Below are 57,671 nucleotides of genomic sequence, written 5' to 3'. Positions count from 1 at the left end.
TTTAACCGCCCTTTCTGGCACGATTCGATATAGTTGGACTAAGCAGCTAAACTGGCGAAATGCGTTGCAAATTGCTCTATTCGGGGTTCCGGCGGTCCAAATTGGAGCTTGGCTGGCTCGTCATATTCCTGATAGTGCATTGGCTATTTCTTTTTCTCTATTATTATTAGGTGCTATTTATTTAATGGGATTAAGAAAAACCCTAATTGATACGGAAATTTTTGCCAGTTTACTTGACTCAGACTCTCCGGACATCTTGGTTAAAAATCAAACCCGTTCCCGGTGGGATTTTGCCAAAATAGGGAGTCTCGGGGGTGCGATCGCCGGATTATTTGGGATTGGCGGTGGCATTGTCATGGTTCCCTTACAAGTCTTACTCCTGGGAGAATCCATCGCCTCTGCCGTCCCAACAACCCTCGCTGCTGTCACTGCGATCGCCGCTTCCGGTTTAGCGCAATATGCCTGGAATGGCAATGTTTTATGGATTCCCGGTGTATGTATCGGTTGCGGTGGCATCCTCGGGGTGCAACTGGGAACCCGCCTCCTCCCTCACCTCAGCGCCACCTTAATTAATACCCTGTTCCGCCTCATCCTATTTGTCTTATCTTTGTACATGATGCGCCAAGGGTTGGTCAGCGCGATCGTATAAATACCCAAAGTATTTGTTTGCTCTTGACGATTGTCCCCCAAGCGAGATAATCTAACCCCAACCTGATAAAATAAATGGCCATGTCTACCCTGTTAATTCAACTGCTTGTGATTGGATTAGTTGCCGGTATCGCCGGTGGAATGTTTGGCATTGGCGGGGGTGCAATTATGGTCCCCGCAATGGTTCTTGTACTAACATTAGACCAAAAATTGGCAACGGGGACCTCTATTGCTGCTCAAATTTTACCCATTGGCTTATTAGGCGCAATGGTCTATTATAAAAACGGCAATTTAAACTTTAAATATGCAGCCGTAATTGCTTTGGGTTTACTCATTGGCAATTATTTTGGAGCCTTATTTGCCAATCAACCCTTTATCAGTAGTGAATTTATGAAAAAACTCTATGGTGCTTTCTTGTTTGTGTTAGGTTTTAGATATTTGTTTCCTAATTTGTTTACCCGGTAATGGCTATCAAGGCCCACACCCATGCATGGTGGGTCTATACGGACGAAGCCTGCCTGCGCAGGCTATTCACTAAAATAACTTTTGACAACCGGATTGGATATTCGAGATTAAATTGATAGGAAGAGAGAGAGAAAATTACATGAGTTTAAGACAATTTCCCGAGGGATTTCTCTGGGGTGCGGCTACCGCTGCTTATCAAATTGAAGGCGCTTGGAATGAAGATGCGAAAGGGGAAAGTATCTGGGATCGCTTTACCCATCGCCAGCATACGATTCTTAATGGGGACAACGGGGATATTGCTTGCAATCACTATCATAAAATGCCGGAAGATGTGGCATTAATGCAGGCATTGGGGTTACAAACCTATCGCTTTTCTCTCTCGTGGCCGAGAATTCTACCGGAAGGAAGGGGTCAAGTCAATGGCAAAGGATTGGAGTTTTACGATCGCCTCGTAGACCATCTCCTCGAAGCCAATATTATACCCAATATTACTTTAAATCATTGGGATTTACCCCAAACCCTCCAAGAACTTGGGGGATGGGTGAATCGGGAAAGTATAGATTGGTTTGCGGACTATGCGCGAGTCGTGTTTGAGAAATTAGGCGATCGCGTCCCCTTGTGGACGACTCACAATGAACCAGCGGTCCTCGCCTTTATGGGATATGCCTTCGGGAACTTTGCTCCCGGTATAGCCGACTATTCCCAAGCCTATCAAACCTCACATCACCTGCTAGTTGCTCACGGAAAAGCCGTCCAACTGTTTCGGGAAGGCAACTATAACGGTGAAATTGGGATTGTGCTGAGTGTGAATCACTATCAACCCGCCAGCGATCGCCAAGAAGACATCGCCGCCTGCCAGCGAATGTATGACACAAGTACCGCTTTATTTGCTGACCCTCTATTCAAAGGACAGTATCCCGAACCCTTATTTAACTGGATTGGTTGCCATGCACCAAAAATAGAAACTGGAGATTTGGAACTGATTGCTACCCCCATCGACTTTGTAGGGATTAACTATTATTTTACCTTAAACGTTGCCTTTGCTCAATGGGGAGGATTATTCAAATTAGACTCTACCCAAGTTTCTGCACCAGGTTGGGGTCAAACCGACATGGGATGGGGAGTCAATCCGCCCGGATTAACCTCAGTCTTGTTAGATTTTAAAAACAACTATGGCAATCCAAAACTCTATATTACCGAAGGCGGTTGTGCCTTGGCAGATACTCCCAATTATGAGGGATTTGTAGAAGATTGGGGACGCATTAATTACTTGCGATCGCACTTTATCGCCGCTCATGATGCCGTTGCCGATGGCGTCAATTTACACGGATATTATGTATGGACTTTGATGGATAACTTTGAATGGGCACATGGATTTTATCCCCGTTTTGGATTAGTCCGCGTGGAATTTGATAGCGGTAAACGCATCCCCAAACAAAGTGCCTGGTGGTATCGCGAAGTCATGGACAGAAATGGGGTAGAGGAATAGGATTTCCACGGGATAATAGGCCCAAAACAAGACGCGATCGCCCAAACCGATCCACCAGTAACCCTGCCGACAATGTAGGATACCCCACAAAGGGCGATCGCATAGACTTATAATAGAGTTAGAAATTCTATAAAGAGTAGAGATAGGGTCAAACCTGATGAATGTAAGCGAACTCAAAGTTAATTCACCCCCTGGCTTGTCTGAGGACGAAGCTAAACTTTTGTTAGCCATCAAACTTTATGAAGTGAGCAAAGTTTCCCTGGGACAAGCGGCACAATTAGCGGGATATTCCAAACGAAGTTTTATGGAAATTTTAGGAAAATATCAAGTTCCCATCTTTGCCTATTCTCCTGAAGAATTGCGAGAAGAATTGGGATTATGAGTTTTGGAAACAGGGGAAGCGATCGCCTTTTCCGTAACCAGCAAGGCCCCCTCTCACGCCAAACTACCGGCAGGCGATCGCCCCTCCGGACCCTTCCCATAGACCCATTCTGCCCGCCATGTCTCTATAATTTTATGCTAAAGCTGTAGAGTACATCGAGCAGAAATTAACGGTATGGCTGGACATAGTAAATGGGCGAATATTAAACGGCAGAAGGCTAGAGTGGATGCGGTGAAGGGGAAAACCTTCACGAAAATCTCGCGGGAGATTATCGTTGCGGCGCGCAGTGGCGTTCCAGATCCGGATGGCAACTTTCAGTTACGCACCGCAGTGGATAAGGCAAAAGCGGCAGGGATTCCCAATGAGAACATCCAACGGGCGATCGCCAAAGGTGCCGGAACCTGGGATGATGCCAGCAGCAACTATGAAGCGATTCGCTATGAGGGATATGGTCCCGGTGGAGTGGCAGTAATTGTGGAAGCGCTGACGGATAACCGGAATCGCACGGCAGCGGATTTGAGGGCCGCTTTTAGTAAAAATGGCGGCAACTTAGGTGAGACAGGATGCGTGAGTTGGATGTTTGAACTCAAAGGGGTCGTCACCCTGCAAGGTGAGATAGACGAAGATGAACTCTTGGAGGCATCGGTAGAAGGGGGTGCCGAGTTTTATGAAGCTACAGAACTGGATGAAGATACATCGGGCTATGAGGTGTTTACGGAAGCCACTAATTTAGAAACCCTCAACCAAACCTTAAAAGAGCGGAAATATAAGATTGTCAATGCAGAATTGCGCTGGATTGCTAACAATAACGTAGAAGTAACGGACCCCGACCAAGCGCGATCGCTTCTGAAAATGATGGATGCGTTGGATGATTTGGATGATGTGCAAAATGTCACCGCCAATTTTGATATGGCCAATGAGTTGGTAGAAATGAGCGTGGTGTAATTCTATCTTGAACCGGCAAATTTAGTCAGCAATTCGGTTTCTGTTCCTCCAAGTGAATAAGAAACCGGATTACTTTCAAAATCTCGGCCTGTTTACAGCAAATTTAGGCAGAAACCCGGTTTTTTGATGCTGGCGTTTTATCCCGGTTAGTCTTGCAATTTTATAGGTCCTAAATATTTGCTTAAATAGGGAGAAAAGACCTCATAAATTAACGTTAAAGGTTTCTTATGATGCCAAAATAGATAATGTCTTCCCCAAAATGGGCCTTTTTGTCCGAAGGCGGTTTCTAAGGCGGGGGAATGTCCGTAGTGGATGCCTTGGACATCGCGATAGAGTTCCGTATGCAGGCGCGAGAGGCTCTCCCAGATTGGGATTGAGCGGTTTTGCAGGTATTCATCGACGTGACTGGCTTCCCACCAGGAGGCGGCATAAGCGAGTCGTTGTCCCGAGGCGGTGCGTAACCAGACTTGTCGCCGCAGGCGGGGTCCGGGGACCCATTGGATGGGGTCTGGTGCGTTGTCGGGGTCCATTGCGATCGCGGACATATCAATTACGTCTACTTCGGTGGGTTCGCCGGTGAGTAGTTTCAAGTGGCGCGTCGGCGAACCGTCTCCGAGGAGCAAAATTTGCCATGCTGGTGCGAGTTGGTGATGGGGTAATCCCTGCTGTACCGACTCTTCTCCCCCTTCCCATAAGGGGTCGAGGCAGTGCCAGGTGGTTGGCGGGGTCACGCTGTTTGTGGGTCTGGAAGTTGCAGTCAATGCGCTTAACATAACTTAACGTCACTCTCAATCATAGCGTTCCTTGTCCCCGGTCTTGAGCAATTTAGGGAAAATGCCTGGAGATTGATTCACCTGAGATTTTGCACCTGTTGCAACAACCGGCGGGGGTTAAAACTCCTGCCTAACAGCTCAAGTCGGTTAAAAACCGACTAAAAACACCACTGTATCAGACTTGCAGTCGTCTTTAGACGACTTTAGCTATGAGGCGGGGGATAAATCCCCCGCCGGTTGTTACCACTTAAAATTGCAATAAATTTTAACAGAATTTTCTTGCAAAAATGCCTTTAAACCTTGACAATAGCAACCGGGAAGGTGATGGTTTATGGAAATGGATGATGAGTCGGGGACGACTTAAATTCAGGGGGAGATTGTTCAGTAAAAATCTGTGGAGCCAGCAAGTATTCATCGTGGGGGAAACAGTAAAATATAAAGATAAACGGCCCTCTTCGTGGCCGATCGCTGCTGGTGTTTTGGCCGTTGCAACCGTTGGGGGATGGTTTTTTTATAGTCGGGTCCTGAATCCATCAGCCAGTGCAGTGGAGGTGAGCACAATTGCAGTGGAACGGGGAACGATTGAAATCTCGGTTAACAATAGTGGCGTTGTTGAATTTGGGGGTCAACAAACTCTGAAATCTCCCACCGATGGCACGGTGGATCGAGTTTTGGTGCGGGTTGGCGATCTCGTCCCATCTGGTGGGGAATTAATTACCCTCCGACAAAACCCAGAGGAACAAACCAATGTTGCCATTAAACCCTTAGAAATTCGGGAATACCAGATTGCTCTGGCTAACACAGAACGGAAAGTTTTGGAGGCACAGGACGATTTGAAAATTGCTCAAACCAAACTGCAGCAACTTCTCCAAGAAAATGTTTCCCGAGAAAGTCAACTGGCAACCCAGGAAGCAATTCGCCGAGAACAATTACTCAAGCTGGAAACTCAGCGCCCAAAATTGGGGGAAGCTCAACAAAAATTAAGGGAAGCTCAACAAGAATTCACGGGTTTAAGTGCGGCGGGTTCTCAAAAACTCCAAACCAAACTAGCTGAGTTAAACCTAGATATTGAGAAACAAAATCTTACTCTGCGAAGCAACCGCCTCAGTGTGATTGATGCACAGGAAACACTGGCTACAGAAAAACAAAAATTACTAGAGGACCAAGACTTAGCGCAACGAGGATTTATTGCGGAACAAGATGTTAAAACCCAAGAAAATTCAGTGCGTAGCGCTGAATTTTCACTCCACTCCGCTGAGGTGGCGGTGACTCAAACCCTTCTGGATTTAGAGAAACTCCAACTCCAACGGGGAAACATTGAGGAGGAAGTGATGGATGAGCTAGAGACTGCACAAAAAGAGGTGGAAACAGCACAGGAAACTGTCAGAACTGTAGAGGCAGAAATCCGCAGTGCGATGTTTGAGTTAGAGCGCCTTGAAATCGAGTTAGATAAACTCCGTCGGGAACCGAATGCGGAGGTGGAGGAGGCACGGAAGGCGGTGCGAACGGCAGAAGGTCAACTGCGGGAAGTGCGATCGCAATTTAACCAAGAGAGGTTAAAACTAGAGCGAGAACAAATTGCGATCCAAAATACCCAGGAGCAGTTGGCACAAAATATCGTCGCGACTCCCATTGAGGCGACGATTTTACAGGTGATGGTCAAAAATGGAGATGGGATTAGCCGGGGGGATAATTTACTCACTTTGGGAGATCCCTCTCAAGAGTTTGTGAATCTTCAGCTTTCCACGTTGGATGCTTCCCAGGTCAAACTTGAGCAAGAAGCGCGGGTGACGGTGATTGGACCCAATGCGGAGATTTATGAGGGGGTGGTGCATCAGCTTTCTCCCCTAGCAATTACGGAGGACAGTGCTTCGACTCCGAGTTCCGGACAAGCATCGGTGCCTGCTACCATCAAGCTCAAGACTCCGACGGGGAGTTTGATTCCCGGTGCACAAGTGAGTGTGGAAATTATTGTGCAGCAGCTTCAAGATGTGATAATGTTACCCATTGAAGTGATTCAACGGGATGCTCCCAAACCTTATATTTGGACGGTGGATGCTCAGAGTAAGGTGCAGAAACAAAGCATTGAGTTGGGGTTGGAAGGGGTGACGGAGGTGGAAATTAAATCCGGACTAAAAGTGGGGGAGAAGGTGGTGTTGCCGCCATCGGATCAGCCTTTAGAACCGGGGATGGTGGTGACGATCGCCGAGCCGAAGGAGGAACCATCAGGGGATGGGAAAGAGGGTTCCAAGAGATGACGGCGAATTGGTGAGTGAGCAAGTGAGTGTTAGGGAAGGGAGCAGCAGTATGAGTTTAAGTATATTCGATTTAATCCGGATCAGTTGTGATTCCCTCCAGGGAAATCGCTTGCGATCGGCCTTGACGACGTTGGGGGTGTTTATGGGGGTGACGGCAGTGAGCGCCACTCTGCAAGTGAGAAGTATTAGCACAGCGGTGATTGCTGAGGAAATCCAAAAGCGGGAAGCACCGCAAGTTCAGGCGATGCAGTGGTCTCGGGGTGGCAGTAAACTGCGGGTAGAGGATATGCGATATTTAAAAAGTCGCTTGAGTGGGGTACAAGCGATCGGCACAAGCGCTGGAATAGATTACGAGGCCAGTATTATCTTTGAGCAAAAAGAAGGGACGGCGAGCGTCAATGCGGTTTCTGAAGGCTATTTAGAGATTGCCGGTCGGTCCATTTTGCAAGGCCGATTTTTTAGTGAGGCGGATTTTACCAGCTATCGCTCGGTTGCGGTAATTGATGCGGTCTTACGGGAGCAAATTTTTGAAAAAATTAATCCCGTTGGCAAACGAATTTATTATAATGGTCGATTGTATGTGGTAATCGGTCTGGTGGAGACAAAGCTCCAGTATAAGGATGAGGAACCGAGTGGGGAAATGCTGGTGCCGATGTCGCTGTATGCCGCACTCACAGGCCGTCGCAATATCGGGAGGATTTTGATCCGACCCCAGGAAATGGAAGAGATGAATCGTTTGGAAGAGCAAGCCAAACAACTGTTAACCCAGCGCTACCCCGAGGGAGAAGTTTATACTTGGAATAATGTTGATGATATTATTGAGCAGAAAAAAACCCTGGATATGGTTTCCCGCGCGTTGTTGGCGGTGGGAGCAGTGGCCTTGTTGGTGGGGGGAGTGGGAATTGCCAATATTACGATCGCAGCGGTGATAGAACGGACGCCGGAAATTGGCCTGCGGCGTGCGATCGGTGCGACGGCGGGGGATATTATGTTCCAGTTTATTTTAGAAGCGGCGATTTTGAGTCTGCTGGGGGGTGTATTGGCGATCGCTACGGTACATGGGTTAACGGTGGTGGTGGCTGATCGCTTTGAGTTGCCTTATGAGTTTGAGCGCAAAACTGCAGGATTCGCGCTGGGTTCGGCGCTGTTGGTGGGGGTGGGTGCTGGGTTTTTGCCAGCGATGCAAGCCAGCAAGTTAGACCCAGTACAAGCATTGCGATCGCGCTAGATTTGATACAAAGTAGGAAGGATGAAGGTGTATGCAGAACAATCCAGATACAAAGCATGGGGAGATGGCGATCGCCACTCAGATGAAGAAGCAGCGACCTGTTTGGATGACAGTGACGGTCAGTTTTATGGCGGCTATTTTTGGCACATCTTTGACCCTGTTGGCAGGGAGCAAGTTTCACGAAGGAGGGATTGCCGAGGAAGTGACTCCCAAGGCCATTTTGGAACAAATCACGGTGTCAGAGTTGCCAGTTACCCCGGTTACTTCTTCAGAACTTCCGTCCCCACCCCAAGGGAATGTTCCCTCTGTCGTTGGGGATTTGTTGTCTCGATTGACGCCGGATTTTCCCACTCCTTCTCCAGTCTCGGCAGTGAAACCGGCAGGATCATTGGGTAATGTGAGAAAAGATGGACCTCCGATAGATGTGCCGCCACCGGCAGAACCCCTTGACCAGATAGTAATGCCGGGGAGAGAACCGGAAGTGCCTCAAGGCGATCGCCGGGAGCAAAATGAAGTGATATCTCAGAGTCTTCCTCAGTTACCCGTCGAGGCGAATCCTCCCAGTGGCGATCGCGATTTAAACCCAGCTACAGTACCTTTATTTGAGAATCGACCTGCGGAATTGCAGCAAGTGCCGGTGACAGTTCCTGAGACTCGTCCTGGGGTTCAAGAGACTCCTGGCGATCGCAGCTTTGAGGGAATTCCCGTAACCCTGGTGGAGGTGGTGGGTTTAGCGATCCAAAATAACCGCGAGATTAAAAATGCCTATCTCCAGCGTATCGCCGACCGAGCTAGTTTAGCCGTTGAATTAGATAAATTTCAACCCATTTTTACCCCAGAAATCTCTGTAAACCTCAACCGCAATGATGTCGGAAGTGCAAGCAGCAACTCGGCTGACATTAGCGCAGGTTCAAGGGTCACTATGCGAATTCCCACCGGGGGAGAAATTAATGCAGCCTGGAATACGGGAGGCATTACTCGAAGTAGTAATCAAGGGGAAATTCTGGATAAAAATAATGTGAATCAAGGGCTTTCTTTAAGTTTTAGCCAACCTTTATTACGGGGTTTTGGACGGGATATCAATACCGCTCCCATTAAAATTGCTCAATTGATGGAAAGCATTAACAAATTGAGTTTGAACTCGACTTTAATCGATATCATTACTAATGCAGTGGTCGGATATCGGGACCTGCTACAAGCAGAGGAAGCGGTGAAGATTGCTGAAAATTCTCTAAAAATTGCTCAGGATATCTTTGAGATTAACCGAGCCTTGGTGGAAGCAGGGAGACAACCTAGAAATGAGTTAGTGCAAAATGAAAGAAACATTGCCAACCTAAGAATCCAGCTATTAAGCGCCCAAAATACCTTTGAACAGGTGCGATTAAACTTGCTTAACATTTTGGATATTGATGATTTTCCGCTTATCCCTGGGGAAGAAATTGTGGTGGAGTCTACGGAGTTAAATGAAGAAAAATTGAAACAATTGGCTTTGCAAAATAGTGCGATTTATCTCAATGCGGAACTGGCGGTCGAGATTGGCGAGTTGAATTTAATTTTAGCGGAAGATGAAATGCGCTGGGATATGAGTTTGACTGCGAGTTATGGGAGTAACTTACAATCGAGAACTGATGATACAAATGATGTTAGATTGGGAATTGGGTTGAGTCGTAATTTTGGCGATCGCAGGGTTGAGAGTCGGTTAGAGCAACAACGAGTGAATCTGTTGCAAGCTCAAAATGACCGAGATGAGCAACGAGATAATCTGTTAATTCAAGTGGGTGATCAGGTGCGGAATGCCAATTTACTTCTACAACAAGTAAATTTAGCGCTGCAAGAGAGAGAATTTGCGGAACAAAACTTAGAAAATGAACGAGAATTACTCCGCTTAGGTCGCGGTGAAATTCGCAACGTAATCGGTGCTCAACAAGAAGTAGTTAGTGCGAATAATAGCGAATTAACGGCACAAATTAACTATTTGAATGCTTTGACTCTTTTGGAAAAAACCGTGGGAATTACCTTGGAAACCTGGCAGGTGACGGTAGAAACGCCGGAAGAGTAAGAACGGATTGAGGAAAGGCGAGTTAATTTACCCAGTCGTGATAGACTACTAAAAATCAGGACAATCAGGGAGGAGTGAGCATCGTGGTTAACCAACTTTCCGGGGGTAACGATGGGTTACAACCTGTAGACTACAGCTACCTTTTACAGCAAATTTCGCGCGCTATCCAGGGTGATAATCTATTTCAACTGTCTGGGGATAGGAATCGGTTGCGAATTAAAATCGATGAAATTGCCGCTGAAGTGGCGACAAATACTCAGATTCAGAATCCCCTAACTTCCGCTAATGGGGTGCGATCGGCCTCGGTGAAATTTACGGAACGGATTAAGGAACAGTTTAGCGGTCAAATTCAGCAAATTCAAGACCAGTTACGACGCCACCTCCAGGAAACAATGGGTTCGGTGGAGGCGATCGCGCAGACGGTTGACCAGATGAGTCCGGAGTTAACCCAGGTTCAAGGCACAACCGGACAACTCGGATTTACCTTCAATTTTAATCAATCTTCTCCACCCCTTCACAAAGAAAAACTCAGACTAGAAACCAACCGTCCTGGCAGTGAATCTCGACTTAAATTCCATAAAATTACCCTTTCGGTGCAAAATGTAGACCGATTTTCCTCGGACCTCCACCAGGGAATTGCCAACTATATTACCACTAAACTTGCTCCTCATGACGAAGAAATTAAGCAAGAATTATTACAAATTCTGGACGGATTAGTTCAGGATGAGTTTTCCTACTTTGACGATTTGCAGCAATTGGTGGATACAGAAAGTCTCGGAAAGCTCAAAAAAGAAGCAAAAATTATCTATTTAGAGCATTTGTCTGAGCATATCGAAACCAGCGATACCCTGGGGATGATTTATCTAAACGATTTAATTCGCCGCTTACGATTAATTGAAGATTACATCAATGATGCGCAAAAAGCAGATGGGGATTTTGAGGTCAATTATGGGGGAGTTACGGTTAATTACCGAGATGCCTTATCCCGCGCGGAGGTCTTCGATTGTTTGCCAATTATTCCCATAGTTGAGGGTAATTTAGGCGAACATACGGACCGAGAAGGAGGGGAAAGGCAGTTTATTTTTGGACTGAAACTTAAATTTGGTGGTCCGGTTCAAACCCATGCGGGACAAGAAGTCTTCGATTATAATCTGATGCTGCTGGACCCGGAAGAGGATGAACATAAAGAAGCAATCGCGGATGAAATTCGCCGGGAATCCTATGTCAGGAAAGTATTAGTGCGACTGTTTCTTTATTATTTTGTGTTTGCCTCAGATTGCGATCCAGGAAAACCTGATTATAACCCGGATCACGAAGGCAACTTTGACCCTTGGCAACGGTTTGATGAACGGGTGATGCCAGTTTTATCCGGGTCGGATGAAGTAGCAAAACAGCGGATTTTCGCGGGGTTTGTCCGAGGGATGAAGCAACGTAATGTCCGGAGTAAAATTGACAAACTGCGATCGATGCTTCAAAATGTTATCAAGCGACAACGAATTTTACCCACCCGGACTTACTCGCGACAAATTAACCTCAGAAAAGGGATTTTACAGAAAGATGTCAATAGTGCGCTACTGGGGTATTTTTTAGAACCCGAGATAGAAAGAAATCCCAAGGCACAGTTAAAATATGTGACCATTGAGAAACCGGGTCTGGACAACAAAGCACTCTGTCGTCTCGAAGCGAGTATCAAAATTGAAGATATCCGGTATTTCCCGGAAACTGAACGAGAACAATTTATCTGGAATTATCAGATTGCGGGACTTCGGATGCTGGCGGTGGTTTGTACTCCGAATCAAGGGATTTGTTGGCAACAGTATCGAGAAACGTTCCAAAACCAACAATTAATTTTGTTGGATTATGATAACAGACGCCTAAATCCCGGAGGATTGACTCCGAGTCAGACCTTTATTTATCGGTTTACTTGGACGATTCTTGCTTATATTTGCTTTGATTTACTCCTAGAAAAAGCACCGAAAAATTTGTTTATTCCGTTTCTGCGCCTCCATGAGGGAACCCATGAACGACCCTTACCCACAGAGAAATTTTTAGCAAATCTCTGTAAGGGGTTGTCCTATTTACTCAGTAGCAAATATCGGTCCAATTCCCAAGGGATTCGGTTGCAAAACTTCAACCGACATCGGTTAGAAAATGGGTTGAGGTCTCTTTACTCCGTGTTACCGAAAACCTTTCGGTTGCTGGAAACTACCTCACATCCGCAGTTAGATAAACTGGCGATCGCCATTGTATCGAGTCGCGAGAGTGATGCTGCAACGAACCCTCAATACCGGAAGAATCGGATTGCTAATGTCACCGGAGAAATCATCGGTATCCAGCGATCGCAACCGGATACCATCCAAATTGAACGACTCCAGACCTTTTCCGATAACTACTCCCTGCGTCGCCTCTATCGGGAACCGCCTATTTTAATTGATACCGTCAACCAACTGTATCAACAAGGATATCGGCATATCCTTTATGTCGCACAAGCACCCTATACCAGTACCCTGCATATCACTCGTGGCGATCGCGATGAAGACCTCTATTTTATGTCTCCTCCCCTGATCACCGCCTTGATGCAAAACCGTCCAGACTTGAAAATTTATCCCATCTTTTTTGATAAATATTACGTCCGCAAATTAGTCGATTCTAAAGTCGAGGCATTTGTGGTCCAAGACACTCAACAACTCACCAGTTTAGCGCAAGACCCCCGACAGCAGGCCGTTGTCTTTCTCAACCTATTTAATGGCATCAGTGTGGGTCGAGAGGATGAACGTTTTTATAATGGGGTAATTTCCTATTCCACCTTATTAGGAGACTTTTATCCCCAAGTCATGGATGACCAATCCATTCGCCAAGATTTAATCTATGACACTCCCTTGAAACGGGATATTTTGCAATATTTAACCCTTTTTCACTTCTCCCGCTTTGACCGCAAAACCCAGCAAACTTTAAAGTTAGACCCTTATGAAACAATTATTGGAGAACAGTCCATTGGTGCCTTATCTATCTTTGAACAAATGACGCCACGGGTTGAGTTTAATGCCTTAGCATTTTTGACCGAGGTTAAGAAAGTCTTAGATTTGCGGCAAAGCGGGTGATTTTCTATAGATTGAAGGGACGGCAAGTTTCTGGGTCTACTATAATAGTCATCAGGGGTAACCCAATCCCCTGTCCCACATTTTGCTGAAACAATTCAAGTTATTGACTCATATCAAGTCCGATTATTTGCTCATCAAGCACACTCCGCTGTCATTCCCAAGGCAGGGACCGAATCCATCTGGACTAAAAGTCTGGCGTTGATGAGGAATTAATTGGACTTGAGATGATGATATAATGAGTCAGAGTCAATAGAGAGGAGGGAGAAAGATACAACCAGAAAATCAGTCTTTAACGGTGAGTCAGGGTGTGGGGCTAGTCCGTCAAAAAATCGCATTAGGAGAACCTCTTCTCGTGGATTTATTTGGGGGTACAACGTCCCAAATACTCGATGCCATCAATGTAGATTGTGTCGCCGAATCGGGTATCAAAGCATCTGTTGAGGACTTGGGTCAAATTTTCCCACCAGGTAGTGTTAGCGAGATTGTTGTTAGTGGTCCTCAATCTCCATTTTTAGAACAGGCCGCAATGATATTAAAACCAGGAGGCCGGATTTATATCAATGCCACTAAAGGAAACCCCTTTGGAAAAGTACCGGATCCGACCACCAGAAAAAATTTAGGCGATACAGCATTGGTTCAATTAGGATTGCAAGTTGTGCAATTAAAAGGACAACTTGAGGCAAGATTTACTCATCAAACCTTTCGGCGAACTACTGGAGAGGTAATCCGTACCCGGTCAGTAACAACAACAATTTTGGAGAAAGTGTAATGACTAAAATAAATAATTACTTTGATTATCTGCATTTTACGGAATGCGATATCCTCGGTTTCAAATGGGAACCGAAAAAAAAACTCGGGTTTAATTTTCATAAAAAAGAACACAGTTTTAATTTTCATGCTTTTTATTATTATAAATTTTCCAACCTATTAATCCAAGTTAAAAACTTAGGGATTCTGCAAGGTCATCCCCTTAATCCACCCAGTAATGAATCCAGTATTATTTTTTGGCCTAAAAGATGTACTTGCATTTTTAAAGAAGTCCAAACCTCGATACTCCAGATGAATAGATACTATGAAGATCCGCCGGGTTCTCAGCAGTTTGTCCCGGATCCAAATCAGACCCCCCAAGAAATTGAGGAGGTGTTTTCCGTCGATGAACCTCTAAATGATTTTTTCATTGAACCTCTAAATGATTTTTTCATTGAAGGACTGTATCAGCATCCAGTCGCTTGGGTTGAGTGGGAAATTAAAAGTCGATTTTTTGCCTTGGAAATTGACCCAAAAGATGAACATCAGGTGTTAACCGGGTTAGAGTACAGCAAGTTACACGGTGAAGCAAAAAAAGTGGAAATGGGATATTGAGGATGAGTTGGGTGAATTAACCTCAAAAACCCTTTCTTTCTTTCTTCCTCTTCTCCCCCTTCCCTACAAGGGAAGGGGGTTGGGGGGTTAGGTCACCGTGGATGATCGAGACAAACATGAGATAACGATTACTATCAGGAGTCATATCAAGTAGATGATAGCAGAAGAATTAGGTCGATTGTTTGAAGTGGGGTTTAATATTGGCATTTTGGCCTATTTGAAACACCATAAAATTAAACACCATTTCAAAGACTTGTATCGCCAGGATTTGCAGGGACTCAAATTACCGAAAATGGTCAAGCGAATCGCGGAAAAACATGAGGCGATCGCACCGCAGAACCGAGAAATCTTGGAAAAATGGAGTCGCTTTTTTATCCAGAAGGGGTTTCTGTCGGGGTTGAATTTCTTTGGGGAATATCTGAACTCCCAGGAAGATGGCCTCAAACGGCAACTGGAAATCCTCTACTATCAATGCAGTTTTGTTGGGGATAACAGCATTGGCACTTCCACCAAAGATTCTAAAGAACATTTCACCCAGGTCTTATCCCAGTTTGAAACCCTTGATTCGCGGCAAATTCAGCGGATTATTTACCAATATTCCGGACAGGGGAAAGGGGGAGAGTTTTTGCAGTCCGATACTTTAATGTTCTTGCGCTATGGTCAGGAGTTCCGGATTTTATGTGTAGATTTATCCGTATTTTCGGTGCAATCTGCTGAGGATATTGTTCCCTTGGATGATGTGGAAGTCTTGCGGCAAATGCTGAGGGGAGAGTTGGGGTACTTGCGGTCTAAAAGTGTTTTTTCTAAGTTGCGCCTGGATACAGGCAGCAGTCCCGGGTTAGACTTGGATTTATCGAAAGATTTACGGCAATATTTAACGGCATTTAAACGCCGGGATAAAGAAAGTACCAAGTTAATTCAGGCCGGTTCCTATGCGCATAGTTTCTATGGATTTTTGCAGGAATATGGCCTGTTGCCAGAATCCGCTTCCTTGGTTTTCAATGTCGTGGGATATAGCGATCGCCATATCGGAACCATCTCCCTGCGTCCAGACAATCTCCAGTTGTTGGCAACTTGTGCCGAAATCTATAAGAAGGAACCGAAACAGCAAGAAATTAAAACAGCGCGAAAAAATGTCCTCAAACAAATTCAGCGAAGTGCTGCAAAAAGTTTTATTGAGGGTCAACAATTGGTGGACAAATTGTCTAGTCCCCAACTAAGCGGACCGGGTATCACCGAAGTGATTCATCAAGAACGAATTCAAGGATTTTTTAACTCTGTGGGGATTATTCCTCGCGAGTTGGCAACTCCCTTGGGTTTACCGGAGGGATTGACCCTGCGAAATGGACACGCCGAACTAATTCAAAAAGCGCTAACTTCACAGGAAATTTATCTGTTTTTAACCGGAAATCCGGGAATTGGTAAAACCACAGCGATCGCCAATTTTCTACAGTCGCACTTTGAGGAAGGATTCTTATTCCTTTATGTCAGTCCCCGGAAACAAGTCAATTTAGATATTATTGATAAGTTTAAATCGGCATCCTCTGGCAACCTGTGTGACGATCGCCTCTGGTGTCTCACCAGTAACGCCGTGATGATCCAGGAAAATGGCGGATTTCCCACAGTTCGATATCACACCAACTCCCGGCGAGATACATTTACTGCCAAAGCGGTAGATTTTATTTCTGCCGATCAGGAACTGCGATCGCCAAGGAGTCAGCATCAGTCCTCCCGGTTACATCAAATTGCCGCCGATCACATTCGCGATCGCGGGACCAAAACTGCCGGAGTGCTTTCCAGTATTTGTGCTGGAATTCATACCGCAGTCGCCGATCAACTCTCCAACCAAATCCTCGCCACTGTCTCAATCCAATCCTTGCGCGTCACCACCCCCGGAAACACCACCCTGAAACATTTGAATCACATCTTTAAAAGTGCCTATAACGAACGAGATAAAGAAGTCATCCCGGCCAAAATGCGCCAAATCTCGAACCGCATCAAACATCTATTTATTATGATTGATGAAATCACCGGGGATGATAGCGGCGTTCACTTCTTGCAAGGCATTAGTAAATTTTTGCACGACTATGAACTCACAAACCCCGAACATGGATTTAATACCAAAGTGATTGTAGCAGATGCGTCAATTGTAGATAAAGACGTGATTACCCAACACTTATCTCAACCTTCTCCCGAACCGGATAAAATCTATTTTCGCCTTGCTAAACAGTCTCCAAACCCTCTCACCATCGAGACCTTCCAGTTTCAGCACTTACGCGCTTGTGCGATTAATACCAACTCCTACCCCGCCAGGGAATTGAACATTACTTATAAAATTTTTATCGAATCCGTAAAATTTACCTCTAATCTGTTTCAATCAGAAAAGCGCACCTTAGTCGAAAAGATGCAAACTCGACTTGCTGAAGATATTTATCAGTTATTAACCCAACCGGATTCCCGTCAAATTCTTGTCTACATTCAGGATAAAAAACGGTTGCAAGAACTCATAGAAACCCTTCGCAAACGTCGAGGTGAATTTGAACCCTACAGGGATTACCTGGAAATTCATGCCAGTCTGTCTGATGCTGAAAAAATCAGAATTCAGACCTATAAACAAGATGTCAAAGTCGTGTTTATGACTTCCTCCGCCAGTCGGGGATTATCCTTTCCCAAAGCGCAACATATTTTAGTTGAAATTCCCCGGTTTCAGATTGAGCAAAATCTCATGGAAGTGATTCAGGTGATTTATCGCGCTAGGGGAGAATATGAGGAAAATGGAGTCCGGCAAACCCTGGATACGGAAGAGAAATCTTTAATTTTTTACTTAGGCGATCGCGCGGTTTACTATCCCTCCACTGACCCGGAATTTCCCACCCTGGATGACGAAACCGAACGGCAACTCTCGATGCAAGAAAGCATCTTGAATCTCTTAAATATCTTGCTGATTCTGAAACTTTCCATGATGACGCGGATTTTCGGGTCCGGACCCTTGGGGAGAAAAGATTGTCTAATTATTCCCATTGGCGGTAAATCGGTTTCTACTGCTGGAATGACCTTGAGTGGTCAAATCACCCACCTGATTCGAGAACTCAAAACTGAATATCGCCAGAAACCGAGTCATCGAATTTTGCGGGATATTTTTACCAGTTTGGAAGGTCTTCTGAGTCATGCCGAATTTATCTTAATGGATGAAACTGGGACCGAGGAAACTATGCAGAAGTCCTATCTTTCCTTACGGGAAGAATTCAATACCCAATTTCCCCAATACTGTAACCGCCTCGACCAACTTTTAGACCTTGGCAATATTGAACCCGGTCATTTGGTGGGAAGTTTACTGATTGTTCCGATTCATCAAAGGTTAGAAGAAAGTTATGAAATTCGCTTAGAAAAGCAGATTCGCCGCTATGCCACCGACGACTTAATTAACAAGATGTTTGCCGTTAGTAAGAGTTTGGAATATCCCGAGAATCTGCGATCGGCCATCCGTGGGGGTGCAGTTGAGTTAGTGGAATTACTCCGCAGGGAAGCAACTCGGACTCAATGGTTTGAACAATATAGCAATAACCCCGACCAATATTATCTAATGCCATTGTTTAACTTCATTGCCAAAGAGGCGATCGCCGAGTATTTCAAAGAAGAACCCCAGGAAGAAGAAGACCAAGAATTTAGAACCTTACTCTCGCGCTACCTCCACTCCCTCTATCCCGCTTACAACACCTTACCCATCGGTCGCAAATACCGAGAATTTCCTTTTTTACTGTTTAGAAGTTACAGCTTAGAGCAAATGCGAGCTAAAATGTTTTCTGATAAGTATTTGTTAAATTCTCATGAGTTAAATGTATTGAATTTAATTTTATCACGGGAGGGAGAATAATTTAATATTAATTTTAATTTTGGCAGCGCGTGTAAATCGCACCCTACAACCCTTAAAATGTGTTACTAACGTTCAGCTAAGTGCTATAATTGAATTAAAGTCAATCACCTTTTGGAGGCAACATTGATGATTGCTGTCCCCAACTACATCAATCCTGAAGAATATCTCGAAATCGAACGCCAAAACCCCATTCGTCATGAATATCGACGCGGTTTAGTCTATGCAATGGCAGGCGGAACCGATAATCACGATCGCATTGCTCAAAATCTTCTCTACCTGATTAACTCGCATTTGCGAAACTCCCCCGACTGTCGGTTTTATTCCGGGAACGTTAAAGTCAATTATCAAAATGAGTTTTATTACTATCCTGATGCCTTTGGGACTTGCGACCCGCGAGATCGCAGCGATCGCTATGCCAAACGCTATCCTAAACTCATCGCCGAAGTCCTCTCCTCCAGTACCCAAACCTTTGACTTAGGGGAGAAATTCACCGATTATCAAAAGATTGATACTTTAGAAGAATACATTCTAATTTCCCAGGAAACCCAGCGAGTAGAATGCCGCCGCCTTACGGGTCCAGATACCTGGGAAACTGAAGTCTATGGAGAAGGCGATCTCATTGTTCTGAAAAGTCTTAACCTAGAGTTGGCGATCGGTGAACTCTATCTCGGCATGGATCCGTAGATTTGCCTCCGTTTCAATAAAAATTTTTATGCCTAAAGCGAAAGTTTATGGTAAAATAGAAAAAGGAGTTCAAAAGAAACCTGATACTTAAATATGGTAAGTCCCTTTGCAGTAGCCAATTACTTTATTTGGTTAGCCAATGAAACTGGCTCTTTTCTCAGCAACCTGAAGCTACAAAAGCTAGTTTACTATGCTCAGGCATGGCATTTGGCACTTGAAGACTCTCCTTTATTTGAGGAAGACTTTGAAGCATGGATTCACGGTCCAGTTTTGCCAACTTTGTATCAAAAATACGAGTCTTTTAGCTGGAAACCGATTATCGAGAATGTTGCGAAACCCACTCTCGACCCATCCCTTGAAAAGTTTCTTAAAGAAATAGCAGATGTTTACTTTTGGTGCGATGCTTACGAGTTAGAACTCATGACTCATCAAGAAGATCCTTGGAAACTTGCTCGTGGCAATTTACCACTTGATGCTCCGTCAACGGATATCATTAAGAAAGAGTGGATGAAAGACTATTACGCATCTCATGCCGAAGAAACCGAAGAAGACGAAAATTTCGCCGAATCCTTCATCTAAAATCTCACCCACCAAGCTAAATCCTCCCCAAGGAATCAGCTTTTCCTTTACCTATTTACAGACTAACCATCCCAAATTTTTATGTCACCATCAGGATGCTAAGTATTTTTGTGTTTTGCTGGAAAGATTGAAAAATATTTCTAGGATGACTTTCACAGAAATTACAGTGAAGAATGCTGCCAATCTACGATGCCATCCCCTAGACTGGAGTGACCGTAGAGTGACAGAAAAGTGCTTTTGCATTCCTAATGAGGAACAGTTAGTAGATACACCTTACCAGTTATTTCAGCTTTCTACTAACGAATATGGCAGAGTTCATGGGTTCTTTATTGAAAATATTTTTTATATTGTTTGGCTCGATCCAAACCATAACCTTTACTCATAATTTTGAGCAGTATTAATGAGAGTATAAACCCGCTTACCCTCAACTTTAGCCTTTTACTAAAAAAAAATTAAACTTTCCTCATTTTACTAAAAAACCCTGAGAATTCTGCTCGATTTTCTTCGCCACAAATAGCAAAACAGCATATAAAATCAAGGTTTCTCCAAACATCTCAAAAAATTCCTCGAATGCGACTCTGACTTGTTCGATTACCCAGCTTAATACTTCTCGTTCTGAAAAGAATTTAGCGAGGAGACGATTTAAAACAATATGTTTAAAAATCTCCACCCCAAATGCACCAATAAGTGCCAGAACCAATCCCGATAACCCTAGGATGACTAGGTTGCGAGACCCATACCAGAGTGCTTTAAAATCTCGGAAAAAGAAGACCGCGATCGCCACAATTAAAAAGCTATAAATTCCAATCCAGTATTTTGTCCCAGAAATCGGCATCCAACTGGATGAACCCATTCCCAGATGAAGTTTGACCAGTTCATCTAAGGCCACATAAAATAATAACACCGATTGCACGAACCAAAATGCCGGGGAAGGACGTTCCGATAACTTTCGAGAAAAGAAAAACATCCCCAAATAAACTAAGGACATTTGGAAGAGAATCGAGGCTTGTAATAGGGTGGGAACCGTCATGAATCCATCCATATCAAAGGGGGGAAAAACTTCTCGTTTGATGAAGACGCCGCCAAGGTAAATGATGACGATCGCCACTTCAAAGCAGATTAATCCCCCAATCCAATAAGGGATGGCACGTTTAAGCAATTTGGGGTTCAGGTTCATGGATGAAAATACTCATAAATTTGCTGTGCCAACCTTGGACCAATTCCCGCTACTTCTGCCAATTGTTCCGGCGTGGCAATACTAATATAATCCAGAGAATGGAAATGCGCTAACAGTTGTTTTTGCCGTTCAAATCCCAACCCCGGAATTTCATCTAAACGTGATCGCCGCATTCGTTCCGTGCGTTGTTGACGGTGAAACGTTACCGCAAATCGGTGTGCTTCATCTCGCAATCGGCGTAACAATTGCACCCCCGGTTGTTCCGGGTCCGAGGGTACAGGTAAGGACTCTCCCGGTTGAAAAATTTCCTCACGCTGTTTCGCTAAACTCACAACTCGCACATCTTCCAGTAAATCCATCTCCCGCAACACTTCCACCACTGCCGACAATTGACCTTTACCACCATCAATCATCACCAAATCCGGCCAATCCGGGTTATTCTCAATTTTACCCGTTTCTCGTTTTTGGTTACCCGCATCGCGGAATCGGCGTCCCAGGACTTCTGCAAGACTGGCAAAGTCATCGGAGTGACCCGACTGAACCTCGGGATTGCGGATTTTGTAGCGGCGATAATGCTGATTTGCTGGGAGTCCGTCAATAAAGACGACGCGGGAGGCAACGGCATCGGACCCTTGGACGTGAGAAATATCATATCCTTCGATGCGCCGTGGCAACTCTGGCAAATCTAAAAGTTCCGCTAAATCCTGCATTGCTTCAGCATTGCGATCGCTGAATTTTTGCATCCGCGCCATTTCATAGTCGGCATTTTTGGCAACCATCTCGATTAATTCCGCCTTGGTTTGCCGTTGAGGTGTGAGAATGGAGACTTTGCGACCTTTGCGATCGCTTAACCAATCCCCCAAGATTTCCGCCTCGGGTAATTCATGCTGCACTAAAATTTCGGCGGGAATTTCCACTGAGTCTACATTGCGGTAATGTTCCTCTAACACCCGTTGTAAAATCGCACCAGGTTCGGCAGTTTGCGCTTCTGCCACAAATCCCAAACGTCCGACTAATTGTCCGGCGCGAACTTGGAAGAGTTGGATACAAGCGCGATCGCCATTGCTGGAAAGTGCGATCGCATCTTGGGACAGGCGATCATCTGGCAGGGAGACTTTTTGACCGGCATGAAGCGACTGCAACCCCTGAATGCGATCGCGAAGTCTTCCCGCTTGTTCAAAGTTCAACTCCTCCGCTGCCGCCTCCATTTGCTGCTTTAAAATATCCAGTAATTCTTCGGTCCGACCTTGAAATATCATCGCCACCTTTTGCACGGTTTTGCGATAGTCTTCCGCATCAATTAATCCTTGACAAACCCCTGGACATCGACCGATATCATAATTCAAACAAGGTCGGTCTTTAAATAGGGGTTGCGGACGCTGACGCAAGGGGAAAATCTGCTTGACTAGATGCAATGTACTCCGCAATAGTCCCGCATCCACATAAGGACCATAATAGCGGTCTTTAGCACTTCCGGCCTTGCGCTTGCGGGTAATAAAAATACGCGGATAAGTTTCCGACCAAGTAATGCAAAGATAGGGGTATTTTTTATCATCTTTCAGGAGAACATTAAAATAGGGTTGATGCTGCTTAACCAGATTTGCTTCTAATGCTAATGCTTCTGCTTCTGTATCCGTGACGATGAATTCAATATCCGCCACTTGCTGCACCATTCGTTCAATCCGCTGACTCAAACTTTGGGAGTCGCGAAAATAAGACCGCACTCGCGATCGCAGCTTTTTGGACTTGCCAATATAGAGAATACGATCATCGCGATCGCGCATCAAATAGACCCCGGGAACTGGGGGAATTTCCTTGAGTCGATTTTCCAGTCGTTCTGAATCCTGAATCAGGGTTAAAGGTTGGGTGGTTTCCATAAGAGTTTAGGCATAAAATAGGGATGAATTCATCCTGGATTTTCTATTTTAGCAAAGGTATCCCGGGATGGGGAAACTCACCGAATAGAAGGGGGTAGGGATTTCCCCTCCTAACTTTTAATCCCTAGGAGAGATGCACGAATTGGACAACATCCGGAACTTCTTCAATAAAGGACTGCAAAAGTGCATCTTCCGAAGGGCGATCATACATCTCCTGATAAACTTGTTCAATCAGTTGTTGAACCAGACTTCCTGGCAATTGACCCCCCAATTCTGCGGGAACCATCATTAATAACATCTCCGTCGGCACATCTCCTGATAAAGGCGGCAGAAGATATCGAACCGATCGCAGAACTTTTGCTCCATTATTTTGGTAAAATTTAATCCGGCGTTCTGCTTGTTCTGAATCTTCGCAAAACTGGGGATTTTCCACCTCAATCAATAAGTTATGTTCCTGACTTTTTACCAGATTAATGAGATGGGACATCAACATTCGACCAATCCCTCGACTGCGATATTTTTTATCGGTCCCCAGATAGTCCAGCAGGATAAAATTCGTCGGTTTCAGGGGGTAAAGTAAAGCAATTCCTACGACTTGGTTATCCGCTTTAGCAACAAACCATTGATAAAGCTGATTTGATAATCGGGTTTCCAGGATTTCAAGAGGTTGCCTTTCACAAGCAGGAAAAGAATCAAGGTAGATTTGTAAAGCACCTTGAAAGTCGGGATGATTGATATTAGTTAGTTGGACAATCTCTAGCATAGTTTTTGGGGTTAGAAACAAAAACCCACACCCTAAAGGGTGGGGCTACACGGACAAAGCCTGCCTCCGCAGGCTAAACAGAAAACAGGCTTTAAAATCCGGATTCAGTAGAATTTTATCACTTATTCTAACAATAAATCAGCCCGCGCAGGCCTGTGCTGAGTCCAGCCTGCCCTGAGCTAGTCGAAGGGTCGAAGTGCGGGCTTTGTCCGTATAGCCCCACCCTTTAGGGTGCGGGGTTTTTTCAACATTTTCATCACTCTGATTCCAACACCTCTAACACCTGTTTCGGCTGCAATTTATCCTTAAACCACACCATCGGAACTGTCACTTCCTTTAAATTAATCCCGGCTTTTTCTAAATTCAACCGTTCGGAAATCGCTAAAATCAAATCATTCCGTTGAGACTTCCTCACCTGAGCAAATTTCTTTTGCAAATACTCCGGACGCCAATAACCGACTATTTCTAATAAAAACGTTCTGCCATCGGGATGAACCAGGCGAAAATCGGGAATCATCACGCTGCCGGGAATGGGAATTAAATCTACCTCGCGCTCTAACTTCCATTCCGTTTTAGTGGAATCCCAACGACTGACAAATGAGGCTTCTAACATACTATCATAAGGCTTACCGGGAGGATAATGACTAACTAATCCACAGTCTGAATCTAGGGTAAATCGTCCAGTTTTCCAGTCGCCGGTGTAGGGGTCGCGACTTTGCAGGGTGGCGTCCAAACTCCATTTGGTGACGTGCAGTAATGCAGGTAAGAGTTTGGCAATGGCTAATCCATAGCGGGTACTGGGTTTAAATAAGCTGGTTGGACCATCAATGGTAATGGTAAATCCGCAGTCGGCATCTCCTTCTATATAAGCCATTAATTGAAATAATTTCAAATACTTGAATAACAGTTTATATTCCCCAGGGTCATTGCGATGGGCGTTGATTAATAAATGAGTGGCGCGATAAAATACCCCTTGCACTTGGGAGACGTTGTAACGATGGAGTAATAATTCTGGGTTGGGTGCATCAAATTCAGTGAGGATTTTATTCTCGTTTAAATCCGCATATAATCCGGATTGAATGTGCAGGGGGAGAACCTCCCGTTCTAATTCTTGACTTAATTGAGTTGCGAGTTTTTCTAGGGTGAGTTGAGTTCCTTCTTTACTGGGAACTGTTTCTGCTGCTGCTGTAAAAACGCGCTGACGCAATTCAATGGGTTCCAGGGGAGAAATGACCTCAAAGGTGCTTAAACTCCCTTTTAAAATATGAGCGAGTCCCCGTTTGATGCGGTAGTCAGTGCCATCTCCTTCCATCTCATGAAGTTGGCGATCGAGTTCACTTTGGGGACAGCCAACTGCTTCTTGGAAACAGGTAATCAATTGAGAGGCGATCGCCAAGTTTTTGGGGTTAATCTCCAATCGCTTGGGAACAATCGTCTCTCCATTCATGCGATGACTCAGCAAGTCACTCGGTAACATCGGCGTCAGGGGGTGAGGATTAGCTCATATTATTTTACCCCAATCTCGCCGACTCTCAATCCTGATGGAGGGTCAATTTTTCAATTCTCCCTCCAGTTCAGTTAGATTAATGACAACCCTAAATTAAAGCCAACCCTTGACTAAAATCAGGAGTTTCCACCGGGTTAGTTGCTAACAGGCTGGTGAAGTCTTTCCCTCCGGTAAAGGATTCATTGACGAGTAAATTAGCCGTGGCATTCCCCAATCCACCAGTCAAATCACTCCCATTTGCTGTGAAAGTTTGAATGGCTGACTCATTGGCATTGGTGAAAGTGCTGTTATTGATAAGTGGGTCGTTGTCAACTGGGGAAATTGCGGTTTCACTCAATTCCATTGTTCTGGAATTTTGCGGTGTATTGCCACCACCCGTACTTAGTCTTAAAGTGTATTTTGTGTCAGAAGTATGACCACCGGAAAAGCCCCCACGAGGATAGACTCGAACAAAATAAGTCCCGGCACCTAAGGTACGGCTAATCGAGTCTGGCTCACCAAATCTTGCAGAACCATCTATCAATTGACCCAAACCAAACGAACCATCTACTTTTTGCTCTCCAAAATATAACTGAACAGGTGCATCTTGAGTCCTCCCTCCTAGGACTAGATTAAAATCCTGGACTTGATCAAGGGTGAAGCGGTAGTAATCATCTAGATCGACATTCCCTACAAAGTCAGTGAAAATTTGGGTTCCATTCAACACCCCCATGTTAAAGGCATCACGCGGAGTATTACCCGCTATATCTCCGATGCCACTGGGGGTAGCGGTCAATCTTAAAGTGTATCTCGTGTCATTGTTATTACTGTAAAAGCTTTGATAAGGAAAGACTCGAACAAAATAAGTCCCTGCACCTAAGCTACGGCTAATCGATTCTTCCTCTGTACCAGAACGTGTAGAACCACCTATCAATTTACCCAAACCAACCGAACCATCTACTTTTTGCTCTCCAATATATAGCGCAATGTTTGCATTTTGAGTCATTCCTCCTACAACTAGATCGAAATCCTTAACTTGGTCAAGGGTGAAGCGGTAGTAATCATTGAGATCAGAATTGCCTACAAAGTCATTGAAAGTCCGTGTTCCAGTCAGAATGCCTAGATTTCCTGCTGTTTCGGGAGTAGTGCCTGGTGCTACTGCTGCGGGTGGTGGTGGCGGGGGTGGCGGCGCAACGGGACCGCCTGGTGCAGCAGTTCGTCCTTCGCGCATTCCGGCAAATACATAGTGTTGGAGTGCCTGTTGGAAGTTGAAACCGGCTGCTCGTAAATCGGGGTTGGCGGCAAGATAAAAACTCACGGAAAAATTCGGTGCGGAGGCTCGTCCTTCGTTGATGCCGGAGGCTCGAAAATGGTCCAAAAGTTGCTCGTTATTCAGTCCGGCAGCGGCTAAATCTGGATTGGCGGCGCGGTAGAAATTGGCATTAAAAACGGGGGAAAAACTCCGTCCTTCTGCTACTCCGGCATTTTGTAAATGGTCGTACAATTGCCGGTTGCTGGTTAATCCGGCTGCGGCTAAGTCTGTATTGACGGCGCGATACAAATTGAGGTCGATGTAGGGGGAAAAAACTCGTCCTTCGTTGAGTCCATTGTTGAGCAAATGTTGGAAGGCTTGAGGGTCGTTTAAACCGCCTAAATCGGGGTTGACTGCGCGATAAAAGTTTAAATCGGCTAAGTTGACTGCCATAATTGACCTCTGGTCAAAGTGTTGAACAATTAGAGGGTTCTGAGGAGGTGAGGTCGGCATCGGTGCTTTCCCTGGGGATAAGACAGATGCGGGTTTGGACCTCTGGCTCCTCTTGAGGTGCGATCGCCCCTTAAAAACCCCAATTCAGGGTTCTCCGGTGCGTCGGTGCAGCAGGCTGTCTCATGGGTAGACAGGGACTACCGCCGATGTCCGATCGCTCTCTAATCAGTTACTAGGAGAGGTGTGGAAAAATTATGCACAGTCTTCAAGCTGGGTTGGAAAAATTTTTGGCGATTTTTGGGGAGGTGAGCCTATGATCCAGTGGTGGAGGGGGGAGGAGGAGGCTTATAAGGGTATATTTTTTACGTTCATCGTAATTTCCCTAAAAGTAAGAGGACTTCCGGTCCCCTCCCCTGTGTCTTGGTAGGGCTGTGTCATTCTCCGAACCCAATTATTTTTTGCCTTGTTCAATCGCTTTATCTGGCGGAGGATACAGGCATATTCCCCTCCAAGGGAGGGGTGTCCCGAAGGGACGGGGTGGTTTCTTGAAGGGACGGGGTGGAATTCCCCTCCTGTGGAGGGGTGTCCCGAAGGGACGGGGTGGAATTCCCCTCCTGTGGAGGGGTGTCCCGAAGGGACGGGGTGGTTTCTTGATTTGAAACAGACAGATACTTTTGAGTAAAGAAGCATAGATCAATACCTGCTCACTAGCTAGAATTTACCACCCCGCCCCTCCGGGGCACCCCTCCAAAGGAGGGGAATAAGCCCCAAAACTTGAGAAAAATTACCCCGTAAACAACCTACCCTTGTAAGGGAGGAGGAGGCAGAACCTCCTATAGCGCATCCCTAGGGTCTGTCTGGGAACGAAGAGAAAGATTGAGGAAAATTTAGCTCGGATTGGGATAGTTTTGTGCAGGTAACCCCCCACTCTGTATCGGTGTGGGCAGGTTACAATGACTCTACGCAGACAGACCCACCCTTATAAGCGGTTACACACAAATCTCGGGTCACCTGACCTGATAAAATAGCCGCTTGTAACTCGCTTAAGGCATCCAATTCTTCTAAAGTCGAACAGTTTTCAAACATCAGACGGAGTTTGTGTTCGGTTGTAACACTTAAATAACCTGTTTGTAATACTTGCTTAATAATGTCAGAAATCATCGGTTTACGCTCCTAGTCAACCTCGGTGAAGCCATGACTTTAAGTATGTATCCTACAAAACAGTTCGCCAGTGATGTAGGTGGATGGGGTGGTGCGATCGCGATCGCCGCAGTTTCCCCCCTTCACCGGGACTCCCTTGTTTGTTAAAATCTAAATAGATCGTTCAATATCAAGAAACCTTAGCTTACTTCCTAGCACAGATACCCTGGAGCATTTAAACTTGAACTGAACCCATTGAACCGAATAGTTCTAACTCAGTAGTATTCACCCTTGAAGCTTGCTTGACCACGGATTCGGGAATCGAGTAAACCTAAGCTCTAGGAGCCTCTGCGGCCTCTTTCAGGAACCGTCATCCCCATCAACCCTCCACCGATGCTCCCTCCCCGGTGAGCCGATCGGCACTCAGACGGCTACTACTCCTGACCGATTACGGATGTCTGCACTCCCGCAGTACCCCAATTGAGATACCTTAGAAGACAGAACTACATAAAACTTTACAGTCAGGAAAAATCCTCATGTTTGAGTATTTCACAGAAAAGTCCATAAAAGCAATTATGCTGGCGCAGCAGGAAGCTCGCCGCCTCGGTCATAACTTCGTTGGCACCGAGCAGTTACTCTTAGGATTAATTGCCGAAGGAACTGGCATTGCCGCACAGGTCCTCAAAGCAGAAGGCGTCACCCTGAATAAAGCGCGGGTAGAAGTGGAAAAAATCATCGGCAGAGGCAGCGGCTTCGTCCCGGTGGAAATCCCCTTCACCCCTCGCGGTAAAAGCATTTTAGAAATGTCCCTGCGCGAAGCCAGCCAACTGGGACAACAATACATCGCCACAGAGCACCTCCTGCTTGCCTTAACCCAAAGCCGGGAAGGAGTTGCTTTTAAAATTTTAGAAAACCTCGGCGTCAGCCTGGAACGAGTTCGTGCAGAAGTCATTAAACGAGTCGGGGAAAATCCTGCACCCGCCGGTGCCGTTTTTGGTGGCGAACGGGGTCGCGGTCCTGGGTCCCAAAAAGCCCTGCAACTCAGCGAATTTGGGGTCAACCTGACCGAAAAAGCGATGGAAGGGACTCTGGATCCCGTGGTGGGACGGACAAAAGAAATCGAGCGGATTATCCAAATTTTGGGACGTCGCACCAAAAATAATCCCGTCTTAGTCGGGGAACCGGGTGTGGGTAAAACTGCGCTGGCGGAAGGATTGGCACAACGCATCGCTAATCAGGATGTTCCGGAAACCCTCAAAGATAAACGAGTGTTTACCCTGGATATGGGGTCAATCTTGGCTGGAACCCGCTTCCGAGGAGATTTTGAGGAACGCATCAAAATGATTATGGAGGAAGTGCGTCAAGCAGGGAATATCATCCTGGTGATTGATGAAATCCATACTCTTGTCGGTGCAGGTTCTGTGGAAGGTGGGATGGATGCAGCGAATCTGCTCAAACCGGCATTGGCGCGGGGAGAGTTTCAGTGCATTGGTGCGACAACCTTAGATGAGTATCGCAAACATATCGAACGGGATGCAGCGTTAGAACGGCGCTTCCAACCTGTCACCATTGGCGAACCGACAATCCAAGAGACAATTGAGATTTTGCAGGGGGTCCGAGTTCGTTATGAAGAACATCACAAATTGACAATTTCTGATGAAGCGCTGGTTGCTGCTGCGGAATTATCGGAACGATATATTACCGATCGCTTTTTACCGGATAAGGCGATCGATTTGATTGATGAAGCGGGTTCCCGAGTGCGTCTGCGGAATGGCAAAACTCCCTCGGTACTGCGAGAACTGAAACAACAACTCACGGAAGTGACGTTAGAGAAAGAAGCAGCAGTCCGTGCTCAGGAGTTTGAGAAAGCCTCCAAATTGCGCGATCGCGAATTAACCTTAGAGGAAGAACTGGATCAACGCATCAAAAACGAGCACGCGGACGTCCAAAATACTAAAAATCTCGTCGTTACCGGGGAAGATATCGCCCAAATTGTGGCATTCTGGACTAGCGTCCCCGTGAGCAAACTCACGGAATCCGAGTCCGAGAAACTGATGCTAATGGAAGAAACCCTGCATCAACGGTTAATCGGTCAAGAAGAAGCGGTTAAAGCCGTTTCCCGTGCCATTCGTCGTGCGCGAGTTGGCTTAAAAAATCCCAACCGTCCGATCGCCAGCTTTATCTTCTCGGGTCCGACAGGCGTGGGTAAAACGGAACTCACGAAAGCCTTAGCTGCTTACTTCTTCGGATCAGAAGACGCCATGATTCGCCTGGATATGTCCGAATACATGGAACGTCATACCGTCTCCAAACTGATCGGTTCCCCTCCGGGATTCGTCGGGTATGACGAAGGGGGACAACTCACAGAAGCAGTGCGCCGTCGTCCTTATACGGTGATTCTCCTGGACGAAATCGAGAAAGCACACCCGGATGTGTTTAACCTGTTGCTGCAAGTCTTGGAAGATGGACGGCTGACCGATTCTAAAGGTCGGGTGGTAGACTTCAAGAATACCCTGCTGATTATGACCTCAAATATCGGGTCTCGCGTCATTGAAAAAGGTGGCGGTGGACTCGGATTTGAGTTTGCCGATAACCGCGCCGAAGCTCACTATGACCGAATTCGCAGCTTGGTGAATGAAGAACTGAAGAATTACTTCCGTCCTGAGTTTCTCAACCGTTTGGATGAGATTATTGTCTTCCATCAGTTGACCAAGGATGAAGTCACAGAAATTGCAGAAATCCTGCTGCGGGACTTGTTAAAACGCCTGGTTGAGAAACAGATTACCCTAGAAATCAGCGATCGCTTCAAACAGCGGGTCGTGGAAGAAGGGTATAATCCCAGCTACGGTGCACGACCATTACGCCGCGCCATTATGCGCTTGTTGGAAGATCATTTAGCCGAAGCGATGTTATCCGGAAGGCTAGATGAAGGGGATTCGGCACTGATTGACCTCGATGAAGCCGGGGAAGTGGTGGTACATCGTGTAGAAGGGCGATCGTTAGTCTCGCCTAGCACTCGGTAAACGAGTGAGATTGATAGGGGGATAAATTCCCTCTAAATCATCACAAGGCGGGGGAGAAATCCTCCGCCTTTTCTGATACAATGAGCGAGGCTGGGGATGATGGCGATCGCCCCAAACTTAACGGGATAAAAGTCCAAAAGTTATCCTAATCCAGATAAAATAGCCAACCCCTCCAATTCCTTCTTATCGCGGACTAAACTTAATCCGATAAACCGACCCCGGATACTCCTTAAATATTTTACTCACCTGACTCCGCAAATTCCAAAAACGCACGGTATTATCTTCACTCGCCGAGGCTAAAATCTTCCCATTGGGACTAAAACTGACACTATAAACAATATTATCATGTTCCCGTAAGGTCACCAATAAAGCGCCATCCACACTGCGCCAAATTCTTACCGTTTTATCCGCACTTGCTGAGGCAATTAACTCGCCATCAGGACTAAAACAGACATCTAATACCGCATTTTGATGACCCGTTAAGGTGCGAACTTTGCCATGACGACCCCAGGAAATATCTCTCACCCACAATTTTACCGTCCCATCGCCACTTCCCGAGACTAATTGATTCCCATCAGCACTAAAATTAACCCTATAAACACTATTTTCATGACCTTCTAAAGTTCTTAGACAAATCCCATTAAACTGCCATAACTTGACTGTGCCATCAGCCAAACCCGATGCCACTAAATTACCTTGGGGCATAAAATTGATATCAAATAGCCCAGAAGATTGTCGTTTAATGGAGGAAATCAATGTGCCATCTCGTTTCCAAAACTTTAAAGTTTTATCTGCACTAGCAGTGGCAATCCGATTCCCTTTCGCGTTAAAATCAACTCCAAACACTTCCGCATTATGTCCTTTGAGGGTGGTTAAAAATGTTCCATCTCGCCGCCACAGCTTGACCGTTTTATCTGCACTGGCGGTGGCAATGAGTTTACCATCGGGACTAAATGCCACACTCAGAACGCTGTCACTATGGCCGTTGAGAATCGTATCTACACTGCCATTGAGTTGCCAGAGTCTAACCGTTGTATCGGAACAGGCAGCGGCGATCGCACTAGAAAGGGTGGGAGAAAAAAACATACAAAAATCAGCCCGTTTTGGAGTCCGCCGAAGTTCCACAGAAGAAGTTCAGGGGTATCTATGATTATAAAGGGTTAAGGTTTCATTTTCCTGCCCTTGGGGTAAAGGCTTATTAAAATTGCTCAATATAGACCAAAAATTGTTTATAATAGCCACATCATACAGGGGAGGTTGTATGGGGTTAACAAGTGAATTGCGTTGGTTTTATCCCTGTGTTCTACCGGAGGCGATCGCCCATTGGTTTGAAACTGAATGTCCTCAACAAGGGCCAGTGCAACCAGAAACCCGAGATGATTTATATCTGTTCACTCCAGACTGTGATTATCTTAATATTAAATGGCGACAAGACCGCCTAGAAATCAAATGGCGGCAAGCAGAGGGGGGGGAGGTCCAGTTTGGAGATTGCTTATCGGGGAATCTGGAAACTTGGCAAAAGTGTGCTTGTGAGGAGTTGACTGCTGCAATGCCAGAGGATGCGGAAACTAAGGGAACCTGGGTGAGGGTCCGCAAACGGCGATCGCAACGGTTCTATCAGGTCCAAGATACCACCATTGAACCTATGGGGGGCGATCGCCAGGGTTCCCAAGGGTGCAGTTTAGAACTAACTCAACTGGCGATCGCGCATCAACCCTGGTGGAGTCTCGCCTTAGAAGCGTATGGCCCCCCAGATACCCTGATTCACACCCTCAAAGCAACCGCAACGGTCCTCAGCGCCTCCTATCCCCGGGAATTTCCCCTAACCCCTGCGGCATCCTTTGCCTATCCGCATTGGTTGCAACAGGTTCTCCAGGGAAAAGGTGAAGGTTGAAGCGGAAGAAACGACTGAAGTCGTTACTACAAACAGGGGAGAACGACTGAAGTCGTTACTACAAACCCCCATCCTCCCCATCTCCCCGATCTCCCAAGGACAAATGACCAATGACCAATGACAAATGACCCATTTCCCGTAATATCGACCCAATTGATTCGGGAATCCCGATCTCTACTCTGGCCAGGGCTTAATTAGAATAAAAATGTGACAATAATAGGGAAAAATAGTATGCAACCCAATAATCCCAATCAGTTTACAGAAAAAGCATGGGCGGCGATCGCCCAGACCCCGGACCTTGCCAAACAAGCGCAACATCAGCAAATTGAAAGCGAACACCTGATGAAAGCGTTACTGGAACAAGAAGGACTTTCCAGCAGCATTCTCAGTAAAGCGGGAGTCAGCGTCCAACAAATGCGCGATCGCACCGAACAATTTATCAATCGCCAACCCAAAGTGAGTGGCACCAGTTCCGTCTATCTCGGACGAACCGTGGATACCCTCCTCGATCGCGCCGATGCCTATCGGAAAGAGTATGCCGATGAATATATTTCCGTCGAACATTTATTACTCGGTTTCGCCAAAGATGACCGCTTTGGTAAAGGACTCTTCCAAGAATTAAAATTAACCGAACAAAAACTCAAAGAAACCATCTCCCAAGTTAGAGGCAGTCAAAAAGTGACCGATCAAAATCCCGAAGGCAAATATCAATCCCTAGAAAAATATGGACGCGATCTCACCCAAGCGGCGCGAGAAGGTAAACTTGACCCCGTAATCGGTCGAGATGACGAAATTCGCCGGACCATCCAGATCCTCTCACGCCGCACAAAGAATAACCCCGTGTTAATTGGGGAACCCGGGGTGGGTAAAACTGCGATCGCTGAAGGACTCGCCCAACGCATTATCGCCGGAGATGTCCCCCAATCCTTGAAAGACCGCCAATTGATTACCCTGGATATGGGTTCATTAATTGCCGGTGCCAAATATCGCGGAGAATTTGAAGAACGCCTCAAAGCAGTTCTCAAAGAAGTCACCGAATCCGGTGGGAATATCATCCTGTTTATCGATGAAATTCATACCGTCGTCGGGGCCGGTGCCACCCAAGGCGCAATGGATGCCGGAAACTTACTCAAACCCATGTTAGCACGGGGAGAGCTGCGCTGTATCGGGGCCACAACCCTGGATGAGTATCGTAAATATATCGAAAAAGATGCCGCTTTAGAACGGCGCTTCCAGCAAGTGTATATCGATCAACCCAGCGTTGCCGATAGTATCTCGATTTTGCGCGGACTCAAAGAACGGTATGAAGTGCATCATGGGGTCAAAATCTCCGATAGTGCCTTAGTTGCTGCGGCGACTTTATCTAACCGTTATATCAGCGATCGCTTCCTTCCAGATAAGGCGATCGACCTGGTAGATGAAGCAGCAGCAAAACTGAAAATGGAGATTACCTCCAAACCCGAAGAACTAGACGAAATTGACCGCAAAATTCTCCAGTTAGAAATGGAACGGTTGTCTTTGAGAAACGAAAGTGATATTGCCTCTCAGGACCGTCTGGAACGGTTAGAGAAAGAACTCAGCAACCTCAAAGAACAACAACATACTCTAAATGCTCAATGGCAATCTGAAAAAGACGTGATTGCTCAAATTCAGAGTATTAAGGAAGAAATTGATCGCGTCAACATTGAAATTCAACAAGCGGAACGCAACTACGACCTCAACCGCGCCGCTGAATTAAAATATGGCAACCTCACCCAATTGCAAAAGCAACTGGAACAGGCGGAATCCACTTTAGCAGCAAACCAAACCAGCGGTCAAACCTTACTCCGGGAAGAAGTAACCGAAGCGGATATTGCTGAAATCATCTCCAAATGGACCGGAATTCCGATTAGTAAATTAGTGGAATCCGAGATGCAAAAACTGCTGCAACTCGAAGACGAACTGCACAAGCGCGTCATCGGACAAGAGGAAGCAGTCACCGCCGTTGCCGATGCCATTCAGCGATCGCGCGCCGGATTATCTGACCCAAATCGTCCCGTTGCCAGCTTTATCTTCCTCGGACCCACCGGGGTTGGTAAAACTGAACTCGCCAAAGCACTCGCCGCCTATCTGTTCGACACCGAAGAATCAATGGTGCGAATTGATATGTCAGAATACATGGAAAAACACGCCGTTTCCCGGTTAGTCGGTGCGCCTCCGGGATATGTGGGATATGAAGAAGGGGGACAACTTTCCGAAGCAGTTCGCCGTCGTCCTTACTCCGTGATTCTATTTGATGAAATCGAGAAAGCGCACCCGGATGTGTTTAATATTATGCTCCAAATACTCGATGATGGTCGAGTGACGGATGCACAAGGACACACGGTAGACTTTAAGAATTCTGTGATTATTATGACCAGTAACGTGGGGTCACAATTCATCTTAGATGTCTCCGGGGAAGACGAACAGTACGAAGAAATGCGGGGTCGGGTCATGGATGCCATGCGGAGTAATTTCCGTCCGGAATTCTTGAACCGAATTGATGAAATGATTATCTTCCATTCGTTGAAGAAAGAGCAACTGCGGCAGATTGTACAATTGCAAGTCGAACGAGTCATGGAACGCCTGCGCGATCGCAAGATGTCGTTGAAATTGTCCGATAGTGCAGTGAGTTTCTTAGCGGAAGTGGGATATGACCCCGTTTATGGTGCACGTCCTCTGAAACGTTCCATCCAGCGTGAGTTAGAAACGCAAATTGCTAAATCTATCTTACGTGGTGATTTTACCACGGGGGATACGATTTTTGTGGATGTGGAAAATGAGCGGTTAGCATTTAAACGGTTAGCGTCTGAGGTGTTAGTTCAATCTGATTCGTAGGTTCCGCGTAACCGGCGGACTCCGGCGGGGGTTTAAACCCCCGCCTAATAGCTTGCATTCGGTTAAAACCGACTGGAAAGGGTAATTTTAGAAAATGATTAAGGAGGGATGGTTTAAATGAGTGTTCAATTGATTAAGCATAAATTTACCGTTGATGAGTATAGGAAAATGGCAGAAATGGGGGTTTTGAAGGAGGGCGATCGCGTTGAATTAATTCGAGGAGAAATCATAGAAATGTCACCCATTGGAACTCGTCATGCCGCTTGTGTTGCTCGCCTGATCAACCTCTTCATGAATTGCCTGGGAAATCGAGCGATCGCATGGCCGCAAAATCCCATACAACTCGGCAACAACTCTCAACCCCAACCGGATGTAACCTTGCTGCAACCCCGGGATGATTTTTATGCCACCCAACATCCGCAACCGGCGGATATCTTCCTGTTAGTCGAAGTTGCCGATACCACCTTAGAGGGCGATCGCAGCATCAAAATCCCCCTCTATGCCGAACATGACATCACCGAAGTTTGGTTAGTCAACCTCCCCGAAAACTGCCTAGAAGTCTACCGCCAACCCACCCCCACCGGGTATCAAATTGTCAGTAAATTCTATCCCGGAGATACCCTATCCTTACAAACCTTTCCTGACATCACCATCAACGTCAATCAAATCCTAACCTAGTCATTCTCTTAGTTCGTAGTAACGACTTCAGTCGTTCTCCCCCTATAAAACCTAAAATAAACCTAATCGCTAACAGCGCGATCGCCAACCCGCAGGAAGACTGCACTACCCTCTATTCTGCCCATTGGTCAAGGCGATCGGGTCTTGCTATTCAGTCAATATAATCATCGGCTATAATCTTTCTCAAAATAACCCAATTTTTCTTTGATAAAGAGCTATTATGACGGTTAGAGCGGGAGCATTGCTGCATGAGCATCTGGAGATACTGGCTCAAAATGTAATACCATGATTTGCTCTAGACGTAACCCAACAGATTCATAAGTTTCACCCGTGCGAGAGTCGGTAAATTCCACTTCAAACGCCGCACCCTCTGCCAAAATTTCTACGATCGTTCCCACTTGTCCCTGCCATAAATTGTATTGAGGAATATCAACAGTAAGAGCGACTATATCTAATAATTTAATCTTGTTAAGTTTCATTAATTTTACCTCTAACTAGGATAATGGGTAACAAGTCGTTAACTTAGGGATATTGGAACCAGCCTCGATAATCCAACCACTGCGAAGGGTTGCCTTTTTGTCCTGCCATTCCATTGTAAAATCAAGGGTGTAACGTTGACCAAAGTCATCGAGTCTGCCGAGTTGTGCTTCTTGACTTTTAACAACCTCTAGCAAAATTTGCCGTAAGGCTTCTGCATCATCGGCACTCATCCCCAGAATAGACAAAAACAGCCGTGCCTTGTGCTTGCCCTCGTTGTGTTCTAGGTTAAGGCAGTAGTCCCGGAGTTTACGAATATCAACCACTGCGTTCTCACAGTAGGGAATGAGCATCTGGTGAAAAGCTTCAACAAGTACCCCTGAAGTTTATCTCAAAATCCCGTCAGTTAGGTTGGGTTATAATAACAACCATCCCCCGACTTTATCCCCTGCCATGAACGAAGAACGCATCGAAGCCTCTCGCAACCTGATTCAACAACTCCTAACCTGTCCCAGTGGCGAGGGACCGCAAATCCTTAAGCAACAGTTCGAGTTAGTGGATGAGGAATTTGTTCGATTATGCGAACAGGAGGCGCAAAAGTTGCAGCAGGTAGGGAAAGAGAATCAAGCGGTTCTTCTGCGAAATGTGGCGCAAACAGTAGGGGAATATCTCAACCGGCAACGCTCTGGCGGTGGGGGTAAATTCTTGCCAACCATAGGTGATTTGAGAGTGGATGCTACACTGATCGATGATGTCAACTACAGGGAGGCATCTGAAAGTTTACCCGCTAGTTGGTCGAAAATACAGCCGGTCTTTGTCTATAAGACCCTAAATGAGATGCTGGTTTCTTTTGGTCAAAAGCAAATTCAAGAAGGAATCCGATATGATGCGACTAACAAACATTTAAAAGCGATTGAAAAAGGAAGGGTGGCCCCACGGGGTAATATGGGTTTAGTTCCCTCTGAAGAGGAAGGTTACGATTTGAAGTCCAAAGTTTTAGGAAAAGGAGGCGATCGCCGGTTTCATGGAAAATTTATCGATGGCGTTTTACACTTTCCCGGTTATGCTACAGAACATTAAGGAATAAAAACTATGGTTACGTTAAAAAATCATCAAGTTTGGCAGGATTTATCTGAAATTTTTACCCATCTTGATGCTCATTCTCTGGTTCTTGAGCATCTGGAATTATCCAATTATAAAATCGCCGGGTATTGGGATGAGTCGGACCAATTTTATGAAACCATCACCTTGCCTCGTCCTCTTTCCCCTGAATTAGTCACCCGAGCGATCGCCTTGCAGGGGGACAAACGCCGGATCCAACTGAAATTTGTTCTCAATTCAGCGGAAATCTCTCCAGCAACAATCTGCGGTAACCCGCGTATCGGTGAACTGATGCTAATTTATGATGAAAATCTGGAATTTATCGATGAAAATTGGCAGATTGATATTCACTCTCCATTCATCAATGCCAACCCCTCTCTTTAACCTGTGACTGAAGCACAAAGGCACTCATCCCCTCCCAGCAATTCCCAACCTACTCCAGCAAGCGATCGTATTTTTGCCCCCGAGGAATACAATCATTTGTAGACAAAGGTCAGGGTTGCCATCAATCTCAGGATAAAAGATGACAGAGGAGGAATGTAGAACCCGAGAACGAGGAAAACTCTCCCTACCCTTGATTTACGACCCCTAACAATGGTAAAAATAACCTCGCCCTGCCTTAAGCAATCATCGTGAATCAGTTTCTCAAAGGATGCAATCTTTATCTCGTCGGGATGATGGGGTCTGGAAAAACCACCGTTGCCCAAATTCTGGCCCCTCAACTGGAGTATCGTTATTTTGACACCGATCGCCTGATTGAACAGGTGGCGGGTCAGTCCATCCCGGAGATTTTTGCCGAAAGTGGCGAGGCGGCGTTTCGTGAACTGGAAACCAAGGTATTGAGCGAATTGTGCGCCTATACCCATCTGGTTGTCGCCACGGGGGGAGGGATTATCCTGAACCGGCAAAACTGGAGTTATTTGCAACATGGGGTAGTGGTGTGGTTGGATGTTCCAGTTGAGCAACTTTATCAGCGGTTGGAAGGGGATACCACCCGGCCATTGTTAAGAGACCCTGACCCAATGGCTAAACTGCGATCGCTCCTTGACCAACGCCAATCCCTCTACTCCCAGGCCGATGTACGCGTTATTGTCGGTCCGGAAGATACCCCGGAACAAATCGCTACGGGAGTTTTAAGCGAAATTTCCAAAATCCTCAAACACCGTGCCAACCAGAACTAAATCCTCCCCTTCCCGAAGCAAATCGATAGATTCCCCTCAACCCAAATTTTTTGGATGATTCTCAGGGTTGAAAAATTGCCATAAGCTAGGAGTGACCTATTTTCAGGGAATACCTATGCTGACCGAGAAAGAACTCAGCCAACAAGAATCAGAAGCGATGCGGGTGAAGGTGCTTAGTGAAGCCCTCCCCTATATCCAGCAATTCGCTGGCCGCACAATTGTGGTTAAATATGGCGGTGCAGCCATGAAAGACAGCGCCCTCAAGGACCAAGTGATGAGGGATTTGGTGTTTTTGGCCTGTGTGGGGGTCCGGCCTGTCCTGGTCCACGGTGGCGGTCCGGAAATCAATAGCTGGTTGGACAAACTGGGAATTGAACCCCAATTTAAAAATGGTCTGCGGGTCACCGATGCGCCCACAATGGATGTGGTGGAAATGGTGTTAGTAGGCCGGGTTAACAAGGAAATTGTCGCCCTGATTAACCAAGCAGGGGGTTCGGCTGTCGGGTTGTGCGGGAAGGATGGGAATTTAATCACCGCACGTCCTCAAGGGGATGAAGGGATTGGATTTGTCGGGGAAGTGAGTTCGGTGAATACCAAAATTTTAGAAGCCTTAGTCAAATCTGGCTATATCCCCGTGGTTTCCAGTGTGGCGGCGGATGAAGCGGGTCAATCGTATAATATTAATGCCGATACGATCGCCGGAGAACTGGCTGCGGCTTTGGGTGCGGAAAAATTAATCTTAATGACAGACACGGCAGGAATTTTACAGGATCCCAAGGACCCTTCTACCCTACTGGCGCAACTGGATATTCAACAAGCGCGGGAACTGATGAAAACCGGGGTAGTTTCCGGGGGGATGATTCCCAAGGTGACCTGTTGTGTGCGGAGTTTGGCCCAAGGGGTAAAGGCGGCTCACATTATTGATGGGCGGATTCCTCACTCTTTATTGCTGGAAATTTTGACCGATACGGGGATTGGTTCGATGATTGTGGCTTCGGGATACCAGCGGTAAATTTCAGCAGCGCTTTTTCATTATATCAGGATTGGTGAGTCAGAAGGATGAAATAGCTATATATCCTTGATCCTTCTGACTGTACCGGGTGTTTAAATGTTAAATTACTGTGGTTCGATCGCCGACTTTGTTTGTAACGCCAAAAGCCGTGAAGATGCCCTGCCTCTGCTGAATGAACACTGTCGATCGCGCTTTTTTCTCCATCCTCGGCGGACCAAAAAAGTGTTGCTGTTCTTTCACGGATTTACTGCTGCACCCTGGCAGTTTGTGCCGATGGGAGAGGCATTTTTTAAGGCGGGTTACAATGTTTTAGTCCCCTTAATGCCCGGTCATGGTCAGGGGGGGAATTGGAGTCGGCAAAATCCTGCTCCATTACCCACTACCGCAGCAGTGTATCAAAATTTTGCCCAGGAATGGCTCGATCGCGCTCAAGAGTTGGGGGAAGAGGTCTACATCGGCGGGTTATCGGGCGGGGGTACGGTGGCAGCATGGTTGGCCTTGGAACGCTGTAACGATATTGCCGGTTGTTTGTTATTTGCGCCCTATTTGAGCAGCAGTAGTCGGGTGTTGGATTTGTTTGTGCGAAAGCTGACTCCGGAGTATTACGACTGGGGTGCACCGAGACCGGGACAGATCCGGCATGGGTACGATGGATTTGAAGTGGAAGCCCTGAAAACGGTGTTGTTGATGGGGTCCCAGGTGCTGAATCGGGCCAAACGAGAAGAGTCTGCACCGATGTTTATTATTTCGAGTGAGAGCGATCGCGCGGTCGGTCATCGGGAACATCGCACGTTATTTGAGTCGGTTTCCCGCTTTGCGCCCCGGAGTTGGTATCATATTTTTGACCGGGTTTTGGATATTCCTCACACCATGATGACTCAAGGGGAGGGAAATCCCCATGAATCGATGTTAATTGCAATGGCAAAAGCCTATATTGACAGCAAATTAACTTGGAATGAAATTGGGGATATTGCCGAACGAATGACCCGAGGGGAAACCTTTGATGCCGCCGTTCAGACCCTCAATTTAGACGATCGCGCTGCGGCAGAAATGCCCATTTTTATGACCTTGCTCGATAAGCGTTCTCTGGTGATGCAACGCTATACGGGGTTGCGGCGAGCTTAAGTTTCTCCCCCCTCCTAATTGCTATATCTTCAGTCAACTCCTGTAAAGGGGTAACCCTTGAAGTTTCAGGAGCATGAAAAATCCGGCAGAGTTATCTGTCGGATTTAATCCTTAAAAACTCCAGAAATTTACAAAGAACCGGGAAGCACTCCTCGGACGCGATTTGTCCGAGGTTGAACCAGGAGCCGGTTGCGGTTTTGCGAATCAATAATCACCGGATTAATTAGGGTAGAATTCTCAATGCGGGAATCAATGATTGTCGGATTAATTAAGGTAGAATTCTGAATCGTCGGTTGTCCCCCTTGAGGATAATATTGGGGATAATATTGGGGATAATAATTGGGAGGATAATAGGGATTATATTGTCCCGGATAAGCCCCAGGGTGACCATAATGGACATTGCGCGGTTGTCCTACTTGAATTGAAATTCCCCGGTCAATCACGATAGATATATTGGCATGAGCCGCTGGGGTGCTAAACTGCAATACACCAGCAGCGATCGCCATCGGTGCCAAGGCGATCGCGACGGGATGAGACGCTCTCAAGGAACGAAATTTCTCCAACATTGTTTTGCCTCAAAAGGGGATAAACCAAATCAATCAAATCGAGTGCCAGGTTCGGTGACGCGCAGGAACGCTAAAATGATTCAGTAGATTGCCTAAATCAGCAATCAACAGCGACATTTTATAGAAAAATCGTGAGTACAGAACCCTTAGAGCAATTTAAGATCGAGTACCAAACTGGCAAAAACGCCTTTGAGCGAGGCCAGTATAGAGAAGCAGTGCAATTTTTAGCAAAAGCGAGTCAGTTAGTCGATCGCAATTCCCGATTAGGGGGAGAAACCCTGATGTGGTTGGTCACCGCCTACCAGGGAGCAGGACAATCTTCCGAGGCGATCGCCTTATGCCGAACTCTCATCCGCCATCCTAGCATCGAAACCCGCAAACAAGCCAAGCGCTTAATCTATATTTTAGAAGCGCCAGAACTCAGATCCCGTCCTGAATGGAGAGTGGAGATTCCGGATATGAGTGAGTTAGATGAGGGAACCTCAAAAGTCGCTCAAGTCAGCATGACGACAACGGCAAAACAGCCAAAACGTAAGTCACCCGACTCGGAACTGCCGTTTGAGGACCTCTCCCAAATCAATACCCAGGACAATGGATTTGTCTGGGTGGCAATGGTGGCGATCGCTTTACTGGTGGGGGGATTGCTATGGTTTAGCTAAATGCTGATTTAGCGCATCGTTCCAAACCCCGCTACTCTAGCGTTCTCCAGCCCCTTCAAACCGTCCCAAAATAGGGTAAGATAAGCACAGGTGCGTTCTATTCTTCGGTTAACGGCATACCCGAGTTCCCCATAACCTGCCACCCCTCGGCACAGACGCCAAATCCTCAATCCGGAATCCAGCTAGTCCCGGGAAACCCCAGGGTTGCGATCGCGGTTTCTCCGATTCCTCCTGATTCAACCCGCGATCGCAATCCCTCGCCATTGAAACCCTGTCGTGATGTGGCTTTAATGTCCAGGTTCTGGGGTTTCCGAAGCGCCATTCCCCCTTCTCCTCCCCGGTGTGGCACCGGGTGGAAGTCACCTGGTCCTGTTGAGTGAAATCGTTCCCCGGTGACGCACAAGGAGGAACCGGGATGTTAGCTCTTTCATCCGCTTTATCCAATCATGAGCGCTGCCGTCAAGGATTTATTCTATGACTCAAGAATTTAGACATAAACGCTTCGATAAAGGTCACGTTATTCCCCACTCTTTCCTAGAAGAATTTCGCACCAAAGCTCCGAGTACCCGCCGCTATCTCTTAAATTCTTTAACCTTATTTGCTTGTATTTCTCCCGAACAGCAACATCAGGCATTAAATGATTTAATCCAATCGGAATTAGTCAGTTTAGCTGAAAAAACTCAAAATTATCTCCATGACCGCATTCATACGGTCCTCCAGCATTTTGGCATTGATGAAGCTGGAGAATCCAAAAGAATCGCCGAATATTATTATCGGTATTATTTGCTCACCGGAGCTATTCCAGAAAATTTAACCACCGAATATTTAACCCATCTTTTAAATTTTATTATTGGCATAGAAGTAATTAAAATCATCTTCAGAATGAGCTTTATAGAACAACAGCGCTTCTTTGAAATTCAGGGGCGCTACGCCATTCAAGTGATGATATTTTATCGGTATATTAAACCCATTCGGGATAAATTAATTCAGGAAAAGCTGATTAGCCGGGATGTCAGCGGAAGTTATTATTATACTAAAGCTAACTTAAGTGAGGATAAAATCTTAGATTATATCTTTGAGGTCTTCAAACTCGAAAAGATAGAAACATTAGGAGAATTAGCCAAAGATTTACAGTTCGACCGTGAGTATATCTATAAACCCCCTCACGCCGACGATCGCGATGTGCCCGTTTTCTAACTCCCTCAAGCAGATTGGGGGAGCAAAAACTCACCCTCCCTGGTGAGCCCTCCCCACTCAACGCGTCGGACTACTTTCCCTCCCGGTGAACCGATGCCTCAACTCCACCCCCCAGGCGGAAGGCTCAGGCTGGCGGCTGCGCTGACTTTATGATTTGGACCTCCTTTGTGACCCGAATTCTGACCAATTTTGGCCAGTTTAGTCCCCACTTTTGATAGATGCGATTTATCGCACTTGATGCAGGCTTACCCCAAACTGGGGGAGAGCTTTATCAAAATGAGAAACCCCTAAACCGAACCCACCAAGTCTACAAAAATTTTCTACAATATGGGGTAAATACATCAAAAAATTGACCGGCCTACCCGACATCCCGGCCAAGCGTATTTTTACTCATTTTTAGGAAAATTCAGGGGCGATCGCCAACTTTAGGAGAAAAAAAAATGTCCATCACAAATAGTTCTATAAAACGCCAGAAATCTAGCGGACCGCCAAGAGTGCTGCCGCCGCCGCCGCCGCCTCCCTCCGGCATCACCAGCAGAAACGCCGCCCAAGCGGCACAGACTCAAACCAATTATATCAAAGCCCTGGTTGAACAAGCCCATAGTTCCAAAGCCTCGGATATTCACATTCGCGTTGGCGAAATCCCCCGATTCAGAATCCGGGGACAAATGCACGAAGCCCCCGAACAAGAACGCCTGACCCCGGAAAAGTTTAACGCTTATCTCAACGAAATTCTTACCTCGGCGCAGCGGTCCCAATTTGCCAAAACCAAAGAACTGGATACCGCAATTTTCTACCCCGGCTTTATTCGCTGTCGGGTGAATTGCTTTGAAACCCTGATGGGTGGGGCGATGGTCCTGCGCTTGATTGACCTCCATGTTCCCTCCATCGACGAATTGCGCTTACCCGAAGTCCTTAAAAAAGTGATTTCCCATTCTCAAGGGTTGGTTTTGGTGACGGGTCCGACGGGTTCGGGTAAATCGACGACAATGGCGGCAATGATTCGCTGTTTGAACGAAAGCAACTATAAGCACGTCCTGTCCATCGAAGACCCGATTGAATATGTCCATGCCTCAAAAAGTTGCCTGATCTCGCAACGGGAAGTGGGACTGCATACCGAGGATTTCCACTCCAGCTTGCGATCGGCCTTGCGGGAGGACCCAGATGTGATTCTGATTGGGGAAATGCGCGATCGCCTGACGATCAATATCGCCCTCCAAGCCGCCCAAACGGGCCACTTGGTCCTCGGAACCCTCCATACGCGCACGGCTATCAGCGCCATTAACCGCCTTTTAAATATGTTCAATCCCGAAGAACAAACTGCAATCCGAATTCAGATTGTGGAAACTTTGTATGCGGTGATCGCCCAACTGTTGCTTCCCACCACCGATGGAGGACGGACGACGATTAATGATGTGTTAATCAATACCACCACCATGCAGGATTACTTGTATAAGGGGGATGATGATGGGGCTTTTGCCTTAATGCATTCCGATACTTATGAAGGAATGCAGGTGATGAACCAGGACCTGTATCGGAAAGTCATGGATGGTCGAGTGGCGATCGAAGTAGCCGAGATGCACTCTCCAGATCCTGGAGAACTCGATCGCCTGATTCGCACTGGAGGATTTGACGCCTCGCGATCGCCTCGGGATTTTGCTTAATTCTCTCGTTCCTACGAACCCAGAGAACCACTGAAGTTATCACATCCAATAAAATAGCCCGCCTAGGCGGGCTATTTTTTGTGTACCGACAGGCTTTAACCTGTCCGCAATAGCCCGCGCAGGCGGGCTTTGTTCGTGTAGCGGCAGGCTTTAGCCTGTCCGCCACTCTCACTGTCCGCTAATCTCACATCAATTACCGTTTCGCCAACTTCTTAATCGTCATCTTCCGCAAGCGAATCGATATCGGCGTGACTTCTAACAACTCTTCGGGACCGATGTATTCCAGCGCCCGTTCTAAACTCATTTCCACCGGCGCTTGTAACTGCACCAGTTCATCTCCCGTAGAAGACCGCACGTTGGATAACTGCTTGGTCTTCGCCACATTCAAATCTAAGTCTTGAGGACGGTTATGTTCCCCAACAATCATGCCTTTATATACTTTCGTCCCCGGAGTAATAAAGAATACCCCTCGGTCCTCAGCATTTTTCAACGAATAGAACGTCGCCGTTCCTTCTTCAAAAGCAATAATTACACCGTTGCGACGGGCTTCAATATCTCCGGCAAGCGGGCGATAATCTAGGAAGCTATGGTTCATAATTCCCGCCCCGCGAGTCAGACGCATAAACTCGCCTCGGAACCCGATTAAACCTCGTGCAGGAATGGCAAATTCCAATTGAGTGCGTCCGGTGGCATTGACGTGCATATCTTGCATTTCCCCGCGTCGTTCGCCGAGGCGCTGCATACAACCGCCCACCCCTTCTTCGGGAACGTCCAGAACCAGACATTCAAACGGTTCACAAGGTTGACCATTGATTTCGCGGTAGATAACCTGGGGTTGGGAAACTTGGAATTCGTATCCTTCCCGACGCATGGTTTCGATCAGGATACCCAGGTGCAATTCACCCCGTCCTGAAACGAGGAATTTATCCGGGGAGTCCGTTTCTTCGACACGGAGAGCGACGTTAGTTTCTAGTTCTCGCAGGAGGCGATCGCGCAATTGCCGAGAGGTAACAAAGGTTCCTTCTTGTCCGGCAAAGGGAGAATCATTCACCCAGAAGGTCATCTGTAAAGTGGGTTCATCCACCTTAATCAGGGGTAACGCTTGGGGATCATTGGGACAAGTAATGGTTTCCCCAATATTGGCATCGGCGAACCCCGCAACGGCGACAATATAACCTGCTGAAGCTTCCGGCATATCCACCCGATTGAGACCTTCAAATCCCATTAATTTGGTGATTTTAGCCTTAACAATTTCGCCCCCTTCCTTGACCAAAGCCGCCTGTTGACCAGCTTTAATCACCCCATTGTGAATGCGACCAATGACAATCCGGCCTACATATTCGGAATAGTCCAGGGTCGTGACTTGCAACTGGAGGGGTTTAGTGGGGTCTCCCACCGGAGGCGGAACGCGATCGAGAATCAGGTCAAATAGGGGCTGCATATCCACCCCTTCTTCTTCCATCTTCGTTTTGGCATATCCCGACAAACCGGAGGCAAACAGATAGGGGAACTCGCACTGGTCATCATCGGCCCCGAGTTCCAGGAATAAATCTAGGACTTTATCTACTGCCGCGTGGGGGTCTGCGCGGGGGCGGTCAATTTTATTGATCACCACAATCGGGCGGAGTCCTTTTTCTAAGGCTTTTTTCAAGACAAAGCGAGTTTGAGGCATGGGACCTTCATTGGCATCCACAATCAGCAGACAGCCATCCACCATTCCCAGAACCCGTTCCACTTCACCGCCAAAGTCCGCGTGACCGGGGGTATCGACGATATTGATTAACGTTTCTTTGTAGCGAACGGCAGTGTTTTTGGAGAGAATGGTAATGCCGCGCTCCCGTTCTAAGTCATTGGAGTCCATGACGCAATCAGGAATCTCTTCCCCTTCGCGGAAGATGCCAGATTGTTTGAGGAGAGCGTCAACGAGGGTGGTTTTACCGTGATCGACGTGGGCGATGATGGCGAGGTTACGAATGGGAAGACTCATAAATTGCGTCAAGGATGCGAAATTGCAGAAATAAGTGAAGCAGATAGCATTTATATTTCTTTACAATTCTAGCGCATCTTAATCGAGATTGCAGATGCGATATCTAAATTTTTGTCTTTTCCGATTTCCCATCAAAACCCACACCCTCAAGGGTCTGGCTCCACAGACGAAGCCCGCCTGCGCGGGCTAATAGATAAAAACAACTTTTGATACCCGGATTTGGTATGAGTCCGGACTCGCCTGTGACGTGAAATATAGCTGTAGGGGCAATTGATAAATTGCCCCTACAGATGGAACTATCTGCGCCCTGCACCAGGCTGAGGAGTGAGACTCAGTTGCGCCTCGTTGAGATTGGTATTGATTAATTGAGCATTTTCCAAATTAGCCTCTCCCAGACGCGCCCCGGCTAGATTTGCCCCATATAAATTGGCATTTTGGAGGGTAGCCCGTTCTAAACTGGCCCCAGTGAAATTGGCCCCGCGTAAATCGGCCCCCAGTAAATTGGCGCGGTCTAGGTAGGTCGGCGAAACCTTACAAGTGGCCCCGGGACATTGGGGACCCGTTGGCTTGATCGCTGATAAATTAGCACCCCGCAGACTCGCTTGTTGGAGATTGGCATCCATCAGATAGGCCCCGCTGAGTTCTGTAAAACTCAAGTCGGCAAAACTCAAGTCTGTACCATTGAGCTTGCTGGTGAGTAACCGCGCCCCCCGGAGATTCGCCCCGGAGAGGTTGGCGGCGCGTACATTGGCGGTAGATAAGTCCGCTTGGGTCAGGTTGGCATTTCTCAAATCGGCGCGGACGAGATTGGCCCCATTTAAATTGGCTTTATGAAGGTTGGTTCCGTTCATAATGGCATCGCGCAAGTCTGCTGCCGTGAGTTGCGAGATGACTAACGGGGGGTTAACCGAGGTAATGCGATCGCGGCGAATCGTGGTGGGTAGAGGGCGCACAAACCGCGCTTCACTCAGATTGGCCCCGGAAAAATCGGCCCAGCGCAGAATCGACCCGCGTAAATCTGCACCACTGAGATTAGACTCGGTAAGATTTGCCCCGCGCAAATCCGCCCCCAGTAAATTGGCCCCAGGGAGATTGGCCCCGCGCAAGTCCGCCCCAATCAAGTCGCATCCCATACATTCGTTGGTGCGTAATAACTGGAGGACATGATCGGGATTCACCCCGAAGGCAGTTCGGGGAAAGGCTAAGGGAAGTAATGCGGCAGCAGCAGCGAATAACAGCCTTGCCGCCACCTGTTTTGGTGCGATCGTCCGTTTCATGGTGTTCCTATCTCCTGAGAGAGTGTCAAATCCGGTATGTAAAGTCTATAAAACCCCGCACCCTGAAGGGTGGGGCTACACAGACGAAGCCTGCCTGCGCAGGCTGAAGAGTATTGGGGAAGGAGTCATCCAATTAGGTTCAGGAACCCGGTTTCTGGCCCCTAGGTTGTAATCCGATACCGACCCTTGAGGAGTAGACTAATACTAAATCCCTTTGTCAAAGACCTGGTTTATTCTTGAGCCCGCGCAGGCGGGCTTGGTCCGTGGAGCCAGACCCTTCAGGGTGCGGGTTAAAGCCATAAGTACCGGATTGCGATAATTTGAGGGTAGCACTGGTTTCATGCTCCGCCCCACGCTGGAAAATCCTATACTAGAAGAAGATCGGGAACTTCAATGAGGGCAGGATATGGCTCTAAATCCCACAGTAATGCAGGCTGTCGAAAAGCTGGATTATCGCGTTACCGTCGGTGACGTGGCAACTAGCGCCGGACTGCAAGTGAGTCTCGCCGAGCGAGAATTATTAGCTTTAGCTTCCGAAGCTGGAGGACATTTACAAGTTGCGGACACGGGAGATATTGTCTATGAGTTTCCCAAACAATTTCGTGCCATTCTGCGGAATAAGTATTTCCGAATTCAGTTGCAGGAGTGGTGGGAAAAGGTCTGGCGGATTCTGTTCTACCTGATCCGAATTTCCTTTGGGATTATCTTAATCCTGTCAATTTTTATTATTTTTGCCAGCATCTTTATTATCCTGACAATGGCGAATAAAGATAGCAACAGCAATCGGAGTAGTCGGTCCTCAGGCGGTGGGATGATATTTTTCCCGCGACTGTTTTGGGGACCGGATATTTTCTGGTTTTTTGACCCCAATTATGGCCGGTATCAGCGACAAAGGCGACAAAAAGCGGCGGCGGCTTCATCGTCCGAAGAATCGATGAATTTTTTGGAGTCCGTGTTCTCATTTTTGTTTGGAGATGGGAACCCGAATGCCAATTTAGAGGAACGGCGCTGGCAGGCGATCGCCGCGACGATTCGGAATAATCAAGGGGCAGTTGTTGCCGAACAAATTGCTCCCTATTTGGATGATTTGGGAACCGGATATAGCAAGGAGTTTGAAGATTATATGCTGCCGGTCCTGACGCGATTTAATGGTCGTCCTGAAGTCAGTCCCGAGGGGCAGATTGTCTATCATTTTCCGGAATTGCAGACGACGGTCCAACAACGAAACGCCCTGGCTATCCCGGCTTATTTACGGGAATTGACCTGGAAATTTAGCGAAGCCTCTTCCACTCAATTAAGCCTAGCGGCTGGATTGGGGGTGGTGAATATTGCTGGGGGAATTTTTCTAGGTTATTTATTGCAAGACGGGGCAATAGTCGCCCAAATTGGGGGATTAGTGGCGTTTACTGCCTCGATTTACTGGCTGTTGATTGGGTATGGAGTCGCCTTTTTGTCTGTTCCGTTAATTCGGTACTTGTGGCTAAAAGGACGGAATCGCAAAGTCGAAGCCCGAAACGAAGCTAGACAACAACAGGCGATCGCCTTAACTCAACCCTCCGATGAGTTACAGCAAAAACTCGCCTACGCCCAACAATTTGCCGCCCGAAACATTATCGGTAGCGGGGATATTGCCTACACCACTGAAACCGATTTAATCGAGCAAGAAAGCCAAAATTCCGCCAAACTGGATGCCGAATGGCTCAAGCGTTTGGAAGGATGAAATCGGAAGGATGAAGGAGGACGGAGGCATTCCCTCTTTCCCCTTCCTCCTTCATTCTTCCGTTAATCCTGCTTGAGACGTTTGAAGGTCAAAAACCCATAACCATAGGCCGGAGTAAAGTTGAAGTTTACCATTTCCCACCCTTCTTCCCCCTTATGATTGGAATACTCATAAAGCGGTTGCTTTTTGTGTTGGTCTCGTAGTTCTTGTCCGTTTGCACTATGCACGCAGAGGTCACCGGCAAAGTAGTCAAATCGAACAAAAAGGTATTCCCACTTTGGCACAGTGATCCTCCTGTTATAGATGGGTTGACAAAAAATCTCTGCCGTTTTCTTACGGTGGGAGATACAGGGTAGAGAGGGAATTATCTCTTGCAGTTGGTGATCAGTTGGGGGAGCAAAGTCAGCCCACAACTGATCACCAACTGCTTACTCTACACGAATTTTTGCCAAAGTAGCATTTTGGTAATAGTGGAGGACGATTTGTTGGTAATTTACACCCTGGGAAGCCAGATTGTAAGCCCCCCATTGACTTAATCCGATGCCATGACCAAATCCCCGACCCTGAAAGGTAAATCCTGTGGGGGTATTGGATAGGGTATTTTTACTCGCCGAGGGACCCTGTTGAGGCACTACGGTAAACCGGGCGCTTCTGAGGTTGAGGGCCTGCCGTAATTCTTCCCCATCGATGGTCCGCTGTCCCGCATCTCCCACAATCAGCATGGACTGAATTCGCCCGTGGGGGCTGGTGCGTTCGGGTCTCATGGACAGGACATTCCCCACGCCGGAGATGCGGCTGCTGAGTTGGCTGCTGGTGAAGGTTTCGGTCCATTGGTAGACGGGGGAACCGGCATCATGGTCCGGGACGCCGCGCAGATAGGGCCGGGGTTCCATCCAGACATCTTCCACATTTTCCGTATGTCCCCCCGAGGAGGAGTGGAAAACGGCTTCAATGGGTTCACCATTGTAAACCAAGACTTGTCCGGCAGTGGCTTGCACCGCAGCGTGGGTGGTATTGGCTTCTTTTTCGACCCCTTGATAGACTTGCCAGTAGGTGTCATTCCCCACGTCATAAAGGGAATTTCCGCGTTTCTGGCGCTGATAGAGGGCATAAGTCCGGGCAGCTACTGCTTGAGCTTTCAGGGCTTCCTGGGGCCAACTCGGACTCATTTCCGCCCCTAAGACGCTGTAGAGATATTCTTCGAGGTCCACCTGGTTAATCACTGTGAGTCCGCCGGAGGTGGGAACCAGGACTGTATTGCCGCGATACCAGCGATCGCCAATATAGACATACCCATCACCACTCGGTTCGATCACGATTTGGTTGCCTTGCCAACCCCCGAGGGCCACACCGGATCCCGTACTCCGGGCTAAGGATGCCTCCATGCCATTCAGTTGTCCCAGGGACTGACCTGCACTATCCAAAACTGTCGCTGGGGTAGAACTGCCAATAGTCACTTCGCTGACATCTTGTTTAATCGCGACTCGCAACAATAAACTGGCTTGGGCCGGGGCCACCATCATCAGCCACATCAACGCAATCAGCCACCACTGGTGTCGGCTTTCCCATAAAGGTTTGAGTGGAGATAACAATCGGTTTTGGGTGGGTGCTAGTTTCATGGTTGGCAAGCTCCTCAAACAGGGACTCCTCTAGGATAAATTGCAAAAGATCAGGGTTAATCGGGTTCACGGGCATTCTTCATCACCGAAGTCTACCCCATGTCTAGTCATAACCCCCTATCATACAAGCAATATGAGGAGAATAGAGGGCAGATGTACTCACTCTTTAGGCTGAATTTTAATCCGCTGGCATTTGCTCAAGGATGGGTAGAATTAAGTGAGTTTGATTGAGCTTGGCTCATGAAATTTTCGATTTAACCCAGTTGAACCCACTATGCCGGAAGTCCGAAGGGTGGAAATTGCCTAAAATAAGTTGTTTGAACGGTTAAAAGAGCGCGTTAAGATGCAGATTACGTTTTTAGGAACCAGTTCCGGTGTACCGACGCGATCGCGGAACGTATCCAGTTTGGCGGTCCGTCTGCCTCAGCGATCGGAAGTGTGGCTATTTGACTGCGGGGAAGGTACCCAACATCAAATTCTCAGTAGCGAAATCAAAATTAGCCAAATTAGTCGCATCTTTATCACCCATCTCCACGGAGACCATATCTTTGGATTGATGGGTCTGTTAGCCAGTTGCGGTTTAGCGGGGAATGCCAGCCGGATTGATATTTATGGTCCCGCCGGTTTAAATGACTATCTAGCCGCCTGTAGTCGCTATTCCCAAACTCATTTCTCCTATCCGATTAAAGTCCATCAAAGTCGGCCTGGGGTCGTCTATGAGGATGATGAGTTTATTGTCAAATGCGGACGCCTAGAACATCGGGTCACGGCTTTTGGGTATCGGGTGGAGGAAAAAGACCGCCCGGGACGGTTTAATGTGGAAAAAGCGGCAGCTTTGGGGATTCCTTCGGGTCCTCTGTATGGTCAACTCAAGCGCGGGGAAACGGTAACCTTAAGCGATGGTCGGCAGATTTCCGGTCAGGAGTTATGCGGTCCAACGGAACCGGGGCGGAAAATGGCCTATTGTACGGATACGATTTTTTGCGAGGGGGCGGTGCAACTGGCGCAAGATGTGGATGTGTTGATTCACGAAGCGACGTTTTCCCATCAAGATGCCCAGTTGGCAATCGATCGCCTGCATTCGACCAGTACGATGGCGGCACAGGTTGCCTTAGCTGCCGGGGCTAAACAATTGATTATGACCCATTTTAGCCCCCGGTATGCCCCGGGAAATGATATCCAGTTGGAGGATTTGCGCCAGGAAGCCCGCGCGATTTTTCCCAATACGGAGATGGCTTACGATTTCTGGACCTACGAGGTGGAACGCCATCGTTCAACGGAGTTAGAGTCGGTAGGGACAAGGAGCGATCGCCCTTAATTCCCGAAGTGCGATCGCCTTGACCCTGGAAGGGCTTTTATTCTCCTCCGGTTTCGGAAATAGCCGGACATTGGCATCGAGGAAGCTCTTCTAATAAAGGAATCAAATGTTCATCCGGAACGAAGATAGCGCTGCCGTTATCTTCCTTGTACTGATGGTTGCGCAGGCGATCGCGAATTCCTCCTAGGCGATGGGTTGAGTCTACTGGCGATCGCGGTTGGGGAACCTCCAAATTCGGCCAGGAGGGTAAATCCACACAAGGACAATTTTCCGGCGGAGTTCCCCGAATTTTGGCGGGAATCGGCATGGTACATCGCGCACAGAGCATGACGTCCCACTTTTGCGTTAGCAATTCGGCGATCGTTTCATGGGTTCCTTCCACATAACAACTGCCGTTCTTGGGATCACTCAGAATTTGCCAACACCTCTCAAATTCTGGACTGTAGGAATTATCCTGGTAAATCGGATCCGGCAGTAATTTATCCACTCCATTATTAACCACCACCTTTTTGCCTAATTGGAACCAGTAGGCGAGATATTTTTTGACTTGTTCTTCCGTTGCCATAAATTTTCCTGAAATCTTTTTGCTGTACTGACGAATCAAGCCCCTCGGGGTGATTCGCAATATTCTTAATACAACTAACGAAGGGACAAAGAGGCGGTTTCTAGAGAGTTTCTCACCGCTTCAGGCATCGCCAGTCTGGAGGATTTAGTCGCAACATCCACGCAAGTCATCCATAAGGAGACGCTACGTTGACTGAGATCCCTGGCAATTACCTCCCCACTCTTAAGAAACCTAAGCATAGATCTATCTTAGCTTGTGCTAAACCCAGCCCGGTTAGAAGAACCCCCAAATTGAGCTAGAGAAATCCTCCTGCGGGGGATATTTATGGTCAGGCTGAATTGATAGGTTTTCCCTCTAATCCTCTAGGGTTTTAGAGGGGGGGAGAACCGAACCGATCGCACTCAAATTCACCGCATGACCTCCCGTCACCAGATAAACCGGGTCGGCGATCGCCCCCAAACGGCGCACCAAATCCCCCAGGCGATCGCGAAAGCTCCGACCCATTGGGTAAGCGGGAACCACCCCCCATCCCGTCTCCTCCGCCACAAAAATCACCGTTCCTTCCTTCACACCCCTGAGACTTTCTATCAACTCCTCTAAGATTGCCCCCCAGGTGGGGTCGTCTTCTGCCAACAGATTCGCCACCCAAGTGCCTAAAGAATCCACCAACAGACAACAAGCATTCCCAGAGGTCGTCTCTTGGAGAATCGCTGCGCTGAGTTCTAAGGGAACCTCTTGGGTTGTCCAGCTTGCCAGTCGCCTTTTACGGTGGCGATCGATTCGCCCTTGCCACTCCGGGTCATCCGGATCCAGATGAGAAGTTGCCAAATAAATCACGGGTTTGCCCGATTGCTCCGCCAACAGTTCCGCCCATTCACTCTTGCCCGATCGCGCCGGTCCCGTCACCAAAATGATCCGCTTCACCACCCGCTGTCCCCCTGATTTTTGTTGTTCGCTCCATCTGGCATCAGGATTTCCCCCGGGAATCCCCCGGACCTCTAACCCTTGTTGCCTTTCCCTGGGTCTGTGTATCAGTTCTTTTCCTAGAGCGGTAAGTTATACTGCTCCAAGGCGAGTCAGTCCATTCCAGAAATTTTCACCGAGGATTCAGGAGGTTGAAATCCGTTAAACAAAAAATGTCAAGCGTCCGAAATGCTCGGGTATCCTGAATTTTCATCGTAAATTATACCGCCGGTTTAAACCCTAAAATCCAAATAAAATTTTAAGACCCAGACCCCCTGGGTACGGCGTCAGTTTAGTCAAAAGCCGCATGATAATCCATCGGAATGATCACAACCTTTGGGAAGCAGACCGGATTCCCACCGGGACGATTTAAAACTCACCACAGGAGCTAGACTCAATCGGAGTAACCCATTTATGCCACAGCCCGATATTTCTGCGATTATTTGTACCCACAATCGAGACTTCTATTTGGGTGCTGCGATTGATAGCTTGCTTCAGCAAGATTTCCCCAATTTTGAAATTATAGTGGTGGATAACGGATCGAGCGATCGCACTAAAGAGGTCGTCGCCCAACGGGAGTCCGACTCCCGGGTCAAATACATTTATGAACCCACCCTGGGATTGTCCTTCGCCCGGAATACGGGATTTAAGCAGGCCCGCAGTCAAATTTTGGCCTATCTGGATGATGATGCGATCGCCTCTCCCCAGTGGTTGCGAACTCTCTGGAATGCCTATCAGCAAAATGAAAAGTTGGCGATCGCTGGGGGTAAAGTTACCTTAATTTGGCCCGAAGGGGTCCAAGCCCCAGTTTGGCTTTCTCCGGGTCTAGCAGAAAACCTAGGCGCTTATGACCTCGGGGACCAAATTACTCTGATTCGGGAACCGGGTCTGACTCCAAGAGGGTTAAATTACTCCATTCGGCGATCGTTTCTGGAAAAGGTGGGCGGTTTTGATTTGAACCTCGGGCGGGTGGGGAAATCTTTGCTGTCCAATGAAGAACTACACATGACTGAACTGGCCCTCAATCAAGGGTGGGAAGTCGCCTATTTGCCCGAGGCGATCGCCGCCCACAATGTCGCCCCAGAACGGTTAAAGCGCAGTTGGTTTTTAAGTCGCGGGTGGTGGCAGGGGATTAGCGAGTGTTACCGCGAACAACTCACCGGACGTGCTGGCATGGGACAGTTGAGTAATGGGGGTGAAAAATTCCTGCGGGGGGTTTATAAATCTTTAAAATATGTTCGAGATCCGGCCTTAAGCTTTGACAACTTGGTGTACGCTTACGGTCAGATTGGGTATTTAAGTGCAGCCATCCGCTCCCTGTTTTTGGGTTCTCCATCTGCCGGATCAGCATCCACATCGGTTAGGGAGAAGCATTCGGGCGATCGAGCCGAACCCGGTTAAAACCACACAGAGCAAATCGGAGGTTGGAATGTGCCTAGGATGGAGTTCAACGAGGATGAAGGAGGATAAACGAGATTGGCAGAACAGGCTCAGGAGTATCGAGGGCGATCGCAACTTTCACCGACTCTTAACCCCCGAAGAAAGCCCCCTACTCTATAAGTTTGAGAATCACCCTTAACCCCTGCGGGTACAAAATCAACCTGTTGTCCATACTGTAAGCTTGCGTTAGGTTAAACCAGATTATCATGGCCTCGATACCTTCAAAAATTCCAATTTCTGTTTTGATTCCCGCTAAAAATGAAGAAGCCAATCTCCCGGCTTGCCTAGCGAGTCTCGCACCCGCCGATGAAGTTTTTTTAGTGGATTCCCAAAGTAGAGATCGCACCATTGAAATCGCTGAAAATTGGGGTGCCAAAGTTGTTCAATTCCACTTTAACGGCGGCTGGCCCAAAAAGAAAAATTGGTCCTTAGAAAACCTCCCCTTCCGCAACGAATGGGTGCTAATTGTCGATTGTGACGAACGCATCCCCCTAGAACTTTGGGAAGAAATGGCCCAAGCCATCCAAAATCCCAACAGTGATGGCTATTATCTCAATCGTAAAGTCTTTTTCCTGGGTAAATGGATTCGCTACGGAGGCAAATATCCCGACTGGAATTTGCGCCTCTTCCGCCATCAAAAAGGCCGCTATGAAAACTTAAATACCGAAGACGTTCCCAACACCGGCGATAACGAAGTACACGAACACGTCATCTTAGAACGTCCCGCCGCCTATCTGAAAGCCGACATGATTCATGAAGACTTTCGAGACATTTATCAATGGTTAGAACGCCATAATCGCTACTCCAACTGGGAAGCCAGAGTGTACTATAACCTCCTCAGCGGCAAAGACGACAGTGGCACCATCGGAGCCAACTTTTTCGGCGATGCAGTCCAGCGCAAACGCTTTCTAAAAACCGTCTGGGTGCGCCTCCCCTTCAAACCCCTCCTAAGATTTATTTGGTTCTACATCCTTAAACTAGGCTTTTTAGATGGAAAAGCCGGGTACATTTATGGACGCCTGCTCAGTCAATATGAATATCAAATCGGAGTCAAACTCTATGAATTACGCCAATTTGGTGGACAGTTGAATCAAACCTCAGTCCAACCCACCGCCGAATCCCAAACCCTTCCAGAAATCAAAGAATCAGCTTAAACCTAACCACAGATTACACAGATGACACAGAAAAACATCCGTGAAAATCCGTGAAATCTGTGGTTAATTTTTTGCTTCCCAACAATTTGACGCGACACCTACTAAACCTAACCGCTCAATCCATAACCACAGATTACACAGATGACACAGAAAAACATCCGTGAAAATCCGTGAAATCTGTGGTTAATTTTTTGCTTCCC

At 47.1% G+C, this 57,671-nt stretch carries 49 protein-coding genes (1 of these 49 cut by a window edge); 30 read left to right on the top strand and 19 right to left on the bottom strand.

Annotated elements, in window-relative coordinates:
- From NG792_RS09920 to NG792_RS09900, 5 genes are all read left to right on the top strand, one after another.
- A protein-coding gene (locus NG792_RS09920) for a sulfite exporter TauE/SafE family protein (protein WP_261196938.1) crosses the window boundary here: on the top strand, positions 1-649 show its 3' portion. Its footprint begins 152 nt before the window's first position; the window shows 649 of its 801 coding nt (coding positions 153-801); its start codon lies off the left edge, out of view; the stop codon is at positions 647-649.
- 80 nt (positions 650-729) lie between these two features.
- A complete protein-coding gene (locus NG792_RS09915; protein WP_261196937.1) occupies positions 730-1,113 on the top strand; it encodes a sulfite exporter TauE/SafE family protein in 384 nt (127 codons plus the stop codon).
- A 139-nt stretch (positions 1,114-1,252) separates the two neighbouring features.
- Positions 1,253-2,602 carry a GH1 family beta-glucosidase gene (locus tag NG792_RS09910; protein ID WP_261235345.1) on the top strand — a complete coding sequence of 450 codons (1,350 nt, stop codon included), beginning with the start codon at positions 1,253-1,255 and terminating at the stop codon, positions 2,600-2,602.
- 157 nt (positions 2,603-2,759) lie between these two features.
- On the top strand, positions 2,760-2,984 hold the full coding sequence (locus NG792_RS09905) for a UPF0175 family protein (protein ID WP_261235344.1): 225 nt from the start codon (positions 2,760-2,762) through the stop codon (positions 2,982-2,984).
- A 174-nt stretch (positions 2,985-3,158) separates the two neighbouring features.
- Positions 3,159-3,929 (top strand): YebC/PmpR family DNA-binding transcriptional regulator, encoded by a 771-nt coding sequence (locus tag NG792_RS09900; protein ID WP_261235343.1) that lies wholly within the window; start codon positions 3,159-3,161, stop codon positions 3,927-3,929.
- 146 nt (positions 3,930-4,075) lie between these two features.
- Here the strand turns inward: NG792_RS09900 and NG792_RS09895 are convergent, their stop codons facing one another.
- The gene (locus NG792_RS09895) at positions 4,076-4,702 is read right to left on the bottom strand and encodes a chorismate lyase (RefSeq protein WP_261235342.1); all 627 of its coding nucleotides are present in this window, start codon (positions 4,700-4,702) and stop codon (positions 4,076-4,078) included.
- A 287-nt stretch (positions 4,703-4,989) separates the two neighbouring features.
- On the opposite strand from NG792_RS09895, the gene NG792_RS09890 reads away from it, so the two are divergent.
- From NG792_RS09890 to NG792_RS09850, 9 genes are all read left to right on the top strand, one after another.
- Positions 4,990-6,960: a permuted SH3 domain-containing protein gene (locus NG792_RS09890; RefSeq protein WP_261235341.1), complete on the top strand. Its 1,971-nt coding sequence runs from the start codon at positions 4,990-4,992 to the stop codon at positions 6,958-6,960.
- Positions 6,961-7,009: 49 nt separating this feature from the next.
- Positions 7,010-8,188: an ABC transporter permease gene (locus NG792_RS09885; RefSeq protein ID WP_261196908.1), complete on the top strand. Its 1,179-nt coding sequence runs from the start codon at positions 7,010-7,012 to the stop codon at positions 8,186-8,188.
- 31 nt (positions 8,189-8,219) lie between these two features.
- Positions 8,220-10,247, top strand: coding sequence for a TolC family protein (locus NG792_RS09880; protein ID WP_261235340.1), 2,028 nt, complete (start codon positions 8,220-8,222; stop codon positions 10,245-10,247).
- 83 nt (positions 10,248-10,330) lie between these two features.
- A complete protein-coding gene (locus NG792_RS09875) occupies positions 10,331-13,348 on the top strand; it encodes a hypothetical protein (protein WP_261235339.1) in 3,018 nt (1,005 codons plus the stop codon).
- A 295-nt stretch (positions 13,349-13,643) separates the two neighbouring features.
- Positions 13,644-14,117 (top strand): hypothetical protein, encoded by a 474-nt coding sequence (locus NG792_RS09870; RefSeq protein WP_261196903.1) that lies wholly within the window; start codon positions 13,644-13,646, stop codon positions 14,115-14,117.
- Positions 14,117-14,710: a hypothetical protein gene (locus NG792_RS09865; protein ID WP_261196901.1), complete on the top strand. Its 594-nt coding sequence runs from the start codon at positions 14,117-14,119 to the stop codon at positions 14,708-14,710. Before NG792_RS09870 ends, NG792_RS09865 begins: the two co-directional genes overlap by 1 nt.
- A gap of 154 nt (positions 14,711-14,864) precedes the next feature.
- Positions 14,865-18,584, top strand: a complete 3,720-nt coding sequence (locus tag NG792_RS09860) for a helicase-related protein (RefSeq protein ID WP_261235338.1) — start codon at positions 14,865-14,867, stop codon at positions 18,582-18,584.
- Positions 18,585-18,710: 126 nt separating this feature from the next.
- The gene (locus NG792_RS09855) at positions 18,711-19,268 is read left to right on the top strand and encodes a Uma2 family endonuclease (RefSeq protein WP_261235337.1); all 558 of its coding nucleotides are present in this window, start codon (positions 18,711-18,713) and stop codon (positions 19,266-19,268) included.
- Between the two features lie 93 nt (positions 19,269-19,361).
- The gene (locus NG792_RS09850) at positions 19,362-19,847 is read left to right on the top strand and encodes a Panacea domain-containing protein (protein ID WP_261235336.1); all 486 of its coding nucleotides are present in this window, start codon (positions 19,362-19,364) and stop codon (positions 19,845-19,847) included.
- Between the two features lie 463 nt (positions 19,848-20,310).
- On the opposite strand, the gene NG792_RS09845 is transcribed toward NG792_RS09850, so the two are convergent.
- The 6 genes from NG792_RS09845 to NG792_RS09820 all read right to left on the bottom strand — a co-directional run bounded on the left by NG792_RS09845 (position 20,311) and on the right by NG792_RS09820 (position 28,016).
- Entirely contained in the window at positions 20,311-21,024 is a 714-nt protein-coding gene (locus NG792_RS09845) for a DUF8692 domain-containing protein (RefSeq protein ID WP_261235335.1), read from the bottom strand.
- Positions 21,021-22,901, bottom strand: a complete 1,881-nt coding sequence (gene uvrC / locus NG792_RS09840; protein ID WP_261235334.1) for an excinuclease ABC subunit UvrC — start codon at positions 22,899-22,901, stop codon at positions 21,021-21,023. The genes NG792_RS09845 and uvrC overlap by 4 nt, the downstream gene beginning before the upstream one ends.
- 124 nt (positions 22,902-23,025) lie before the next feature.
- Positions 23,026-23,664 carry a GNAT family N-acetyltransferase gene (locus NG792_RS09835; RefSeq protein WP_261235333.1) on the bottom strand — a complete coding sequence of 213 codons (639 nt, stop codon included), beginning with the start codon at positions 23,662-23,664 and terminating at the stop codon, positions 23,026-23,028.
- A 256-nt stretch (positions 23,665-23,920) separates the two neighbouring features.
- Entirely contained in the window at positions 23,921-25,141 is a 1,221-nt protein-coding gene (locus tag NG792_RS09830; RefSeq protein ID WP_261235332.1) for a DUF790 family protein, read from the bottom strand.
- 118 nt (positions 25,142-25,259) lie between these two features.
- Positions 25,260-26,855: a hypothetical protein gene (locus tag NG792_RS09825; RefSeq protein ID WP_261235331.1), complete on the bottom strand. Its 1,596-nt coding sequence runs from the start codon at positions 26,853-26,855 to the stop codon at positions 25,260-25,262.
- A 948-nt stretch (positions 26,856-27,803) separates the two neighbouring features.
- A complete protein-coding gene (locus tag NG792_RS09820; protein ID WP_261235330.1) occupies positions 27,804-28,016 on the bottom strand; it encodes a hypothetical protein in 213 nt (70 codons plus the stop codon).
- Positions 28,017-28,531: 515 nt separating this feature from the next.
- Between NG792_RS09820 and NG792_RS09815 the strand changes: the two genes are divergently transcribed.
- Complete coding sequence (locus tag NG792_RS09815; RefSeq protein WP_261235329.1) at positions 28,532-31,018, top strand: ATP-dependent Clp protease ATP-binding subunit; 2,487 nt, start codon at positions 28,532-28,534, stop codon at positions 31,016-31,018.
- A gap of 183 nt (positions 31,019-31,201) precedes the next feature.
- Here NG792_RS09815 and NG792_RS09810 read toward each other — a convergent pair whose 3' ends face one another.
- Complete coding sequence (locus NG792_RS09810; protein ID WP_261196881.1) at positions 31,202-32,104, bottom strand: WD40 repeat domain-containing protein; 903 nt, start codon at positions 32,102-32,104, stop codon at positions 31,202-31,204.
- A 175-nt stretch (positions 32,105-32,279) separates the two neighbouring features.
- Between NG792_RS09810 and NG792_RS09805 the strand changes: the two genes are divergently transcribed.
- The 3 genes from NG792_RS09805 to NG792_RS09795 all read left to right on the top strand — a co-directional run bounded on the left by NG792_RS09805 (position 32,280) and on the right by NG792_RS09795 (position 36,446).
- Positions 32,280-32,912, top strand: a complete 633-nt coding sequence (locus NG792_RS09805; protein ID WP_261196880.1) for a hypothetical protein — start codon at positions 32,280-32,282, stop codon at positions 32,910-32,912.
- Positions 32,913-33,143: 231 nt separating this feature from the next.
- Positions 33,144-35,768 carry an ATP-dependent chaperone ClpB gene (clpB, locus tag NG792_RS09800; RefSeq protein ID WP_261196879.1) on the top strand — a complete coding sequence of 875 codons (2,625 nt, stop codon included), beginning with the start codon at positions 33,144-33,146 and terminating at the stop codon, positions 35,766-35,768.
- A 117-nt stretch (positions 35,769-35,885) separates the two neighbouring features.
- Positions 35,886-36,446, top strand: coding sequence for a Uma2 family endonuclease (locus NG792_RS09795; RefSeq protein WP_261235328.1), 561 nt, complete (start codon positions 35,886-35,888; stop codon positions 36,444-36,446).
- Between the two features lie 227 nt (positions 36,447-36,673).
- On the opposite strand, the gene NG792_RS09790 is transcribed toward NG792_RS09795, so the two are convergent.
- Together NG792_RS09790 and NG792_RS09785 are read right to left on the bottom strand one after the other, a co-directional pair.
- On the bottom strand, positions 36,674-36,925 hold the full coding sequence (locus tag NG792_RS09790) for a DUF4926 domain-containing protein (protein WP_261235327.1): 252 nt from the start codon (positions 36,923-36,925) through the stop codon (positions 36,674-36,676).
- 15 nt (positions 36,926-36,940) lie between these two features.
- Entirely contained in the window at positions 36,941-37,276 is a 336-nt protein-coding gene (locus NG792_RS09785) for a DUF6883 domain-containing protein (RefSeq protein ID WP_263012734.1), read from the bottom strand.
- Positions 37,277-37,376: 100 nt separating this feature from the next.
- Here NG792_RS09785 and NG792_RS09780 point away from each other — a divergent pair, with 100 nt between their 5' ends.
- The 5 genes from NG792_RS09780 (at position 37,377) to NG792_RS09760 (ending at position 41,342) form a co-directional block, all read left to right on the top strand.
- The gene (locus NG792_RS09780) at positions 37,377-38,003 is read left to right on the top strand and encodes a hypothetical protein (protein ID WP_261196875.1); all 627 of its coding nucleotides are present in this window, start codon (positions 37,377-37,379) and stop codon (positions 38,001-38,003) included.
- A gap of 12 nt (positions 38,004-38,015) precedes the next feature.
- The gene (locus NG792_RS09775) at positions 38,016-38,408 is read left to right on the top strand and encodes a hypothetical protein (protein ID WP_261235325.1); all 393 of its coding nucleotides are present in this window, start codon (positions 38,016-38,018) and stop codon (positions 38,406-38,408) included.
- A 248-nt stretch (positions 38,409-38,656) separates the two neighbouring features.
- The gene (locus tag NG792_RS09770; RefSeq protein WP_261235324.1) at positions 38,657-39,205 is read left to right on the top strand and encodes a shikimate kinase; all 549 of its coding nucleotides are present in this window, start codon (positions 38,657-38,659) and stop codon (positions 39,203-39,205) included.
- Positions 39,206-39,320: 115 nt separating this feature from the next.
- The gene (argB, locus tag NG792_RS09765) at positions 39,321-40,217 is read left to right on the top strand and encodes an acetylglutamate kinase (protein ID WP_261196868.1); all 897 of its coding nucleotides are present in this window, start codon (positions 39,321-39,323) and stop codon (positions 40,215-40,217) included.
- A gap of 96 nt (positions 40,218-40,313) precedes the next feature.
- The gene (locus NG792_RS09760) at positions 40,314-41,342 is read left to right on the top strand and encodes an alpha/beta hydrolase (RefSeq protein WP_261235323.1); all 1,029 of its coding nucleotides are present in this window, start codon (positions 40,314-40,316) and stop codon (positions 41,340-41,342) included.
- Between the two features lie 128 nt (positions 41,343-41,470).
- Here the strand turns inward: NG792_RS09760 and NG792_RS09755 are convergent, their stop codons facing one another.
- Positions 41,471-41,908 (bottom strand): hypothetical protein, encoded by a 438-nt coding sequence (locus tag NG792_RS09755; protein WP_261235322.1) that lies wholly within the window; start codon positions 41,906-41,908, stop codon positions 41,471-41,473.
- A 131-nt stretch (positions 41,909-42,039) separates the two neighbouring features.
- Here NG792_RS09755 and NG792_RS09750 point away from each other — a divergent pair, with 131 nt between their 5' ends.
- Positions 42,040-42,567 (top strand): tetratricopeptide repeat protein, encoded by a 528-nt coding sequence (locus NG792_RS09750; protein ID WP_261235321.1) that lies wholly within the window; start codon positions 42,040-42,042, stop codon positions 42,565-42,567.
- A gap of 166 nt (positions 42,568-42,733) precedes the next feature.
- Here NG792_RS09750 and NG792_RS09745 read toward each other — a convergent pair whose 3' ends face one another.
- Positions 42,734-42,889: a hypothetical protein gene (locus tag NG792_RS09745; protein WP_261196862.1), complete on the bottom strand. Its 156-nt coding sequence runs from the start codon at positions 42,887-42,889 to the stop codon at positions 42,734-42,736.
- 152 nt (positions 42,890-43,041) lie between these two features.
- Here NG792_RS09745 and NG792_RS09740 point away from each other — a divergent pair, with 152 nt between their 5' ends.
- Both NG792_RS09740 and NG792_RS09735 read left to right on the top strand, forming a co-directional pair.
- A complete protein-coding gene (locus tag NG792_RS09740) occupies positions 43,042-43,764 on the top strand; it encodes a hypothetical protein (RefSeq protein WP_261196861.1) in 723 nt (240 codons plus the stop codon).
- Between the two features lie 440 nt (positions 43,765-44,204).
- Positions 44,205-45,428 (top strand): type IV pilus twitching motility protein PilT, encoded by a 1,224-nt coding sequence (locus NG792_RS09735; RefSeq protein WP_261196860.1) that lies wholly within the window; start codon positions 44,205-44,207, stop codon positions 45,426-45,428.
- Between the two features lie 193 nt (positions 45,429-45,621).
- Here the strand turns inward: NG792_RS09735 and typA are convergent, their stop codons facing one another.
- Positions 45,622-47,415, bottom strand: a complete 1,794-nt coding sequence (gene typA, locus NG792_RS09730) for a translational GTPase TypA (RefSeq protein ID WP_261196859.1) — start codon at positions 47,413-47,415, stop codon at positions 45,622-45,624.
- 296 nt (positions 47,416-47,711) lie between these two features.
- Positions 47,712-48,692 (bottom strand): pentapeptide repeat-containing protein, encoded by a 981-nt coding sequence (locus NG792_RS09725; protein ID WP_261196858.1) that lies wholly within the window; start codon positions 48,690-48,692, stop codon positions 47,712-47,714.
- Between the two features lie 406 nt (positions 48,693-49,098).
- Between NG792_RS09725 and NG792_RS09720 the strand changes: the two genes are divergently transcribed.
- Positions 49,099-50,412: a hypothetical protein gene (locus NG792_RS09720; protein WP_261196857.1), complete on the top strand. Its 1,314-nt coding sequence runs from the start codon at positions 49,099-49,101 to the stop codon at positions 50,410-50,412.
- A 62-nt stretch (positions 50,413-50,474) separates the two neighbouring features.
- Here NG792_RS09720 and NG792_RS09715 read toward each other — a convergent pair whose 3' ends face one another.
- The gene (locus NG792_RS09715; protein WP_261196856.1) at positions 50,475-50,696 is read right to left on the bottom strand and encodes a hypothetical protein; all 222 of its coding nucleotides are present in this window, start codon (positions 50,694-50,696) and stop codon (positions 50,475-50,477) included.
- A 144-nt stretch (positions 50,697-50,840) separates the two neighbouring features.
- Positions 50,841-52,031 (bottom strand): SpoIID/LytB domain-containing protein, encoded by a 1,191-nt coding sequence (locus tag NG792_RS09710; RefSeq protein ID WP_261235320.1) that lies wholly within the window; start codon positions 52,029-52,031, stop codon positions 50,841-50,843.
- A gap of 343 nt (positions 52,032-52,374) precedes the next feature.
- Here NG792_RS09710 and NG792_RS09705 point away from each other — a divergent pair, with 343 nt between their 5' ends.
- Complete coding sequence (locus tag NG792_RS09705) at positions 52,375-53,349, top strand: ribonuclease Z (protein WP_261196854.1); 975 nt, start codon at positions 52,375-52,377, stop codon at positions 53,347-53,349.
- A 37-nt stretch (positions 53,350-53,386) separates the two neighbouring features.
- Here NG792_RS09705 and NG792_RS09700 read toward each other — a convergent pair whose 3' ends face one another.
- From NG792_RS09700 to cobU, 3 genes are all read right to left on the bottom strand, one after another.
- Positions 53,387-53,914 (bottom strand): hypothetical protein, encoded by a 528-nt coding sequence (locus NG792_RS09700; RefSeq protein WP_261235319.1) that lies wholly within the window; start codon positions 53,912-53,914, stop codon positions 53,387-53,389.
- 74 nt (positions 53,915-53,988) lie between these two features.
- On the bottom strand, positions 53,989-54,153 hold the full coding sequence (locus NG792_RS09695; protein ID WP_261235318.1) for a hypothetical protein: 165 nt from the start codon (positions 54,151-54,153) through the stop codon (positions 53,989-53,991).
- A 115-nt stretch (positions 54,154-54,268) separates the two neighbouring features.
- Positions 54,269-54,841, bottom strand: coding sequence for a bifunctional adenosylcobinamide kinase/adenosylcobinamide-phosphate guanylyltransferase (gene cobU / locus NG792_RS09690; RefSeq protein ID WP_261196849.1), 573 nt, complete (start codon positions 54,839-54,841; stop codon positions 54,269-54,271).
- Between the two features lie 450 nt (positions 54,842-55,291).
- Here cobU and NG792_RS09685 point away from each other — a divergent pair, with 450 nt between their 5' ends.
- Together NG792_RS09685 and NG792_RS09680 are read left to right on the top strand one after the other, a co-directional pair.
- Positions 55,292-56,278: a glycosyltransferase family 2 protein gene (locus NG792_RS09685; RefSeq protein WP_261196847.1), complete on the top strand. Its 987-nt coding sequence runs from the start codon at positions 55,292-55,294 to the stop codon at positions 56,276-56,278.
- A gap of 245 nt (positions 56,279-56,523) precedes the next feature.
- Positions 56,524-57,471 (top strand): glycosyltransferase family 2 protein, encoded by a 948-nt coding sequence (locus tag NG792_RS09680; protein WP_261235317.1) that lies wholly within the window; start codon positions 56,524-56,526, stop codon positions 57,469-57,471.
- Positions 57,472-57,671 lie beyond the last annotated feature (200 nt).

This window comes from Laspinema olomoucense D3b (assembly GCF_025370785.1).
Taxonomy (GTDB): domain Bacteria; phylum Cyanobacteriota; class Cyanobacteriia; order Cyanobacteriales; family Laspinemataceae; genus Laspinema; species Laspinema olomoucense.
Note: the sequence above shows the minus strand (reverse complement) of the source record. Positions and strands in the feature narration are given on the sequence as shown.

Bases quoted from the DNA above. Each gene is read 5' to 3' on its own strand.
- NG792_RS09915 (WP_261196937.1), top strand. From the start codon at position 730: ATGTCTACCCTGTTAATTCAACTGCTTGTGATTGGATTAGTTGCCGGT.
- NG792_RS09910 (WP_261235345.1), top strand. From the start codon at position 1,253: ATGAGTTTAAGACAATTTCCCGAGGGATTTCTCTGGGGTGCGGCTACC.
- NG792_RS09905 (WP_261235344.1), top strand. From the start codon at position 2,760: ATGAATGTAAGCGAACTCAAAGTTAATTCACCCCCTGGCTTGTCTGAG.
- NG792_RS09900 (WP_261235343.1), top strand. From the start codon at position 3,159: ATGGCTGGACATAGTAAATGGGCGAATATTAAACGGCAGAAGGCTAGA.
- NG792_RS09895 (WP_261235342.1), bottom strand. From the start codon at position 4,702: ATGTTAAGCGCATTGACTGCAACTTCCAGACCCACAAACAGCGTGACC.
- NG792_RS09890 (WP_261235341.1), top strand. From the start codon at position 4,990: ATGCCTTTAAACCTTGACAATAGCAACCGGGAAGGTGATGGTTTATGG.
- NG792_RS09885 (WP_261196908.1), top strand. From the start codon at position 7,010: ATGAGTTTAAGTATATTCGATTTAATCCGGATCAGTTGTGATTCCCTC.
- NG792_RS09880 (WP_261235340.1), top strand. From the start codon at position 8,220: ATGCAGAACAATCCAGATACAAAGCATGGGGAGATGGCGATCGCCACT.
- NG792_RS09865 (WP_261196901.1), top strand. From the start codon at position 14,117: ATGACTAAAATAAATAATTACTTTGATTATCTGCATTTTACGGAATGC.
- NG792_RS09860 (WP_261235338.1), top strand. From the start codon at position 14,865: ATGATAGCAGAAGAATTAGGTCGATTGTTTGAAGTGGGGTTTAATATT.
- NG792_RS09855 (WP_261235337.1), top strand. From the start codon at position 18,711: ATGATTGCTGTCCCCAACTACATCAATCCTGAAGAATATCTCGAAATC.
- NG792_RS09850 (WP_261235336.1), top strand. From the start codon at position 19,362: ATGGTAAGTCCCTTTGCAGTAGCCAATTACTTTATTTGGTTAGCCAAT.
- NG792_RS09845 (WP_261235335.1), bottom strand. From the start codon at position 21,024: ATGAACCTGAACCCCAAATTGCTTAAACGTGCCATCCCTTATTGGATT.
- uvrC (WP_261235334.1), bottom strand. From the start codon at position 22,901: ATGGAAACCACCCAACCTTTAACCCTGATTCAGGATTCAGAACGACTG.
- NG792_RS09835 (WP_261235333.1), bottom strand. From the start codon at position 23,664: ATGCTAGAGATTGTCCAACTAACTAATATCAATCATCCCGACTTTCAA.
- NG792_RS09830 (WP_261235332.1), bottom strand. From the start codon at position 25,141: ATGTTACCGAGTGACTTGCTGAGTCATCGCATGAATGGAGAGACGATT.
- NG792_RS09825 (WP_261235331.1), bottom strand. From the start codon at position 26,855: ATGGCAGTCAACTTAGCCGATTTAAACTTTTATCGCGCAGTCAACCCC.
- NG792_RS09820 (WP_261235330.1), bottom strand. From the start codon at position 28,016: ATGATTTCTGACATTATTAAGCAAGTATTACAAACAGGTTATTTAAGT.
- NG792_RS09815 (WP_261235329.1), top strand. From the start codon at position 28,532: ATGTTTGAGTATTTCACAGAAAAGTCCATAAAAGCAATTATGCTGGCG.
- NG792_RS09810 (WP_261196881.1), bottom strand. From the start codon at position 32,104: ATGTTTTTTTCTCCCACCCTTTCTAGTGCGATCGCCGCTGCCTGTTCC.
- NG792_RS09805 (WP_261196880.1), top strand. From the start codon at position 32,280: ATGGGGTTAACAAGTGAATTGCGTTGGTTTTATCCCTGTGTTCTACCG.
- clpB (WP_261196879.1), top strand. From the start codon at position 33,144: ATGCAACCCAATAATCCCAATCAGTTTACAGAAAAAGCATGGGCGGCG.
- NG792_RS09795 (WP_261235328.1), top strand. From the start codon at position 35,886: ATGAGTGTTCAATTGATTAAGCATAAATTTACCGTTGATGAGTATAGG.
- NG792_RS09790 (WP_261235327.1), bottom strand. From the start codon at position 36,925: ATGAAACTTAACAAGATTAAATTATTAGATATAGTCGCTCTTACTGTT.
- NG792_RS09785 (WP_263012734.1), bottom strand. From the start codon at position 37,276: ATGCTCATTCCCTACTGTGAGAACGCAGTGGTTGATATTCGTAAACTC.
- NG792_RS09780 (WP_261196875.1), top strand. From the start codon at position 37,377: ATGAACGAAGAACGCATCGAAGCCTCTCGCAACCTGATTCAACAACTC.
- NG792_RS09775 (WP_261235325.1), top strand. From the start codon at position 38,016: ATGGTTACGTTAAAAAATCATCAAGTTTGGCAGGATTTATCTGAAATT.
- argB (WP_261196868.1), top strand. From the start codon at position 39,321: ATGCTGACCGAGAAAGAACTCAGCCAACAAGAATCAGAAGCGATGCGG.
- NG792_RS09760 (WP_261235323.1), top strand. From the start codon at position 40,314: ATGTTAAATTACTGTGGTTCGATCGCCGACTTTGTTTGTAACGCCAAA.
- NG792_RS09755 (WP_261235322.1), bottom strand. From the start codon at position 41,908: ATGTTGGAGAAATTTCGTTCCTTGAGAGCGTCTCATCCCGTCGCGATC.
- NG792_RS09745 (WP_261196862.1), bottom strand. From the start codon at position 42,889: ATGGCGCTTCGGAAACCCCAGAACCTGGACATTAAAGCCACATCACGA.
- NG792_RS09740 (WP_261196861.1), top strand. From the start codon at position 43,042: ATGACTCAAGAATTTAGACATAAACGCTTCGATAAAGGTCACGTTATT.
- NG792_RS09735 (WP_261196860.1), top strand. From the start codon at position 44,205: ATGTCCATCACAAATAGTTCTATAAAACGCCAGAAATCTAGCGGACCG.
- typA (WP_261196859.1), bottom strand. From the start codon at position 47,415: ATGAGTCTTCCCATTCGTAACCTCGCCATCATCGCCCACGTCGATCAC.
- NG792_RS09725 (WP_261196858.1), bottom strand. From the start codon at position 48,692: ATGAAACGGACGATCGCACCAAAACAGGTGGCGGCAAGGCTGTTATTC.
- NG792_RS09720 (WP_261196857.1), top strand. From the start codon at position 49,099: ATGGCTCTAAATCCCACAGTAATGCAGGCTGTCGAAAAGCTGGATTAT.
- NG792_RS09710 (WP_261235320.1), bottom strand. From the start codon at position 52,031: ATGAAACTAGCACCCACCCAAAACCGATTGTTATCTCCACTCAAACCT.
- NG792_RS09705 (WP_261196854.1), top strand. From the start codon at position 52,375: ATGCAGATTACGTTTTTAGGAACCAGTTCCGGTGTACCGACGCGATCG.
- NG792_RS09700 (WP_261235319.1), bottom strand. From the start codon at position 53,914: ATGGCAACGGAAGAACAAGTCAAAAAATATCTCGCCTACTGGTTCCAA.
- NG792_RS09695 (WP_261235318.1), bottom strand. From the start codon at position 54,153: ATGCTTAGGTTTCTTAAGAGTGGGGAGGTAATTGCCAGGGATCTCAGT.
- NG792_RS09685 (WP_261196847.1), top strand. From the start codon at position 55,292: ATGCCACAGCCCGATATTTCTGCGATTATTTGTACCCACAATCGAGAC.
- NG792_RS09680 (WP_261235317.1), top strand. From the start codon at position 56,524: ATGGCCTCGATACCTTCAAAAATTCCAATTTCTGTTTTGATTCCCGCT.